Source organism: Gaiella sp. (assembly GCF_035558935.1).
In the GTDB taxonomy this organism is placed as follows: Bacteria; Actinomycetota; Thermoleophilia; order Gaiellales; family Gaiellaceae; genus Gaiella.
The window spans coordinates 1-52,190 of record NZ_DATMBZ010000114.1 but is presented as its reverse complement, the minus strand read 5'-3'; the positions used below and the strand labels follow the sequence as shown (position 1 = coordinate 52,190).

The window sequence follows — 52,190 nt, the reverse complement described above, 5'->3', positions numbered from 1 at the left end:
CCGTCGAGGATCAGGTCGAGGCCGAACTCGAACTCGCGCAGGTTCTCCCGCCACTCCGCGGAGACGTGCTGCTCGGCGTGCTCGGCGAGGTGGGGGTAGCCGGCGCTGCGCAGTCTCGGGACGAGCCCGGCGATGAAGTCCTCGGCGCTCAGGCCGCCGGTGATGTCGTCTCCGCCGACGGAGTGGCCGAGGTGCCACATCGTGAAGCCGAGGATGTGGCTGTCGAGCGCGTGGTATCCGCGGTACGTGAGCTCGGCTGAGAAGCCGGCGTCCTCGAGCCGGCCGAGGAGCCACTCCATGTAGCGGAGCCGCGGGTTCTCCTCCAGGCGGAGGCTTCCCGGCGACAGGACGAGGCTGCACGCCCACGGGTGGCGCAGGAACGTGTCGTACGCCGAGATCGCGCAGCGCCGGATCGCGGTCTCCCAGTCCTGGTCGGAGGGAAGGTCGATCTCGCGCACGACGTCGTCGACCATCGCGTCGACGAGGTCGCCCTTGTTCTCCACGTGGTTGTAGAGCGACATGGCCTCGACACCGAGGTCCTTCGCGAGCCTCCGCATGCTGACGGCCTCGATGCCGTTGTCGTCTGCGAGTGCGACCGCCGCGCGCACGATGCGGTCTCGCGTCAGCGGCGCTCGTTGCGGAGCTCGACTCATGACGACTTGACAGGCTTACGGCGTACGTCCATACTTACACCATAAGCGTACAGTGTATGTAGGAAGGAGCGGAGATGTCGGCGACGGCGATCGACGACGAGACGATGACCGACAGCGATCGAGGACGGACGACGATGCAGGCGATCGTCCATGCGCGCTACGGCCGGCCGGAGCCGGGTGTCCTCGATCTCCGAGAGGTCGCCGTTCCCGTGCCCGAGGACGATCAGGTTCTCGTTCGCGTGCGCGCGTCGTCGGTCAACCCGGTCGAGTGGTACGGCGTGACGGGGCCGTACTTCGCGCGGGTCGGGGCGGGCTGGCGGACGCCGAAGGATCCGCGCGTCGGAGCCGATCTCGCCGGTGTCGTCGAGGCGGTCGGCCGGGACGTCGAGGGTCTCGCTCCGGGCGACGAGGTCTTCGGCTCAGGCGTCGGCGCGTGGGCCGAGTACGCGGTGGCGCATGCGACCCGTCTGGCCCCGAAGCCCGCGAACCTCTCCTTCGAGGAGGCCGCGATCGTGCCGATCGCGGGGCTGACGGCGCTCCAGGCGCTCCGCGACCATGGGAAGCTCCAATCCGGCGAGAATGTGCTGATCAACGGCGCGTCCGGGGGCGTCGGCACGTTCGCCGTCCAGCTTGCGAAGGCGTTCGGAGCCGACGTGACCGCCGTCTGCAGCACGAGAAACGTCGACCAGGCGCGGGCCCTCGGCGCGGACCGCGTCGTCGACTACACGAAGGACGACTTCACAAGACTCGGAATCCGCCACGGTCTCATGGTCGACATCGCCGGGAGCCGCTCGTTCCTTGCGTGCAGACGGGTGCTGACGCCGGACGCGAGGTTCGTCGTCGTCGGAGGCAAGATGTCGTATCGCGGGCTCGGACCGCTTCCGCACATCGCCGGGACGATGCTGAAGTCGCGGCTGCGCAGCCAGACGACGACCTTCTTCGTGGCGAAGGTCACGACGGAGCACCTCTCACTCCTGTGCGACCTGATCGAGGCGGGGAAGGTGCGGCCGGTCGTCGAGCGCATCTATTCGCTCAGCGAGGCACGCGAGGCTCTCGCCCATCTCGGCGAAGGGCACGCCCGCGGGAAGATCGTGATCACTGTCTAGGGCGGCTCGACTCAGTTCTCGACGCGCTGGACCTCGCCGACGTCGGGGGTGTCGCCCGTCACCCAGCCCTTCACGACCTCGAACAGGACGACCGGCTGCGGGCGGTCGAGCTCGAGGAACGACGCCGCGTGCACGTCGACGCCGATCAGGACGAGCCGCGGGTCGTCCGGCGTGCCGTGGCGGGGGTCGCCCTCGTCGGCAAACCACATGCTCCAGTCGCGCGCGTAGAGCTCGTGGATCGTCCCGCGATCGCGGGAGAGGGTCGCGATACCGGAGACCGAGACCCACTCGCGTGTCCGGTCCTTGTAGTAGGCGAGGTTGACGTGCGGGTCGGCGGCGATGTCACGCGTCTTCCCGGAGCCCTCGGCCGCGACGAACCAGAGATCGGCGCCGGAGGCGCGCTTCTGAGTCGCCATCGGCCGTGACTCGAGATGGCCGTCCGGCCGTCGCGTCGTCATCATCGCCACCTCGATCTCCTCGACCATCTCGTAGAGCTGCTTCAGCTCGGGCTTCACTCGTCGCTCCTCTCTCGTTCGCTTGGCTGATGGGCCGTTGCCGGGTCTTCCCGCGCGGCGGCCCGCCCTAACCCACACGGCGGACGCGAGCGGACACGCCGTCTATCGTCGAGCTCGGGAGACCGGAGCAAGCGAGCCGCGTCGGTGGCCGTCGCAGCGTCTGGCGCGCCGCGACGGTCTCGTCCACACACATGCCGAGGCGGCGGCGCCGATTCGATCCACGACCGCGACGGCGTGCCGGTTCGGACTTCGTTAGCAAGGGTGTCCCAAATTCCGGGCGCCGGGTAGCATCGCGCGCGATGCCGACCTCGCTCGTCACCGGTGGCGCCGGCTTCCTCGGCTCTCACCTCTGCGAGGCGCTTCTCGGCAAGGGGCACCGCGTCGTCTGTCTCGACAACCTCGAGACCGGATCGCTTGCGAACATTGCGCATCTTCGAGGCGACGAGTTCAGCTTCGTCCACCACGACGTGAGCGAGCCGATCTCGATCGAGGAGCCGCTCGACTTCGTCTACCACCTCGCCGCCCTCGCGAGCCCGATCGACTACATGCGGCTGCCGCTCCATTCGCTCAAGACCGGCTCGTACGGCACGCATCACGCGCTCGGCGTCGCCAAGTGGAAGCGGGCGCGCTTCCTCCTCGCGTCGACGAGCGAGGTGTACGGCGACCCCGAGTTGCATCCGCAGCAGGAGACCTACTGGGGGAACGTCAACCCGATCGGGCCGCGCGGGGTCTACGACGAGGCGAAGCGCTACGCCGAGGCGCTGACGATGGCCTACCACCGCCAGCAGGGGGTCGACACCGCGATCGTCCGGATCTTCAATACCTACGGCCCCCGGATGAGGCCGAACGACGGTCGCGCGATCCCGAACTTCTTGAGCCAGGCGCTCGCCGAGAAGCCGCTAACGGTCTACGGCGACGGCTCGCAGACGCGGAGCTTCTGTTACGTCGACGACCTGATCCGGGGCCTCATCCTGCTCGCCGAGTCCGGCGAGCACCTGCCGGTCAACATCGGCAACCCCGGCGAGTACACCATCCTTCAGCTGGCGGAGGCCGTCCTCGCGGCCACCGGATCGACGAGCCAGATCGTGTTCGAGGCCCTGCCGGTCGACGACCCGCAGGTGCGGCAGCCCGACATCACGCGCGCGCAGCAGCTTCTCGGCTGGGGGCCCGAGATCGCGCTCGACGAGGGCCTTCGTCGCACGCTGGCGTCGCTCGGGAGGGACCCGGCGCGTGCCTAGGGCGGCTGCGGCGCTCGCCGCGACTCTCGTCGCCCTGGCGGTCGTCCTCGCGCCCAGCGCATCGGCGTCGCCGTCGCTCAAGGTCGGGATCTTCGACGACGGCGTCGTCCTCTACGGCGAGCCGGACCTCGTCTTCCCGCAGCTTGCGAAGACCGGGACGCAGCTTCTCCGGGTCAACCTCTGGTGGTCCGGGCCGGGGATCAGCGTCGCCACGCGAAAGCCGAAGCGGCCGGGGGACCCGAAGGATCCCGCCTACAACTGGGACACGTACGACCGCACGGTCAGGTTCTCGATCGTCAACAACATCCAGCCGATCTTCTCGATCATCGGGACACCGCCGTGGGCGAACGCCGCGAAGGGCTGGAACGTCGCGCCCACGAACGCGCGCGACCTGCGGCTCTTCGCAGCAGCCGCTCAGAAGCGCTACAGCGGGACGTTCGTCAACGCCGACGGGATCACGCTGCCCCGCGTCAGCCTCTGGATGGCGTGGAACGAGCCGAACAACCCGGTGTTCCTCAAGCCGCAGTATCGGCGCACAGGGAAGACCTGGGCGATCCAGTCGGGACGCGACTACGCGAAGATGTGCAACGCCGTCGTCCAGGGCGTCAAGTCCATCCAGCGCTCCTCGACGGTCGCATGCGGAGCGACCGGCCCGCGCGGCAACAACAACCCGAACTCGAGTCGCCCCTCCGTCTCGCCGCTTCCCTTCCTCCGTGCGATGAAGCTCGGCGGGGCAAAGGGCTTCGACGCGTACGCGCACCACCCGTACTACGGCTCGCCGGCCGAGACCCCGTCGACACCGCCGCCGCCCGGGAAGCGAGGGCGGCCGCCGACGGCCGTGACGCTCGGCAACATCGACGTCCTGATCAAGGAGATCGACCGGCTCTACGGTAAGCGCATGCGGATCTGGGTGACCGAGTACGGCTACCAGACGAATCCTCCCGACAGGTTCTACGGCGTCACGTACTCGAAGCAGGCGAAGTATCTGACGCAGGCCGTCTCGGTCGTCCGCGCGAACCCCCGCATCGACGTCTTCCTCTGGTTCCTGCTCCGCGACGAAGAGCGCCTGGGCGGCTGGCAGTCGGGCCTGACGACGTTCGAGGGCAGGCGCAAGTCGAGCTTCAACGCATTCCGCCGCGCCGTCCTCGGCTGAGGGCCCATCTAGACTGGGAGCGTGGCGAAGGGCTACGCAGAAGGCCCCGCCGCCGAGGAGGCGGAGCGCCGGCGCGAAGAGCTCGCGTCGGGCGATGCGGTCGCGGAGCCGACGACCCGCGTCGCGATCGAGGGCTGCACGCCTGACGACCCCGAGAGGCACTTCCTCGGCTGGGACGGTGACGTCGACCCCGACGTCCTGTTCGCCTCGGGCGCGGCGTGGGGCATCCGGCGCGTCCGACGCTCGGTCTGACGGGGCACTCGTCGCGGAGGTCGCGGGGGACGACCGTTCGGCCTCAGAGACCGGCGGCAGTCAAGACGTCGTTTCGGGACCCGCACGAAGCGGACGATCACGCGCCGAGGTCGGGACGTATCGCCCGGAGCGATGCGGCTCGTCACGATGTGGATCGATCGACACAAAGCCGGCACGCTTTCCCCTTGACAGAAATCGGTCTCTGAGGCTGCACTGCGTCCCGCCGCGACCCCTCGCGCTACGCTGCACGCAGTGAGCACCAAGAAGGTCGAGCACCTCGACGGCGTGATCATCCGCTTCGCGGGTGACTCGGGCGACGGAATGCAGCTCACCGGCGACCGGTTCACCAGCGAGACGGCCGCGCTCGGCAACGACCTCGCCACGTTCCCTGACTTCCCGGCCGAGATCAGGGCGCCCGCAGGGTCGCTCCCGGGCGTCTCGGGCTTCCAGGTTCACTTCGCCGACCACGACATCCTGACCGCCGGCGACAGGCCCGACGTCCTCGTCGCGATGAACCCGGCCGCGCTGAAGACGAACCTGCGCGACGTGCCAAAGGGCGGGACGATCATCGTCAACACCGACGCGTTCAACGACCGGACGCTGCAGAAGGCCGGGTACGCGGAGAACCCGCTCGCGGACGGCTCGCTCGCCGACTACCACCTCCACGAGGTCGCGCTGACCTCGATGACGGTCGGCGCCCTCAAGGGAATCGAGGGGGTCACGCCGCGCGAGGCGGAGCGCTCGAAGAACTTCTTCGCGCTCGGGCTGATGTCGTGGCTCTACCACCGCCCGACCGAGGGGACGATCGGCTTCATCGCGTCGAAGTTCGCGAAGCGCCCGGAGATCGTCGAGGCGAATACGCGCGCCTTCCGCGCGGGCTGGAACTACGGCGAGACGTCGGAGGACTTCGCCGTGTCGTACGAGGTCGCCCCGGCTCCCCTGACCCCGGGGACGTACCGCCAGATCACCGGAAACACCGCGCTCTCGTACGGCCTGATCGCCGCCTCGAAGCTCTCCGGCCTCCCGCTCTTCCTCGGGGCGTACCCGATCACGCCCGCGTCGTCGATTCTCGAGGAGCTCGCCGGGCGGAAGGAATTCGGCGTCGTGACCTTCCAGGCGGAGGACGAGATCGCCGCCGTGGGCGCCGCGGTCGGCGCGTCGTTCGGCGGGGCGCTGGGAGTTACGGCATCGGCCGGCCCGGGAGTCGTCCTCAAGGCGGAGACCGTCGGCCTCGCGATCGCGCTCGAGCTGCCGCTTCTGATCCTCGACATCCAGCGGGCAGGCCCGTCGACGGGCATGCCGACGAAGCCCGAGCAGGCCGATCTGCTGATGGTGCTGTTCGGACGGAACGGCGAGAGCCCGGTGCCCGTCGTCGCGGCATCGACGCCCTCGCAGTGCTTCGACGCCGCGATCGAGGCCGCGCGAATCGCGCTCAAGTATCGGACGCCCGTGTACCTCCTCTCCGACGCGTACCTCGCCAACGGCTCCGAGCCGTGGCTCATCCCGGACGTCGCCGACCTTCCCGACATCTCCACGAGCTTCGCCGAGGCGAACGGCGAGCCGTTCGAGCCCTACCGCCGCGACCCGACCACGCTCGCGCGGCCGTGGGCGGTCCCCGGCACGAAGGGCCTCGAGCACCGGATCGGCGGCCTCGAGAAGGCGGACGTGACCGGAGCCATCTCGTACGACCCGGACAACCACGACCAGATGGTTCGCCTCCGCGCACAGAAGGTCGCCGGGATCGCCGCGGACATCCCCGAGCTCGAGGTCGACGACCCGGACGGGGATGCCGAGTTGCTCGTGCTGGGCTGGGGATCGACGTACGGCCCGATCGTGGCCGGCGTCCGGCGCGCGCGGAAGGAAGGACATCGCGTCGCGCGCGCCCACCTGGGTCACCTGAACCCGCTCCCACGGAACACCGGCGACGTCCTGCGGAGCTACCCCAAGGTGCTCGTCCCCGAGATGAACCTCGGCCAGCTCGCGATGTTGCTTCGCGCGGAGTTCCTCGTCGACGTCGTCTCGTACACGAAGGTGCGTGGCCGCCCACTCGGCGCCCGCGAGCTCGAGGATGCGATCACGACGATGGTGGCCTCGTGAGCGGGCTCGGACACCGTGTCCGACTTCAGTCGGACACGACCCACAGGAGGAACGGGCGATGACCGGCAACGGCCTCGTGCAGCTGACCGCGAAGGACTTCAAGTCCGACCAGGAGGTGCGCTGGTGCCCGGGTTGCGGCGACTACGCGATCCTGGCCGGCGTCCAGTCGTTCCTGCCCGAGCTCGGCGTGCCGCGCGAGAACCTCGTGTTCATCTCCGGGATCGGCTGCGCGGCCCGCTTCCCGTACTACGTCCAGACGTACGGCATGCACTCGATCCATGGCCGCGCGCCGGCGATCGCAACCGGGCTCGCGACATCGCGGCCCGACCTCTCCGTCTGGGTCGTCACGGGCGACGGCGACGCGCTCTCGATCGGCGGCAATCACCTGATCCACGCGCTGCGCCGCAACGTCGACATCACGATCCTCCTGTTCAACAACCGGATCTACGGGTTGACGAAGGGGCAGTACTCGCCCACGTCGGAGCTCGGCAAGGTCACGAAGTCGACGCCGTTCGGGTCGGTCGACCAGCCGTTCAACCCGCTGTCGGTCGCGATCGGCGCGGAGGCGAGCTTCGTCGCGCGGGCGATCGACACCGACAAGCAGGGGACCGCCGAGGTGCTCCGCGCGGCCGCCCAGCACCGCGGCGCCGCGTTCGTCGAGATCCTCCAGAACTGCAACATCTACAACGACGGCGCGTTCGACGTCGTTCGCGACGAGAAGGACAACCGGCTCTACCTCCGGGCGGGCGAGGAGGTGCGCTGGGGCGAGAAGGGCGTGCGGATGCGCTCCGACGGCACGCTCGAGATCGTCGACGCGTCCGCGGGCGGCCTGCTCCGCCACGATCCGCTTCGCGACGACCCCGGGCTCGCGTTCGCGCTCGCGCGCCTGACCTGGGAGGGCGCCGGCGGCGTGCCGCTCGGTGTCTTCCGCTCGGTGAGCCGGCCGGTGTACGAGGACCTCGTCCACGACCAGGTCCGGACCGCGGTCGAGCAGCGGGGCGAGGGCGACCTCGCGGCGCTGCTCCACGGCGCCGACACCTGGTCGATCGGCTGACGCCCTCCTAGCGGCGACCGAGGAGAGCCTGGAGGTCTGCCAGGGCGGCCGCCAGTCGCCGCGCCTCGTCGTGCGACAGGTCACCGAGCGCCCTCGCCGCGAGGCGCTCGAGACGCCGGCGCCGCCGCCGCACGTCCGCCTTGCCCTCGGCCGACGCCTCGACGATCACGCCGCGCCCGTCCCCGGGGTCGGGGCGGCGCCTCGCGAGCCCGTGGCCCTCGAGCACGTCGACCGTTCTCGACGCGGTCGCGTCGGTCGTCCCGAGAGTCTCCGCGAGCGACCCGAGCCGCATGCTGCCCCGGTCGACGACGGTCGCGAGCGCGACCGCTTGAAAGGTCGAGAGCTCGCCCGGCTCGGGGTCGCTCGCCGCGCGGCGCTGGCTGACGAGCGTCGCGACGAGACCTTCGACCGCGCCGGCCACGAGCTTCGCGTCCGAGCCGGTCACGCGCTTCCGGCCTCGACGGCGATCCGAGAGCGGGCCCGCCGGCGACGCGGCGGCGTGACGAAGACCGCGATCACGGCTGCGAACCCGCCGGCGACGGCCGCCAGCGCGAAGGCCGTCACGTAGGCGCCCTCGGTCGGCACTCCCGTCCCCTCGATGGTCGTGGCCGTGAGGATCGCCGCGCCGACCTGCGCCCCCACGACCGCTCCGATCGTCCGCATCACCGTGTTGATCCCGGTCGCGATCCCCGTCTCGGTCGGCTCGACCGCCTCGGTGATCAGCGCCGCCATCGCGGCGAACGCGAAGCCGACGCCGACGCTCAACCCCGACATCGACACGACGATCTGCCATGGCTCGTCGTGCAAGACGGCAAGACCCGTGGCCGACAGCGCCACGAGCGCCATCCCGAGCGCGAGCGGCCACTTCGAACCGAATCGGCGTCCGAGGAGCCCCGCGGCAGGTCCGGCGAAGAGCATCAGGAGCGACCCGGGCAGGAGGTAGAGGCCGGTCGTCGTCGCGGTCGCGGCGAACCCGTAGCCGAGCCGGTCCGCGATCTCCGGCGGCAGGCCGCCGGGCGCCTCGACGAAGCGGGGCACGAGCACGAACGAGCCGAACATCGCGAAGCCCGAGATCAACGCCGTGGTGTTGGTGAGCAGCACCGGACGATCCGCGAGCACGCGGATGTCGATCAGCGGCTCGTCGACATGGAGCTCGAGCACGATCCACGCCACCGCACTGAGAGCGGCGAGGGCGAACAGACCGAGCACCGCCGGCGACGTCCAGCCCCAGCTGCCACCTTGCGACAGGCCGAGCAGCAACGAGACGAGCGCGACGGACATGAGGACGGCGCCCGGGATGTCGATGCGCGACGTCGACCGAACGGGCGACTCGGGAACGAATCGGTGCACCAGCACGAGCGCGATCGCCACGCCGATCGCCCCGACGACGAAGAGCCAGCGCCAGCTCGCGTTGTCGATGATGAGGCCCGAGAGGACGAGCCCGAACCCGCCTCCGATCCCGAACACGGCGGAGAGGAGGCCGATCCCGACCTTCATGCGGTCGGGCGGAAACTCGTCGCGGATGATCCCGAAGCTGAGCGGGAACACGGCGCCCGCCGCTCCCGAGACGACGCGGAACGCGATGAGCGTCCAGATGTCGGGGGCGGCCGCGCAACCGATACAGCCGACGAGGAAGATCGCGAGCGACACGACGAGGAGGCGTTCCTTCCCGAACCGGTCGCCGAGCTTCCCGAGGATCGGCGTCAAGACCGCAGCGGACAGCAGGAAGCCCGTGAGAACCCAGGTGACCCAGGTCGTCGACGCGTCGAGCTCGCGTTGGAGCGCGGGCAGTGCCGGCACGACCATGGTCTGCTGGAGTGCATAGGCGGCCGCGGCAAGCGTGAGGATGCCGAGGGTGAGGCCGTAGTGCTGGCGAGGCTCGTTCAAGTCGTTGCGCAGCGTAACGATCCCACCGACGTCCCCCGCTCGGGGTACGGCGGGCCCTCGCCGAGCGGCAGGATCAGTACTTAGCGCGTACCCGGTTCGGGGGAATCAACGCATGCGACCCGTCTGCGACGTCGCGACCATGAGGGTGATTCGACATGCGGTCGCTTCCGGGTGGCGCCGGCTCCGAGGGCGGCCGCAGAAGGAGGGGGCGCCCAATGAAACGCTTGCTCGCCGTATTCGCGGCAGGTGCGCTTGGAGTCGTTGGGCTTGCGGCCGGGTTGGCGGCAAGCGGGTTCGCCGGTAACGCGCGCGAGGTTGGCACGGACGACAAGATCACGATCTGCCACGTCGCCGGTCTCGTCTCCGACCCGGCGAACTACATCACGCTCACCCTGCCGTACAACGCGGTGTATGGAAAGAACGGGGAGTCTGGTCACTTCAACGAGAACGGGACCACAAAGGCGGGTCACGAGCAGGACACCCTGGGCCCGTGCAGTCCGCCGCAGACGGATCTCTGTCTGAACCTCGAGGGTGTGCAGTCTGAGGTTCCGGAGGGATACACGCGCAACGAGAACGGTCGCTGTGTCCCGACGTCGCCGCCGACGGATCTGTGTCCGAACCTCGAGGGTGTGCAATCGGAGGTTCCGGACGGGATGGTGCTGGAGGACGGCAAGTGCGCCGTTCCCCCGCCGCGCCTCTGCCCGGACGGCAAGCCGCCGACATCCGGCGAGGATGCATACGACCCGAACGACGACTGCAAGAGGCCGCCGGCTCCCGTGACGGAGACGACGCTCACGACGACTACGGAATCGGCGCCGACGACCACACCGGCAACACCGACGACACCGTCGACGCCGGCAGCTCCGTTCACGCCGCCGACGACGAAGCCCGTCGCCGAGAAGCCGGCGGTGAAGAAGCCGGCTGCCAAGCCCTCCCCGGCCACGCCCAAGAAGGCCGTCGCCGGTGCGCTCGCGAACGAACCGCCCAGGCTGGCGTACACCCCGTGATCGCAGCCGCGATCACGGCCACGGCGCTCGCGCTGACTGCCCCCGCCGCCCCACCGGCGGCGGGGGCGCCGTTCGCGACGATCTCCATTCCCGCGATCGGGCTCAATGCGCTCGTCCGGGAGGGCGTGTCGCAGCGCGTGCTCGATCGGGGCCCCGGCCACTACCCGGGATCCGGGCTACCCGGAAGGCGACGCGCGGTCGCGATCGCGGGGCACCGGGTCACGCACACGCGACCGTTCCTGCGGATCAACGAGCTGAAGCACGGTCAGCGGATCGTCCTCACGCGCCGTTCGCAGCGGTTCGTCTACCGGGTCTCGGCGATGCGGGTGGTCGAGCCGACCAACGTGTGGCCGATCCGGATGCGTCCCACCGTGCAGCGCCTCGTGCTCACGGCGTGCCACCCGCCTCACAGCGCCCGGTATCGCCTGGTCGTGTTCGCGAAGCTGGTCGACGCCGAATCGACGTAGCTCCGAGCAACCAGCGGCATCGCACGTCCGGGATGCCGCGGCGGCGGCGGGGTCACGTCCGTGCGATGCCGCCTGACACGGTATCGCAGCGCACCTAGGCTCCGGCCCGCGCCGGCCCGAGGCGCTCGCCGAAGAGCTCGTGCGCCGCCCAGGTGATCGCCACAAGTCCCGCGGCGCCCGCGACGCCGAAGGCAAGCGGCGTCCCGCCCTCCTGGGCGAGCCAGCCGGCCACGAGGCCGCCCACGGGTGCGAGGCCGGCGAATGCGAAGAGGTAGAGGCTCATCACCCGCCCGCGGAGATGCGGCGGTGAGCTGAGCTGGACGAGGGCGTTCGCGCTTGCGGTGAAGAGCGAGAAGCAGACGCCGAGACCGAGCAGCAGGACGAGCGCCGCCGTCACTCCGTGCACGAGCGCGAGCCCGAGCATCGCGAGGCTGAAGCCGATCGCGCCGCCGACGAACGCGCGCGGGCTCGCCTCGCGCAGGGTTGCGGTGGCCAGCGCGCCGACGAGGGCACCGAGGCCGAATGCCGCGGAGAGGATCCCGAAGGTGCCCGCCCCGACGTGGAGCGTCTGCGACGCGAGCAGCGGCACGAGGACGTGGAAGTTGAAGCCGACGGTGCTGACGACCGTCACGACCACGAGCACGACGCGGGGTACCGGAGCGCGGACGGCCCAGGCGACGCCTTCGCGGATTCCGGCCACGACCTTCGTCTCCGGGCGCTTCTCGACCTCGTAGAACTCGTCCTCCCGCATCAGCCGCAGCGCGACGAGCACGGAGAGGAAGCTCACGGCGTTGACGACGAAGCAGACTCCGGTGCCCGTGACGGCGATGAGGAGGCCCGCCAGCGCCGGGCCGATCACGCGAGAGGCGTTGAAAAGGCCGGAGTTGAGCGCCACGGCGTTCTGCAACTCGTCGTGGCCGACCATCTGGAAGGTCAGCGTCTGGCGGCCGGGCGCGTCGAAGACGAGCACGAGCCCACCGAGCGCCGCGAGTGCGTAGACCACCGGAAGCGTGGCGACGCCCGCGAACGTGACGGCTGCGAGCGCGATCGACACGACCATCGCGGCCCCCTGGGTCGCGACGAGTAGTCGTCGCGTGTCGAAGCGGTCGACGACGACCCCGGCAACGAGGCCGAGGACGAGGAACGGGACGAACCGGCAGAAGGCGAGCGCGCCGACGGCGAGCGGCGAGCCCGAAAGCTCGATCACGAGCCAGGCGAGTGCGATGTTCTGCATCCACGTTCCCGCGACCGAGACGATCTGGCCGGTGAAGAAGAGCCGGTAGTTGCGGTGGCGGCCCAGCGAGCGGAACGTCCGTCGCTTGAGGGCGATCGAGAGCAGCCTCACGGGCGCGGTTCCAGGAGCGCGTCGAGGGCCGGCAACGCTCGCTCGACCAGCTCACGGTCCTCCGCGGAGAGACGGTCGAGCCGGTCGGCCAGCCAGGTGGTGCGGCGCGCGCGGATGCGCCTCAGGATTGCGCGGCCGTCGGGTGTGAGCTCGAGGCCCACGCGGCGCCGGTCCTTCGTCGAGCGCACACGCTGCAGGAGACCGGCAGCCTCCAGGCGGTCGACGTGACCGGAGAGCGACGGCGGAGAGATGCCTTCGGTGTCCGCGAGCTCGCGGAGCGACAGGCCCGGACGCGAAGAGACCTGCGCGAGCAGCGTCGCCTGGTGCGCGGTGACCCCGAAGCTCTCGGTGTCCCGGCGCAGGTTTCGCGCGAGGCGGAGGATCACCGGGCGGAGCGCGACGGCGATGTCGAGCGGAGAACCAGTAGCCTCACGAATCATTCGTGAGGCTAATGGTACCTGGCTGTTCCGGCGACGCGTCGCGTCACGGGGGACAAGCCCTGCGGGGCCAGTCCCCTACTTCGCTTCCGCTTCCAGCTTGTAGCCGACGCCGTAACGCGTCTGGAGAAACGTGTGACGCGGTGCGTGGGCGTCGATCTTCTCGCGCAGCTTGCGGACGAAGACGTCGACGGTGCGGTCGCGGTGCGACGCGCGGCGGCCCCACACGCGTTGCAGCAGCTCGTCCCGTGTGAGCACGCGGCCAGCCTCGAGAGCGAGGGCGTAGACGAGGCGGAACTCGGTCGGTGTCAGGTCCGCGCTCTTCCCGTCGACGTACGCCTGGACGTTCCTCGGGTCCAGCCGGAGCTCCTCGATCACGATCTCCTCGCCGCGCCGGGGATCTTGCGCCCGGGTGCCGCGCCGCGCCGCTGCGGCGACCCGGGCGACGAGCTCCTTCATCGAGAACGGCTTGACGAGGTAGTCGTCGGCCCCGATCTCCAGGGCGTGCACGCGGTCGTGCTCCGTTCCGCGCGCGGAGACGACGACGATCGGTGTGCCGATTCCCTCGCCGCGCGCCTGTTCGATCACCTTCCAGCCGTCGACACCCGGGAGCATCAGGTCGAGGACGCAGACGTCCGGCCGCTCGTACCGCAGCCGCGCGAGGCCGGTCTCCCCGTTTGCCACGCCGACGGCGTCGAAGCCGGCGGCATGGAGATGGCGCGCCATCCCCTGCGCGATCACGTCGTCGTCCTCGATGATCAGGACTCTCGTCATGCGGTCTCTCGTATGGTGGGGACACGCGGTTGTCCGCGGGGGCGACGGCTGGTGAAGGAATGGTATCCGGGTGGTGAAACGCGCAGGAGCCCGTCTTCATCTGCTCGGCGTCAGGGTGCGGGTGCCTGCGAGCCCGGTGCAGGCCGCGCTCGAGGCGTCTGTTAGAACGCCGTGAGCATGGACGCCGACGCCGCCCGGGGCCGGGTGCTCCTCGAGGAGAGCCGCGAGTCGGTGGTCGTGCTCGACGCCGACGACCGCGTCGTTGCCGCCAGCAGGCGCGCACGCCAGTCGGTCGCGGGCCTCGTCGAGGGGAAGCAGCTGCCGGAAGGTCTCCTCTCCGGCGAGGCCGGAGTCGTGCCCCTCATCGTCCCGTACGACATGAACGGGAGGCGCGAGCGCCTCGTCTACCTGACGAGCGGCGGCGACCTCGCCGCGTACGAGGAGCTTCGCACCGGCTTCACGGCCGCCGTCTCGCACGAGCTCCGAACGCCGCTCGCGCGCCTCCTCTCCCTGCTCGACACCGCGACGCTCCCGGGCGAGGACGTGCTCGAGCTCGTCGACAGGGCGCGGGCCGAGGTCGAGCAGATCCGGGAGCTGATCGACGAGGTGCTCTTCCTCAGCGAGCTCGAGTCGGGGACGCGCGTGGTGGCGCTGGGCGCCGTTCCCGTGCGGCAGGAGCTCGAGACCGTGGTGGCGGAGCTCGAGGAGCGCGCGAGCCGCGCCGGGGTCGCGCTCGTCGTCGAGGGCGACCCGTCGCTCGAGCTCGCGATCCGGCCGCGGATGATCCGGGTCGTCGCGCAGAACCTCGCCGAAAACGCGATCCGCTACGCGGGCCCCGGCGCGACGTTCACGCTCGCCGTCGAGCGCGACGGGGACGCGATCGTCCTTCGCGGCACCGACGACGGGGTCGGAGTGGAAGAGGCGCAGCTGACGCGCCTCTTCGAGCGGTTCTTCCGGGCCGACCGGGCGCGCGCCTCGCGCGGCACCGGGCTCGGCCTCGCGATCGTGAAGCACGTCGTCACCCAGGCGGGCGGCACGATCGAGGCGCTCGGCGGTCTCGGTGCGGGAGTCGAGATTCGCGCGACGTTCCCTGCCGCGTAGCGGCGCGTTCACCGGTTTCTCACCAGACGTTCACCCGACGGCGGCCCACGAGCCCGCGCGTGGGGCCGACACTGGCCCCGATGTCGCAGACCACGACCGTGGCGCCTGTGTCCACCGGAATCGACCCGTCCAAGATCGGTCAGCTCGCGAGCCAGCTCGACTCCGACGACCGCGGCAGGGAGGCCGTCTTCGACGTCGAGGGTCTCTCGGTCTCCTACAGCGGTGCGCTGGCGCTCGACGGCGTGTCACTGGAGATCCGGAAGAACTTCGTCACCGCCTTCATCGGCCCCTCGGGCTGCGGCAAGTCCACGTTCATCCGGTGCTTCAACCGTATGAACGACCTGATCCCCGGAGCGGCGGTCGAGGGCCGCGTCCTCTACCACGGCAGGGACCTCTACGGGTCGAACGTCGACCCGGTGGAGGTGCGCCGGCGGATCGGCATGGTCTTCCAGAAGCCGAACCCGTTCCCGAAGTCGATCTACGACAACATCGCCTTCGGCCCCCGCGTGCTGAAGCTGACGAAGGACCTCGACGAGCGGGTCGAGCGCACGCTGCGCCATGCCGCGCTGTGGGACGAGGTGAAGGACCGCCTCTCCGAGAACGCCCTGGGCCTCTGGGGCGGCCAGCAGCAGCGTCTCTGCATCGCGCGGGCGCTCGCGGTCGAGCCGGACGTGATCCTGATGGACGAGCCCGCGTCGGCGCTCGACCCGATCTCGACGTCGCGCATCGAGGATCTGATCCACGAGCTCAAGCGCGAGTACACGATCGTGATCGTCACGCACAACATGCAGCAGGCCGCACGGGTCGCCGACATGACCGCGTTCTTCAGCGTCGAGGTGCGGGAGGACGGCACCGGCCGCCACGGGACGCTGGTCGAGTACGACCGCACGACGAAGATCTTCACCAACCCGTCCGACCGGCGGACGGAGGACTACGTCACGGGCCGGTTCGGGTAGTGGTAGTGCCCCGTCCGGCAAGCCCCTGCGGGTCCCTGGCGCGGCCGCATCCCTGGACGGGGCACTGATGGCACGCCTCGAGTACCAGGCGAGCCTCGACTCCCTCGAGTCCGACCTCCAGGAGCAGGGCGAGGTCGTCCTCCGCGCGGTGCGCGGGGCGATCAACGCGCTCGAGACGCAGGACGTCGAGCTCTGTGACGAGGTGATCGCCTTCGACGACGAGATCGACGAGCGGTATCACCGCATCGAGCGGTCGATCGGCCAGCTGCTCGCCCAGCAGGCGCCCGTGGCCAGCGACCTGCGTCTCGTGCTCGCGGTGCTGCACAGCTCGATCCATCTCGAGCGGATCGGCGACCAGAGCGTCACGGTCGCCAAGCTGACGAAGCTCTCCGCCGCCCTCGAGCAGCACACGGAGCTCGTCGAGGGGCTCTGCGAGATGGGGGCCCGTGCGGCCGAGATGGTCCGCCGGTCGCTCGACGCGTTCGCCGACCGCGACGTGGCGGGCGCGCGTGAGCTCGTCGACCTGGACGAGCTCATCGACCGGACCAACCGGGCGGTCGTCGACAAGGTGCTCGCGATGTCCGCGCCCGGGATGCAGGAGTGGGGGATGCGGATGATCGTGGTGGCGCGCTGCATCGAGCGGATCGGTGACAACGCGGTCGACATCGGCGAGCAGACCGAGTACCTCGTCACCGGCGAGTTCCACGAGTTCTCGGACGCGTCGCACTAGATCACTCGTCTCCTGCCGTGTTCACCAGACCGCCACACGATCGCAACCGGCGCGCGCCCCACGCAGAGGTCGGCCGTCGCGACGCTTCCGCCGTCAACCGAATGTCACACGCACAGGGAGAGAAGCTCATGAAGAAGGCACTCGCACTGACGCTCGCGCTCGCGAGCGTCGCCGCGATCGCCGTCGTCGGCGGCCGTGCCGAGGCGGCCCCGGCCCGCTCGACGGGCACGCTCGTCGGGACGGGCGCGACGTTCCCCTTCCCGCTCATCTCGAAGTGGATCCCGGAGGTCGGGAAGGCCTACGGGATCGACATCACCTACTCGCCGACCGGCTCGGGCGCGGGAATCGCCGGGGTCACGGCGCGCACCGTGGACTTCGGCGCCTCCGACGCGCCGCTGTCCGCCCAGCAGCTCGCCGACTGCAAGGGCTGCGTCGTCATCCCGTGGGCGCTCGCCGCGGTCTCGATCCCCTACAACCTGCCGGGCGTGAACGGCCGCGTGCACCTGAACGGGCAGACGCTCTCGCGCATCTACCTCGGGTCGATCACGAGCTGGAACGACCCGGCGATCAAGAAGCTCAACCCGAAGCTCGACCTGCCGGACACGAAGATCACGCCGGTCTACCGCTCCGATTCGTCGGGCACGACGTTCGCTTACACGGCGTACCTGTCCGCGGCCAGCCCTCAGTTCTCCAGTCGCGTCGGCAACAACACGAGCGTCAACTTCCCGACGGGCGTCGGCGCGCGGGGTAGCTCGGGCGTCACGGGAGTCGTGAAGAACACGCCCGGCGCCCTCACCTACGTCGACGCGGCCTACTCGATCCAGAACAAGCTGCAGTTCGCGACGATCCAGAACCGCGCCGGGCGCTTCACGACGCCGGGCATCCGCGGGATCACGCAGGCCGTCTCGCAGCTGCCGAAGAAGGTCACCTCGCTCTCGCAGCTGAAGATCGTGGATCCGCCGAAGGCGGCCGGGAAGCTCGCGTACCCGATCTCGACCTTCACGTACGTGATCCTGCCGACCAACTCGGCGAAGGCGGCCGACCTCCGGAAGTTCGTCTACTGGGCGGTCACGCAGGGACAGAGGTTCGGGCCGCCGCTCTTCTTCGTCCCGCTCCCGACGTCGGTCAAGGCGTTCGCGTACCGCGAGCTCGCCAAGGTGAAGGCCGGGACCTGAGCGCATGACGTCCGTCGGCTACGACCCCGCGGCGCCGAGCCCCGAGCTCGAGCGTCGCGGGATCCGGCTCGGCGACGTCCTCTTCCAGGGCATCGCGGTCGCCGCCTCCGTGGCGGCGACCGTGTTGCTCGGGATGATCGTCTACCAGGTCGTCTCCGACGCCTGGCCGGCCATCCAGGAGTTCGGCCTCGCCTTCGTGTGGACGGAGGCGTGGGACCCGGTCAAGGACTCCTACGGGGCACTCACGTTCGTCTACGGGACGGTCGTCACGTCGCTCATCGCGCTGCTGCTCGCGACGCCGCTCTCGATCGCGATCGCGCTCTTCCTCACCGAGATCGCGCCGCGCCGTGTTGCGGCGCCCATCGCGACGATGGTGGAGCTGCTCGCGGCCATCCCCAGCGTCGTGCTCGGGCTGTGGGGCATCCTCGTCCTCGGTCCCTGGGTGCGGGACACGCTCGAGCCGTGGCTCCAGAGCTTCCTCGGGTGGATTCCGCTCTTCTCGGGTGAGCCGTCGCAGGCCGGGATGCTCCCCGCGGCGCTCGTCCTCACGATCATGATCATCCCGATCACCTCGGCCATCTGCCGCGAGCTGTTCGCGCGCACCCCGCGCGACCTGATGGACGGGGCGATGGCGCTCGGCTCGACGCGATGGGAGGCGATCCGGGGCGTGATGTTCGCCTACGCCGCTCCGGGGATCGCGGCGGCCGTGCTGCTCGGGCTCGGTCGCGCGTTCGGCGAGGCGATCGCGGTGAACCAGGTGATCGGCGGCGCCAACTCGATCAACATCTCGCTCTTTGCGCCCGCGGACTCGCTCGGCTCGCGGATCGCCGCCCAGTACCAGGGCGCAACGTCCCAGCTCCAGGCGAGCTCGATCCTCTACCTCGGCGCGATCCTGATGGTCATCTCGCTCGTCACGAACGTGATCGCACAGGCGATCGTGACGCGGTTCGAGCGGTCGCGGAGGGCGTACTGATGACGACGGTTCCCGGCGACGACCGGTACGACATCACTATTCGCTCGGCCGGGCTGCGTCGCCGCCGGATCACCGAGAAGGCGTTCGCCGGGCTCGCCGTGGCCAGCGCCCTCGTCGCCGTCGGGATCCTCGCGCTCGTGCTCGGCACCGTGATCCACAAGGGCCTGAGCCAGCTGAGCCTCGACTTCTTCACGAAGGCGCGTCCGCTCTTCGGCGAGTCGGGAGGCATCGCGGACGCGCTGGTCGGCAGCGTGCTGATCGTCGGGATGGCGATGCTGATGGCGATCCCGGTCAGCATCCTCGTCGCGATCTTCATGTCCGAGTACGCCGGCCCGCGGCTCTCGGTGGCGCTGCGGATCGTGCTCGACGTGCTGAACGGCGTCCCGGCGATCGTCGTCGGCATCTTCGTCTTCGGCCTGCTCGTGGTCGGACGCGGCCAAAGCGCGATCTTCGGCGCCTTCTCGCTGGCCGTCCTGATGCTGCCGATGGTGGCCCGGGCGACGCAGGAGGTGCTCGAGATCGTCCCGCGCAGCCTGCGGGAGGCGAGCCTCGCCCTCGGCGTCACGCGCTGGCGAACGACGGTCAGCGTCGTCCTGCCGACGGCGATCGGCGGGATCTTGACCGGCGTCGTGATCGCGGTGGCGCGCGTCGCAGGCGAGACCGCGCCGCTCCTCTTCACCTCGTCGATCGCCGCGAACGCGATCTCGACCGACGTGTCGCACGCGCTGCCGACGCTGCCCGTGGCGATCTTCGCCTTCTCGGAGTCGGCCGACCCGGCGGAGCAGGCGATGGGCTGGGCCGCGGCGCTCGTCCTGATCCTGTTCGTCCTCGTGCTCAACATCGTGGCGAAGCTCGTTGCGAGCCGCCAGCGGCGCAAGAGCGAAGGCGCCTGACGCTACGCCGCCGCCGCGGCCGCCGCGGCCGAGGCTGACGGCTCGACGGGAGGCGCCAGCCGGCGCCGGTCGAAGCGTCGTGCGAGGAATGCCGCGGCCGCGATGAGGATCGCGAGGACGAAGACGATCACGTGCCCGCCGGGGAGCCGGGTGACGACCTCCATAGACGCGCCGACGAGCGCTGCCGCCGGGATCGTCAGGATCCAGGCGACGAGGATGTTCCCGGCGACGCCCCAGCGCACCGCGTGGAAGCCGCGGACGGCGCCGGCGCCGAGCACCGACCCGGAGATGGTGTGGGTCGTCGACACGGGGAAGCCGAAGTGCGCCGTCCCCCACAGGATCGACGCGCACGCCGTCTGCGCCGCGAACCCCTGCGCCGGGTCGATCTTCGCGATGCGCTGACCGAGCGTCTTGATGATGCGCCAGCCCCCGGCGTACGTCCCCGCGGCCATGGCGAGCGCCGAGGCGGCGATCACCCACGTGGGCGGGCGCTCGAAGTCCGGGCTCAGGTGCCCGGAGGCGACGAGCGCGAGCGCGATGATCCCCATCGTCTTCTGGGCGTCGTTCGTCCCGTGCGTGAACGCGACGAACGCCCCCGAGACGAGCTGAGCCCGGCGGAAGCCCCGGTTCACCTTCGTCGGCGCCCGTCGAGCGACGAGCCAGGTGATCCCGAGGATGAGCACGAACGCGAAGGCGATCCCCAGAAACGGAGCGACGAGCGACGGGATCAGCACCTTCTCCTTGATGCCGCTCCAGTTCACGACGCCCCAGCCGGAGGCCGCGATCGCGGAGCCGATCATCCCGCCGATCAGCGCGTGGCTCGAGCTGGAGGGCAGTCCGATGAGCCACGTGAGGAGATTCCAGGCGATCGCCCCGACGAGACCGGCCATGACGACCTCCAGCGTGATCGCGTCCTGGTCGACGATGCCCTTCGCGATCGTCGCCGCGACCGCGACCGAGACGAACGCGCCGGCGAAGTTGAGGACCGCGGCGCTCGCGACCGCGACCCGCGGGCTCAGCGCACGCGTGGAGACGCTCGTGGCAATGGAGTTCGCGGTGTCGTGGAAGCCGTTCGTGAAGTCGAAGAACAGTGCGATCGCCACGACGGCCCAGAGTGTCGGCTCCACCGGGTCAGGCGTTCTTCACGACGATGTTGGCGATCGTGTTCGCCGCCGTCTCGCAGCTGTCGAGCGCGCCCTCGAGCCGGTCGTAGACGTCCTTCCAGCGGATCACCATCAGCGGGTCGATCCGATCGTCGCGGAAGAGCGACGCGAGCCCGTCGCGGAGGATGCGATCGCCCTCGTCCTCGAGCCGCTTGAGCTCGATCAGCGCCTCCTGGACGCCGACGAAGCTCTTCAGGTTGGCGCAGGCGATCGAGAGCTGCTCGGCGGCGGCCACGATCAGGCCCGTCTGCTGGACGGCGTGCTTCGTCGGCAGCTCGATCCCGTAGAGCCCGAGCAGGTCGGACGCCTCCTCCAGCTCGTCGACCACGTCGTCGATCTCGATTGCGAGCATGTAGATGTCGTCGCGGTCGAACGGGGTCAGGTACTGCGTGTTGAGGAGCTGGATCAGCTCCCTCGTGATGGCGTCGCCCTCCGTCTCCTCCGCCTTCACCTGCTCCTGTGTGATCCCGGAGTTGGGGTGCTCGCGGAAGCGCCGCTCGACGAGGCGGGCCACCTCGAGCGCGTTCTCGCCGGCGCGGGCGAAGAGCACGAAGAACTCGCTCGTCCTCGGCGTGAGCGACAGGCGCACGGGCGCGCACGTTAACCGAAACGAGGCATCTCCATTCGTGGACGAGACGACCGCTCCGGTCCCGGATACGCTCGGATGATGAAGGAGACCCTCGAGCGTGAGGTGAAGCTCGCGCCGCCCGGCGAGGGATTCGTCCTGCCGGAGCTCGGAGGCGAGGTCGATCCGACGCGTGTCTTCACCTCGACGTACCACGACTCAGCCGACTTCCTGCTCGCGCGGCACGGGATCACACTCCGGCACCGTCTCGAGCGCGGTGCCGGGGTCTGGCAGCTCAAGCTCCCCCGCGCCACGGGCCGAGCCGAGCTCGAGCAGCCGGGCCCGCCTGCCCGACCGCCGCTCGAGCTGTCGTCGCTGCTGGTCGCGTTCCTCCGCGGACGCGAGCTCGGCCCGGTCGCCCGGCTCCGCACGCGACGCGAGGTCGTTCGCGTCGACGGGGCCGAGATCGTCGACGACGCCGTCTCGGTGCTCGCCGGCCAACGCGTCACCGCTCGCTTTCGTGAGCTCGAGGTCGAGCTGGTCGGTGGCGACGAACAGACGCTGCGTCGGCTCGTGAAGGAGCTTCGCGGCGCCGGAGCGACCACTGCCGCGGAGCTGCGGCCGAAGCTGTACCGCGCGCTCGACCTGCCTTCCCCCGCAGCCGCGGCGGAGATCCCGAAGAAGACGCCGCCGGACGCGGCGCTGGGGCTCGCGATGGCCGAGCAGGCACGGCAGCTGCTCGCGCACGACCCTGGTGTCCGGCTCGGCTCCGATCCGGAGGACCTCCACGAGTTCCGCGTCGCGACGAGGCGCCTTCGAGCCTTCCTCCGGGCGGGCCGTCCGCTGCTCGAGCCCTCCTGGTCGGAGCCCCTGCGGGACGAGCTCCGCTGGCTGGGCGGTGCGCTCGGCCCGGCCCGTGACCTCGACGTCCTGATCGAGCGGATCGAGGAAGACGTGGCGGGGATCGGCGGGGAGGACGCTTTCGCCGGCCTGTTGCGAGCGCTCGAGGCGGAGCGCGTCGAGGCTCGTCGCGTTGTCGTCGAGGCGCTCTCGAGCGACCGCTATCTCGCGCTGCTCGACCGCCTCGAGCACGTCGGCGACCCGGAGCCGAGCGGCTCAGGGCGCACGCTGCGTCATGTCTGGCGAGGAGAGTGGAAGCGCACGCGGAAGGCGTTCGGGCGGCTCGACGAGGGCTCGCCCGACGACGAGCTGCACGCCGGGCGGATCCGCGTGAAGCGCGCTCGCTACGCGGCAGAGCTCGCGGCGCACGAGCTGGGCAAGCCGAGCCGTCCGTTCATCCGCGCCGCGAAGGAGCTGCAGGACGTTCTCGGCGGGCACCAGGACGCCGTCGTCGCGGAGGAGCGGATCCGCGCGTGGGCCGGCAAGGACGTCGAGACCGGAGCGCCGGCGCGCCTCGTCGAGGCCGAACAGGAGCGGAGAGCGTCGGCACGCGCGGCCTGGCCCAAGGCCTGGGATGCTCTGCGAAAGGCGGCGAAGCGGCTCTCGTGACCATCGTCCGCGCCGCCGGCGGCGTGCCCGTCCGCACCGCCGCGCAAGGGATCGAGGTCCTCGTCGTCCACCGCCCCGGCTACGACGACTGGACCTTCCCGAAAGGGAAGTGCGAGCCGGGCGAGAGTGACGAGGACTGCGCACTGCGCGAGGTCGTCGAGGAGACCGGGCTCGTCTGCGACCTCGAGGAGGAGCTCCCGTCCACCGCCTACCGGGACTCGAAGGGCCGGCCAAAGCGCGTGCGCTACTGGCGTCTCCGCGTCGTCGGGGGAAGCCTCGCGTTCGATCACGAGGTGGGGAGCGGCCGCTGGCTCAGCCCGGCCGACGCCGAGACGTTGCTGACGTACGAGCGGGACCTCGCCGTGCTGCGCGCACTCTCGTAGCAGCGCAGCGGCGGAGCGCGGGTAGCCTGGGCCGCGCATGTCCGCAGACGTGATCTACACGATGTACCGGGCCGACAAGTTCTACGGCCCGGAGCGCCAGGTGCTCTCCAACATCTCGCTCTCGTTCCTGCACGGGGCGAAGATCGGCGTGCTCGGGCCGAACGGCGCCGGTAAGTCGACGCTCCTCGAGATCATGGCCGGGCTCGAGGAGCCGTCCTCCGGCGTCGCCGAGCTCGACCCCAAGGCGAGCGTCGGCTTCCTGTCGCAGGAGCCGGAGCTCGATCCCGCGAAGGACGTGCGCGCGAACGTCGAGGACGGCGTCCGCGAGCTGCGCGACCTGCTCGACCGCTTCAACGCCGTCTCCGCGGCGTTCGCGGAGCCCGACGCCGACTTCGACGCGCTGCTCGCCGAGCAGGCGAAGGTCCAGGACCGGATCGACCGCGCCGACGCATGGAGCCTCGACCAGCAGCTCGACCGGGCGATGGACGCGCTCCGCCTCCCGGACGGCGACCGCGACGTGACGACGCTCTCGGGCGGCGAGCGGCGCCGCGTCGCGCTGTGCCGCCTCCTCCTCTCCGCGCCGGACCTGCTGCTCCTCGACGAGCCGACGAACCACCTCGACGCCGAATCCGTCGCGTGGCTCGAGCGGCATCTCGAGGCGTACAAGGGCACCGTCATCGCGGTGACCCACGACCGGTACTTCCTCGACAACGTCGCCGGCTGGATCCTCGAGCTCGACCGCGGCAGGGGCATCCCCTTCCAGGGCAACTACTCCTCCTGGCTCGAGCAGAAGGAGGCCCGCCTCGGCGTCGAGGAGAAGCAGAACGCCGCGCGGCGCCGCACGCTCCAGCGCGAGCTCGAGTGGGTGCGGATGAGCCCGACCGCGCGCCACGCGAAGTCGAAGGCGCGGCTTGCCGCGTACGAGAAGCTCCTTGCGGAGGATCAGGCGGACCGGATCGGCACAGTCGAGATCCACATCCCCGCCGGGGCGCGGCTGGGCGACGTCGTGGTCCGTGCCGAGCACGTCCAGAAGGGCTTCGGCGACCGCCTGCTGATGGAGGACCTCACGTTCGACCTGCCGCCCGGAGGCATCGTCGGTGTGATCGGGCCGAACGGCGCCGGGAAGACGACGCTCTTTCGCATGATCGCCGGCGAGGAGGAGCCGGACTCGGGCTCGCTCGAGATCGGCGACACCGTCGAGCTCGCCTACGTCGACCAGTCGCGTGGCGCTCTCGACGGGAAGAACACCGTCTGGAAGGAGATCTCGGGGAACGAGGACGTGATCGCGCTCGGCAAGCGGGAGGTCAACTCGCGGCAGTACGTCTCGTGGTTCAACTTCCGCGGTGGCGACCAGCAGAAGCTCGTCAAGGATCTCTCCGGCGGCGAGCGGAACCGCGTCCACCTCGCGAAGCTCCTCCGCTCGGGCGGCAACCTGCTGCTGCTCGACGAGCCGACGAACGACCTCGACGTCGACACGCTGCGCGCGCTCGAGGAGGCGCTCAACGACTTCGCCGGCTGCGCCGTCGTGATCTCGCACGACCGCTGGTTCCTCGACCGCGTCGCCACGCACATGCTGGCCTTCGAGGGCGACTCGCAGGTCACGTGGTTCGAGGGCTCCTACGCGGAGTACGCCGACTGGGTGCGCGAGACGCGCGGCCCGGAGGCGCTCGAGCCGCACCGCATCGCCTACAAGCCTCTCGTTCGGCCGGGCTGAGGCTTCCCGGGCGTGGCTTCAACCTCGCCCGTCTTGGTCCACGACTGCTGATCCACTGTCTCGAGCCAGTTCTCGACCCGTAGACCGGGGACGCGCTCGAAGTGCCGGGTTGCGCGCGAGCGCGTCGGTGAGCCGCGGCGCGGTGAGGGCACGTCCGGAGCGTCCGTCACGCTTCGGCCGATGCGCGTTGCGGTCGTGGACGTGGGGTCGAACACCGCGCGCGTGCTCGTGGCCGACGTCGTCGGCGGCCGGGTCGACGTCGTCGCGGAGCGGCGTGCGCGCCTGGGGCTGGGTGAGGAGATCGCGCGCACGGGCACGCTGTCGCGCGACACCGTCGCCATCGTGGCGCGGCTGTGCCGTGACTACGCCGACCGTGCCCGCGCGCTCGAGGCGGAACGTGCCGAGACGATCGTCACGGCGCCCGGTCGCCAGGGACGCTCACCAGAGCTGCTCGTCGCCGCCGTGCAGCAGGCGACACGGCTTCCGGTTCGGGTCCTCTCAGCCGAGGAGGAGGGGCGACTGTCGTTCCGTGGCGCCGTCTCGCGCGTCGGAGAGCATCCCCGGGGGAAGATCGCCGTGGTCGACGTCGGAGGAGGCTCGACCGAGATCGTCGTCGGCACGGCACTCGCAGCGAACTGGGTGCGCTCCGTCGACCTCGGCTCGATCCGCCTCACGCGACAGATGCTCCGCCACGACCCTCCGACCGGAAGCGAGCTCGACGCGGCACGTGACCTCGTCCGTGCGACGCTCGGCGCGATCACCGCGCCGTTGACCGACGTCGCGCTTGCGACGGGCGGCAGCGCCAGAGCTGTGGCGAAGCTCGTCGGGCCGTCGTACGGGACGCGTGAGATCGAGAAGGCGATCGCACTCCTCTCGCGTCGGACGTCCACGAAGGTCGGTCGCAAGGCGGGGATCCATCCCGTCCGCGCGGCGTCCGTGCTCGGAGGGGCGCTCCTTCTCGCGGAGGCCGCCAGGGTGCTCGGCCGGCCGCTCGTCCTCGCCCGCGGCGGTGTGCGCGAGGGCGCTGCGCTCGCCCTCGCGAGCGGGCGCGTCGCCGCGGCCGCGTAGTACGAAGGGGTCGGGCCTACGACCTCGCGCGGCGGGCGCGGCTCTGCGCGCGACGCATCATCGTGTCCTGGTGCGCGTGCCGCTTCTTGCCCTTGCGCTCGATGCGCTCCCACGCCCCGTCCGGCAGGAGCTCCCAGGTGTTCTCCGTGTCGGCGAACACACTGTCGAGGATCGCGCCGATCTCCGCGCGCGCACGGGCGTTCTCGACGGGCGTCAGCACCTCGATGCGGCGGTCGAGGTTCCGCGGCATCAGGTCGGCGCTGCCGATGAAGACGGTCAGGTCGTCGCCGGCCTCGAACCAGTTGACGCGGCTGTGCTCGAGGAAGCGGCCGACGATCGACGTCACGCGGATCGTCTCCGAGAGTCCCTTGACACCCGGGCGCAACATGCAGATCGACCGCGCCATGATCTCGATCGGCACGCCGGCCGCCGAGGCCGCGTAGAGCTCCTCGATGATCGTCGGATCGACGAGCGCGTTGACCTTGAGCCGGATCCGCGTCGACTCGCCGGCCGAGGCGGCCTCCGCGACACGGCGGATCTCCTCGACGAGGCGCGAGCGCAGCGTGAACGGGGCCACGAGCAGCTTCCTGAAGGCTTGCGGCCGTCCGAAGCCCGTGACGTGGTTGAAGAGGTCCGCGACGTCCGCCGAGATCTCCTCGTCGGCGGTGAAGAGGCCGATGTCCTCGTAGATGCGCGCCGTGGAGGCGTTGTAGTTTCCGGTGCCGACGTGGACGTACCGTCGCAGGCCGCCCTCCTCGCGGCGGACCACGAGCGTCATCTTCGCGTGGATCTTGAGGTCGGGGAAGCCGTGGACGACGTGGACGCCCGCTTCCTCCATCGCGCGTGACCACTCGATGTTCCGCCGCTCGTCGAAGCGGGCCTTGAGCTCGACGAGGCACACCGACTGCTTGCCCTCCTCCGCGCACTCGATGAGCGAGCCGATCAGCGAGGACTCGTCGCTCGTCCGGTAGACGGCGGTCTTGATCGCGATCACGTCGGGGTCACGCGCCGCCGCCTGGGCGAGCGCCTCGAAGCTCGCGCGGAACGAGTCGTAGGGCTGGTGGACGAGCAGATCGCCGCGGCGGATCTCCTCGAACAGGTCGTTCGGCCCAGTCACCCGTGCCCAGCGAGGCGGGACGACCGGAACCCACGGCTCGTCCTTCAGGTCCGGCCGGTCGAGCGAGACGAGCTGCCAGAGCTCGGACTGGTCGAGGAGACCCTCGACCTCGTAGACCTGGCCGGGGCGGACGTCGAGACCTTCCACGATCCGCTCCCGCATGTCCCGCGAGGCCGACGCGGAGAGCTCGAGGCGAACGACGTCGCCGAAGCGCCGCCGCCGCAGCTCGGACTCGACTGCCTCGAGCAGGTCGTCGGCGTCGTCCGAAACCTCGAAGTCGGCGTCGCGCGTGACGCGGAACGTCGCGCGCTCCTGGATCTCCATCCCCGGAAAGAGCATCGGCAGGAAGTGGGAGATCAGCGCCTCGAGCGGCACGAGCCGCTTCCCGACCGGGACGAACCGGTCGAGCACCTCCGGCACCTTGACGCGGGCGAACCTCTCCTCGCCCGTCTCCGGATCGGATGCGATCACGCCGTGCGACAGCGAGAGGCCGGAGACGTATGGGAACGGCTGTCCCGGCCCGACGGCGAGCGGCGTCAGGATCGGGTAGATCTCGCGCTCGAAGTACCGCTGCAGCTTCTCCTGCTCGCGCTCGGAGCATTCGTCGATCGACGCAACCTCGATGCCGGCCTTGGCGAGCGTGGGTCGAAGCTCGCGCTTCCACAGCCGGCCCTGGCGGGCGATCAGCTCTCCGACGCGCTCGTGAATCTGCTCGAGCGCCTGGGACGTGCCGAGGCCGTCCGCCGAGCGGACGGGCACGTCCGACTCGTCGAGCTCGAGCAGCCCCGCGACCCGCACCATGAAGAACTCGTCGAGCCCCTGGGAGAAGATGGCTGCGAACCGCACGCGCTCGAGGACGGGCAGCGTGTCGTCCTCGGCGAGCTCGAGGATGCGGCCGCTGAAGTCGATCCAGGAGAGTTCACGGTTGAGAAGGCGCGACGGTGCCGGCTCGACAGCAGTTGCCATGGACAGATCGTAAGGCGAGCCGCCGGCTGCGGGGCCGTTGGTGTCCGACTAGGAGTCGGACACCACGCGACCGGGCTCAGTCGTCGGTGCCCAGGGCTCCCACGACGAGCGACTGGAACCAGGCGATCAGCTGCTCCGACTCTCCGAGCAGCGTGCCCGCCTCGAGGCCGCCGCTCGAGATCCCTCGCTGGACGGCTTCGACGAGGGCGCGGTCCTCGCGGCCGACCTGCTCGTCGAGCTCGAGGTAGCCGGCAAGCCATTCGTCGTCGACGTCCGGGCCGACGAAGTAGTCGAGGAACCGTGCGGTGCGGTCGACGTCGCGCGGCACGATCGGGCCGATCGAGAGGTTCGGCTTGCCGGGCATCACGTTGACGACCGTGCCCGGGAAGAGAAGGTGGAACTGGCCCCGCTCGATCTCCCCGGCCGCGAAGGCGCCCACGCCCTTCGGCGGGCCGACCTGACTGGCGACCAGGCCGTGCGCCTCGAGGCCGTACGCGTCGGGCGACACGTCGATCGCCTTCGCAAGGCTGGGATGGGCGGTCGCGCAGTGGTAGCACTCGAGGAAGTTCTCGACGCACACCTTCCAGTTGCAGGCGTAGTCGTCCGCGACGTCGCGCCGATGGAATCGGAGCGCGTCGACGTCGAGGCCGCCGTCGGCCAGGCGGGCAGGCAGGTCGCCGAGGTGGTCGGCGAGCGGTGGCGCATCGCGGTCGGGGTTGACGAACACGAACGGGCCGAAGCTCTCCACCGAGACGGGTACGAGGCCGAGCGCCGAGCGGTCGAAGCCCGGCTCGCGATCGGAGCGTGGGGCGCGGCGCAGCGAGCCGTCGAGCCCGTACGTCCAGGCGTGGTAGGGGCACTGGATGGTCTCCCGCCGGTCGTCGCCCTCGCAGAGGGGATGACCGCGGTGCCGGCAGACGTTGACGAATCCGCGCAGCTCGCCGTCGCGACCGCGCGCGAGGACGACCGGAAGCTCGCCGGCGTACGCGGTCGTCAGCTGGCCGGGCTCGGCGACCTGGTCGAGGCGCGCGGCGTAGTGCCAGCTACGCGCGAAGATCCGCTCCTGCTCGACCCGCAGCACCGCCGGGTCGGCGTACCAGTCGTACGGCAGCGTCCGGGTCACGGCGGCGGTCGCCATCGGATCGATCATCTAGCGCCCCACCTCCCATGCGAGGTGGGCGAGCTCCGGCTCGATCAGCTTCTCCCACGCGAGCGCGACGGCCTTGGGCGATCCGGGCACCGAGACGACGACCGCGCCGCGGTACGTCCCCGCGGTCGCGCGCGAGAGCATCGCCGCGGAGCCCACCTGCTCCCAGCTCAGCATCCGGAAGAGCTCGCCGAACCCCGGGAGGGTCTTCTCGAGCATCCCGGCGAGCGTGTCGTACGTCGTGTCGCGACGTGAGACGCCCGTGCCGCCGTTGACGACGACGACTCGAGCGTCGGCGACGAGCTCGTCGACCGCGCTTCGCACCTCGTCGGGCTCGTCGCGCACGACGCGGTAGCCCGAGACGAGCGCCCCCGCGGCGACGACGTGCTCCTGCAACCACTTGCCGTTCGTGTCGTCCTCGGGCGTGCGCGTGTCGCTCACCGTGACGACGCCGACCGCGATCGGCCCGAGCTCTGCGGCGGCCGCCCGGTGCGCGTCGGTGCCCACACGAACGATCGTAGACGGTCGCCCTGGCTCCGCTCGGGTACCCTCGCGGCGTGAGCGATCCCCGGGCCGTCGTCACCCGCGCCGTCGACCGGCTGCGCCCGCTGCACAGGACGGCGGCTCTGTCCTGGTGGGACGCGAACGTCGAGGCGACCGAGGAGCACGAGCGCCGGCGGGTCGCCGCCGAGCTCGCCCTCTCCGACGCGCTCGCCGACGGCGAGCTCTTCAGGGACGTCGAGGAGGCGCGCGCCAATGGCGCCGACGCCGTCGTGCGCCGCCAGCTCGACCTCCTGCACTCGAGCCTCGTCCCGCACCAGGTGCCCGAGGCAATCCGGCACCGCATCGTCGAGCTCGAGGCCTCCGTCGAGGCCCGGTTCGCTCAGCACCGCGGGGAGGTCCGAGGTCGCCCGGTCGACGACAACGAGATCAAGCGGATCCTCCGCACGAGCGACGACGTCGACGAGCGTCGAGAGGCGTGGGAGGCCTCGAAGACGGTCGGGGCGGCGGTGGCCGACGACGTGCGTGAGCTCGCGCGCCTGCGGAACGAGGCGGCCCGCTCGCTCGGGTATCGCGACTGGTTCGCGCTTGCGATCAGCACGTCCGAGATGGACGAGACGAAGCTCTTCGAGACGCTCGACGAGTGCGACCGTCTCACCGCCGGCGCGTTCGCCGCGTGGAAGGCCGCGACCGACACCCGGCTCGCCGAGCGCTTCGGCTGCGCTGTCGACGACCTGCGCCCCTGGCACTACGAGGACCCGTTCTTCCAGGAGGTACCCGCGGCCGGCGGCGTCGACCTCCAGTCAGTCTTCGCCGGGAAGGACGTCGTCGAGCTCGCACGCACGACGTACGACGGGATCGGCGTCGACACCGGGCCGATCCTCGACCGGAGCGACCTGTATCCGCGGGACGGGAAGTGCCAGCACGCGTTCTGCATCGACCTCGATCGCGAGGGCGACGTGCGCGTGCTCGCGAACGTCGAGCACGATCGCTACTGGGCGGACACGATGCTCCACGAGCTCGGCCACGGGGCCTACGACATCGGCTTCGACCCGTCGCTGCCCTGGCTCCTGCGCGACACCCACCTCACCATGACGGAGGGCATCGCGATCCTCATGGGGCGCCTCGCGCTCGAAGCCGACTGGCTCGAACGCGTGGCGGGGATCGACGCCGCCGAGGCGGAGGAGCTCGACGAGAGGTTGCGAGCCGCCCAGGCTGCGGAGCTGCTCGTCTTCACCCGGTGGGTGCTCGTGATGACGAACTTCGAGCGAGCGCTCTACGCAGATCCCGAGACCGATCTCGCGTCGACCTGGTGGAGCCTCGTCGCCCGCTATCAGCTGTTGACGCCGCCGGACGGCCGTGACGCTCCGGACTGGGCTGCGAAGATCCACGTCGCCTGCGCACCCGTCTACTACCACACGTACCTCTACGGAAATCTGGTCGCCTCGCAGGTCAGGGAGACGATCGACCGGGTCGCGGGCGGTCTCGTCGGCCGTCGCGAGGCCGGGGCGCTCCTCGCCGAGCGGATCTTCCGGCGGGGCCAGTCGCTGCGGTGGGACCGCCTGCTCGAGGAGGCCACCGGCGAGCAGCTCACCGCGACGCACGCCGCCCGGTTCATAGAGCGCGGGCTCGCGGCGTGAGCAGGGCCGCCGGGCTCAACCACGTCAGCGTCGTCGCGCACGATCTGGAGGAATCCGTCGCGTTCTACGTGGACGTGCTCGGCCTGGAGCGGCTCCCGACCCCCGATTTCGGATTCCCCGTCCAGTGGCTTCGCGCGGGCCCGCTGCAGGTGCACGTGTTCGAGCGGCCGGACGATCCTCCGACCTACGCGCACTTCGCGCTCGAGGTCGACGACGTCGTCGGACTGTACGAGCGCGCGCGTGAGCTCGGGATCCTCGATCGGACGAGTTTCGGCTACGCGATCGCAGAGCTCCCGGGAGGCGAGGCGCAGCTCTACATCCGCGACCCGGCGGGCAACCTGATCGAGATCGACCACCCGGAAGGAGCCGAAGCCCGGGAGCGGATCGAGGAGATGATCCTCTTCGCCGAGCGGCGACCGCAGCCCGACGGCCCGACGCCGCGGCTGTTCACCGCCGAGCTCGACCGCTAGCTTCGGCCAGCTCGTCGGCCGCGTTCGCACCGTCCGCGTCGAGCAGGCGATGGACGACCCGGATCGCGATCGACCCGGCGCCGACGGCCGACGCGACGCGCTTCAACGATCCGGCACGCGCGTCGCCGATCGCCAGGACGCCCGGCATGCTCGTCTCGAGCGGGAACGGCGCGCGGTCGAGCGGCCACGGCGCCTCTCGGGGGACGTCGGCGCCCGTGAGGACGAAGCCCTGGTCGTCCCGCACGATTTCACCGGGCAGCCACTCCGTGTGCGGGCGGGCCCCGATCGAGAGATAGAGCCCGTCGGCTGCGACCGTTTCCTCGGCGCCGCTCGTCCGGTCACGCAGCACGAGATGCGTGAGCCAGCCGTCGCCGCCTCCGCCGACGATCTCGGTTCCGAGCCTGACGTCGACGTTCGGCGTCGCCGCGAGCTGGCGGACGAGGTAGTGCGACATCCCCGCCTCGAGCGAAGGCGAGCGCGCGACCAGCGTCAGGCGGCGTGCATACCGCGCGAGGTGCAACGCCACTTGCCCGGCGGAGTTGGCGCCGCCGAGCACGAAGACCTTCTGGCCGGACATCCGGTGCGCATCGGACCCCGCGCCGCCATAGAAGACGCCGGCGCCCGAAAGGGCCTCGAGCTCCGGGACGCCAAGCCTGCGATAGGTGACGCCGGTGGCGAGGACGATCGCCCGCGCCGTGACGGTGCCTCCGTCGGCGCGGCTCGCGACGAGCCGGTCCGCCTCGCGCCGCAGCGCCGTCACGGTCTGGATGAAGGCGAACTGCGCGCCGAAGATCCAGGCCTGCTCGTGCGCCTGGCGCGCCAGCAGGCCGCCGCTGATCCCCCGAGGAAACCCGAGGTAGTTGCGGATCAACGAGCTCGACCGCGCCTGTCCCCCGATCCCGCCCGAGTCGACGACGAGCGTCCGGAGCCCTTCGGAGGCGCCGTAGACGGCCGCCGACAGCCCGGCCGGCCCCGCGCCGACGACGAGGAGGTCGAAGTCGTCTCCCTCGGGCTCGACGGGAGAGCCGGTCGCCCGCGTGAGCTCGACGTCGGACGGGTTCGCGAGCATCGTCCCGTCCGGGAGGATCACGACCGGCAGCTCCGTCCCGGCGCTCGAGCCCTCGAGGAGCGTCCGGCCCTTGGCCGAGTCGGCGAGGCAGAAGGCGTGCGGGAAGGCACAGCGCTCGAGCACCGTCCGGAGCTCGGCCGCCCGGCCCGACCACGAGTCGCCGACGACCTGGATCGAGTACGGCGCCGTGCGCCGCTCCTCCGCCCACTCGAGGAGGAACGTCGAGATCGTCTGGTGGAAGAGCTCGTCCGGCGGCGCCGCCGGCCTGACGACGTAGTGGTCGATGCGCCCGTGCTCGATCGCCTCGAGGATCGCCTCGCCCGTAGCGGGGAAGCCCCATTCGCTCCAGCCGACGAGCACCGCGCGCTTCGCGTGCGGATGCAGGTGACGCACTTCGCCGAACAACTCGCTGCACGTCGTGCCGCCGAGCGCGAGGCCCGCGAGCACGAGCGCGACCTCCCCGCCGTCGCGCAGCTCCGCCAGTCGACTGCACGCCTCGTCCGCGGACGCGACGCAGACGACGTCGTAGTCGCGCGCGTAGCGGGCGACGAGCTCGCGCTCGACCCCGGCGAGGTCCGCCGGGTCGTCGTCGACTGCGAGGATGACCGGCGCGCCCATCCCTACCCCGAGATCGCGTAGGCCTCGGCGACGTCCGGCATGAGGTAGGCGGCCGAGGGGCTCCCGGCAGGCGTGAAGATCCCGAGCACGGCGAGCTCGGCGACCGGATCGCTGTTCTCGACGATGTGCACCTCGCGCGGGTGCAGGCGGAAGGCCGAGCCGGGCGCCAGCGGCTCGACGGCGTCGCCGATGTGCACGCGCCCCTCGCCGCGAAGCACCCACACGATCTCGTCGTAGAGGTGGTAGTGCCACGGCGCGCGCCCGGGCGGGATGTAGCCGACGAACATCGTCGCCCGGGTCGAGCCGTTGTGCGGCCCGAAGAGGACCTGGAACGACCTCGCGCCGGTCGCCTTCCCCGGCTCGACGCGGTCGAGACCGACGACCTGCTCGAGCGCGCCCATCGGCGCGTGCAGGTCGGTGGCGCCGCCGAGCGTCGCCCGGACGCACGCGAGCCCGTCGGCGCCGGCCGAGAGCGTGCCGGGCGCTCCCGCGGCGACGAAGCCTGCCGCGCGACCTTCGATCGCAGCGGTGTCGAGCGCCCCGGACCCCTCGTACGTGAAGAGCACGGTGTCGTGGAGCGGGTCGGTCAGGTCGAGCGACGCCCCGGGCCCGAGCCGCAGCGCATCGAGGGCGAGCTCGGAGCCTTCCTCGGGCGGAACGAGCGGGCGCCGGTCGACGCCGTCCGACCCGGCCGCGCCGGTGTCGTTCGAACGGGTCACGCGAGCCATGGCATGAGCATATGGTCGGACGCACCCGAGTCGAGGAAGGAGGCGTGCCATGCCACTCATCCGCGTCGAGCTATTCGACTACCGCGTCAACGAGGAGACGAGTGCGAAGCTCATCGCGGGCCTCACCGACGCGCTCTGCGAGGCGACCCACGAGGCTCTCCGCGACCACACGTGGGTGATCGTCGAGGGGCACGACCCGAAGAACTGGGGCCTCGGCGGAAAGCCGTGGCCGGTGGGCGAGATGCCGCCAGGGCCGGCGTAGCCGCCCGCTTCCGGCTGCGGTACGGTCGGCGCATGGCACGTCGCCGTGGCCTCCTCGCGTGTGCCGTCACCCTCGCTTCGCTCCCGCTCGCACTTCTCGCGGGCTCCCGTCCGGCGGGCGGCGCGTCGACCGAGGCCGGCGTCCCCGCACGCGGCGCAGCCGTGTTCCAGGCGCGGCAGTGCTGGTCGTGCCACGCGCTCGACGCCGCCGGCTCGACCGGCAAGTCCGGCCCCGACCTCGACCGCTGGCTCGGACCGCACGCCGCGCAGCTCGAAGTCCCGGCCGAGGAGCTCGCTGCGCGCCGTATCGCGTACGGCGGGACGGGGATGACGGCCTACGCGCGTGACCTGACGCCCGAAGAGCTTGCCGACCTCGTCGCCTTCGTCGTCGGCCGTCCGGTCTCGATCGCCGTCGGGGGGCTGTCGCCGTTGCGTCCGGCGCCCGCCCCGCCGCCGGAGACGAACGCGTCGCCGAGGACGATCCCGCGCTGGGTCGCACGGAAGCGCCTGCGCGGCGCCGCGGCGCGCGGGGCGGCCGTCTTCGGCCGGGAGGGCTGCCTCAGCTGCCACCGCTACCTCGGCGCGGGCCGCGCGCGCTTCGGCGGGCCCAACCTTACGAACGGCGGCGCGACGAAGCGGACGACGGCCGCGACGGTCGCGTATCTCAGGTCTCCGGCGCAGCACGCCAACCCGCTGATGCCGGGCTACGCCGATCTCGGCCCGCGCAACCTGCGCGCGCTCGCGGAGTTCCTGGCCGCCTCGCGTCGCCCGTCCTGAGAGGTCGCCGCGGACCCGAGTAGCCTTGCCGCGTGCTCGAGCGCTGGACCCGGAGGGTGCTCCGCCGCCGGTTCTTCGTGCTCGCTGCGTGGCTCGCCGTCGCGATTGCCGGGATCGTCGCAGCGGCGCACCTGAGCCCGCTCCTCTCGAACTCGCTCTCGGTGCCCGGCAGCGAGTCGGATCGGGCGCGACTGCTGCTCGAGGCCCACTATGGCGAGCGCCCGGACGGCACGTTCACGGTCGTCGTTCCGACGCGGTCGCCTCGGAGCGAGCGCGCGCAGGCCGACTTGCGCCGGCGTCTCCGCGCAGCGGCTCGCGCGCTCCCCGGCGGTGGCGTCACGGGCGTACGCCAGGGCGGTGGGGTTCTCTACGGCGACGTCGTCACGCGGCTCGCCCTCGAGGATGCGAAGGGCTACACGCCCGACGTGCGGCGCGCGCTCGCCGCGGTGGGAGGGCCGCCCGCGCTCGTCACGGGCGCCCCGGCCATCCAGCACGATCTCGACCCGGCGGTGCGCGACGACCTGCGCCGCGCCGAGCTGGTCGCGCTGCCGGTCGCGCTCGTCGTGCTGGCGCTCGTGCTCGGCGTCTCCACCGCCCTCGCGATCCCCTTCGTCTTCGCGGCGTGCACGATCGGCGCGACGCTCGCGCTGCTCTATCCGCTCGCACACGCCATGCGGATGGCCTCGTACGTCGAGAACCTCGTCGTCCTGATCGGGCTCGCGCTCGCGATCGACTATGCGCTCCTCTGTGTCGACCGCTTCCGCTCGGAGCTCGAGCGGGGCGGCTCGCGCGACGAGGTGGTCGTCCGCACCATGGCGACGACCGGACGCGCAGTCGCGTACTCCGCGGTCGCGGTCGCGGTCGGTCTCGGCGTCCTCGTCCTGGTTCCCGTGCCATTCGTGCGCTCGCTGGGCCTCGGCGGAGCGCTCGTCCCGCTCGTCTCCGCCGCCGCCCTCCTGACCCTCCAGCCGGTGCTGCTGTCGCTGCTCGCCTCCCGCACCCTCGTACCGGGCCTCTACGACCGGCGGGCGCGTCACCTTCCGGGGACCGGCCCGTGGGGGTCCCTCGCGACGCTCGTGCTCCGGAGGCGGTGGGTCGCGGTCGGGGCGGGCCTCGGCTTCCTCCTCGTCCTCGCCTCGCCGGTCCTTGCCCTCCGGACCACGCCCGGCTCGATCCTGGCGCTTCCCTCCTCCGAGGCAGTTCGAGGCGCCGAGGCGCTCGCGGCGGGCGTCGGCGCGGGGGCGGTCACGCCGACGCAGGTCGTCGTCGACACGGGACGAGCCGGCGCGGGCGTCCGTGGCCCCGCGCGTGACGCCGTCGTTCGGCTCGTCGCGGCGGTCGGACGAGAACCGGAGGTGATGGTCGTCGCGAACGGCGTTCGGCCGCCGTACGTCGCGGGAGAGGGGCGATACGCGCGCGTCCTCGTGGCCGGACGCCACGAGTTCGGGCACCCCGACGCTCTGGCCTTCGTGCACCGCCTACGGGAGACGGTCGTCGAGGACGCCGGCTTTCCGGCGACGGCGGTCGTCGTCACGGGCGGCGTGCCGGCCCAGGGGGTCGACTTCCTCGACCGGCTGTACGCCTGGTTCCCGTTCCTCGTGGGGGCTGTGCTCGCGTTGACGGCCGTCGTGCTGGCTCGGGCCTTCCGCTCCGTCGTCCTCCCGATCAAGGCGGTGCTCTTGAACCTGCTGTCCGTCGGCGCGGCCTGCGGGGCGGCGGTCGCGGTCGTCCAGTGGGGCGTCGCCGCCGACCTCTTCGGCGTCACGGAGGCCCCCGCGGTCGAGGGCTGGATCCCGGTGTTCGCGTTCGCGCTGCTCTTCGGGCTCTCGATGGACTACGAGGTGTTCCTCGTGATGCCGATGCGGGAGGCGGTCGACGCGGGGGCGAGCACCGATCGCGCCGTCGCGGCAGGTCTCGAGCGGACGGGACGGGTCGTGACGGCCGCCGCGGCGATCATGGTCGCGGTCTTCTCCGGATTCGTGCTGGGAGACGTGCCGGGGCTGCAGCAGCTCGGGATCGTGCTCGCGGTCGGCGTCCTCGTCGACGCCACGGTCGTGCGGCTGGCCGTCGTCCCCGGCCTCGTCGCGATCCTCGGGAAGTGGAGCTGGTGGGTGCCTGAGCGATGGTCCGGCCGCGGGCCTTCCCGGACGTGACGAAGGGGGCCGGGCCGAGCGCCCGACCCCCTTCGCGTCCTAGACGACCTTGATGGCGAGCCGGAACGCGGGCAGGTCGTAGCCCGCGCCGAGGCCCGGCGCGTCCATCGCGAACCCGAGCAACGGCACCATGCCGAGCTGCGGGTAGGGGTACGCCGGCTGCTGCGTGTAGAGCAGCGGGTAGAGGTCGATCAGGTGCGTGCCCTTGTTGCCGGTGGCGAAGAGCTGGATTCGCACGTACCCGTTCGAGTTGAAGCCGCACGCGTAACCGACGTACGCGTTGTCGTACGTCACGGCCACCGTGTTGTCGAGCTGCGTCCACCCGACGCCCTTGAGCTCGACGATGAACGGCCGCCCCGCCTTCACGGTCTTCGGGATCGAGACGAACGTCCGCTTGACGAAGTAGCTCGTCTGCGCCTTGACCTGGCCGCCCTGGACGACTTGCACGGCGTGCCAGCCGCCGAGGCCGTCCGGGACCTTGATGTCGGCCCTGGCCGTCCCGTCTGCGCCCGCGACGCCGTTGCCGACGACCTCGTTGACGAAGTTCCAGCACTGGCCGGTGCAGTTGACGCGGTTGCCGACGACGCTCGCCCACTGCACGACATACGGCTGGCCGGCGCTCAGCCCCCCGGCGCTCAGCGTCGTCTTCGAGAGGATCGGGCCGCTCGTCGAGCTGAGCTGTGCGCTCGCAGCCGCTCCGGCTGCGAGGTTCGCGTTCTGGAGCGTCGTCCGCTCGGCGATCGTCGCTGTGACGGCCTTCGGCTGCTCGACGGACGGCTTCGGCGCGCCCTTGTCGGCGGTGACGCGGAACGCCAGGCGATGGCCGTCCGTCCACGGGACGGGGGACTGCTGCATGTTGAGGTAGGGGACCGTGTGGCTCGAGCCGGCGACCTCGATCCAATGCGTGCCGACGCCGCCGGACGCGCGGATCGTGAAGACGGACACGCCGCGTGTCGTGTTCGCGGAGATCGCGCCTGCGAACTTGTTGTCGTAGAGAACGGCGCCGACGCTCTCGTAGGTCGGCGAGCCCATGCCGACGACGGTGACCTTGATCGGCGTGCCCACCGGGCCCCGCGTCGGAGTCATCCTCACCGTCCGCTCGAGCAGGAAGCCGCCCTTGGCCACCTGCTTCCCGTCGACGACGGCGAAGATGTCGTGCAGGCCGCCGAAGTCCTTCGGGACGCGGAAGGACGCCTTGAACGCGCCCGACGCGTCGGTCTGCGTGTTCGCCAGCGCCACGCCGATCTTGTCGACCTTGCGGCCGATGTAGTCGACGCTGTCCGCCTTCGGATCGAGGACCCAGCGCACGTTCGCGGTCATCCAGACGAGCCTCACGTCCTTCGACTTCGGCAGTCCGGCACCGGTGATGGTGACCGGCTTGCCCGGCACTGCGACGTCGGGGACCGTCTTCAGCGTGGACACCGTCTCCACCGCCACGCCGGCGTCTGCGAGCGGCCCGAACAGCGGGGCGGCGCCCGGCATCTGCGGTGGTGTGACCGGCGTGGGGGCGGCCGTCGCTACGGACTGGAGCGCGGCGGCCAGGACCAGAGCGCCGCATGCTGCAACGACCCTCCTGAGCGATCTCGAACGTGTGGGTCTCATGGCAACTCTCCTGCCGGTTTCAGCGGTTCGCGGCCCTGCTCGCGAGCTTGGCCTTGGGCTTCGTGACGGCCTTCAGGGCCGGCACGATCGTGAACTGGTAGTCGTAGGTCCCGGTCTTGCCGTCGTCGGTCTTGAAGACGACGCGGGCCGTGCCGGTGCCGAGCGGGAAGTCGGCCGGGATGTTGACCGGGGCCGTCCAGAACCAGACGCGGTTGGACGTCGCGCCGTGCGCGCCCCAGTTGAGCTTCTGGTTCGCCATCCCCGGGAACGTCACGTAGCCGTCCGACACGTTCTCGGTCGACAGGACGTCGCCGGTCGCCGCGTCGGTCCCCCAGACGCGGAACACCATCTGCTCGCCTCGCGTGAAGACGTTCGACTGCGTGCAGCCGATGGGACGTGGCTTCGCGCCGGTCGGACGGGTGCCGTTCACGGTGTCGACGTAGATGAAGGCGTCGAGCTTCGTCGGCCCCGCCGCCTGGACGGCCGCGGGCACCACGAGGGCGATCACCGCGGCGACGAAGCCCAGCAGCACGAGTGGGCGTCTCATCGAGTTCCTCCGCTTGTATGCGTTCATCGAGGTCATCGCCTCCTCACCCCGCCGTGACCGTGAGCTGCGAGGTCGAGACGGGGATCTGGACGAAGTTGCCGTACTGCTTGTCCTTCGTCCGGAAGCGGACGACGAAATCGACGATCTTCGGCGTGTAGTTGGCCGGGATCGTCCACGTCCCCGACCAGGCCGGGTCGGTCGTGTTCGCCGGCTCCTTGTAGGACAGCTTGATCTTCGTGCCGTCCGGGAGCTTCACGTACGCGTACTTGACGTCCGCTCCCGTGAGGATCTTGCCGGTCTTGGTCGCGCCGGCGAAGACCTGGAACACCACGGTCGAGCCGCGCGCATAGAAGTTGGTGAGCACCCCCGGCCCGTCCGGGCTCGAGGGGGCCGTCACGGTGCGAGTCGAGACGAAGACGCTCTCGACCGTCTGCGACGGGAACGGGATCTCGCCCGGGACGGCTGCCAGGCCGACTGCCGTCAGCGTGAGCACGAACATCCCGACGAGAACGGCGGTGCGTCGTCTCATCGAACGCCTCCTTGCCGGTGACTCCGATTCGGCGGTCACTGGGTCAACTTCCCCTTGAACTTGACGGTGAAGGTGCCCGCGCCCCGGTCGTAGACGCCCGTGAACTTCAGGGTGCCCTTTGCCTTCGCAAGCGCTCCGGTGCCCTTCACGACGAGCGCTTTGCCGGAGATGCTGAACACCTGCCCGGCTTCGTCGCCGCACCCGGTCGAGCCCGCGACGACCTTGAAGGTGAGCTTGTTCTTCCCGGTGCCGATCATCGCCCCGGGGCCCGTGAACGGGACGCACGGCTGTTGCGAGGTGTCCCCCGTGCCGTTGCCGGTGATCTTCCCGGCGCCGAGCCCCGTGCCCTTGCCGGTGCCGGTGGCGCTGATGGTCGCGACCGTGTCGTTCACGGTCGTCGTCGCCGTGCCGGAGTACGACGCGGCGAAGACCACGATCTTCCCGCTCGCGCCGAGGGCCACGCTCGCGGTGAGCGCCAGCGCGACGACGGCGCCCGCCAGCACGACTGCAATTCTCGAAATCCTCACGTGCCTCTCCTTTCCCCGCTCCCCCCACCGGGGACCGGTGCTTCTCGGGTCGTCCAGGAACATGTCCTGGATGGTGTGCGGTTCGGCACGTGGTTGCGTCAGGGCACGTCATGAGCGTGCGTTCGGGTTACTACTGAACCGCTTCGGCCGCTCGAAACCCGTTTCGCACGGATTTGCAACAGGGGATGGCCGGGTGTGCCTGCGGCTACCCTCGCGCGGTGCCGTCGCGCGACGACATCCGGAACGTCGCGATCGTGGCGCACGTCGACCACGGCAAGACGACGCTCGTCGACGCGATGCTCTGGCAGTCGGGCTCGTTCCGCGAGAACCAGGACGTGGCCGAGCGCGTCATGGACTCGCTCGACCTGGAGCGCGAGAAGGGCATCACGATCCTCGCGAAGAACACCGCAGTCCGCTACGACGGCGTCAAGATCAACATCGTCGACACGCCCGGGCATGCGGACTTCGGCGGCGAGGTGGAGCGCGCGCTGCGGATGGTCGACGGCGTCCTCCTGCTCGTGGACGCGAGCGAGGGGCCGCTGCCGCAGACCCGCTTCGTCCTCCGCAAGGCGCTGGAGGCGCGCCTCCCCGTCCTCCTCGTCGTGAACAAGGTCGACCGGCCGGACGCGCGTGCCGTGGAGGTCGTGGACGAGGTCTACGAGCTGTTCCTCGACCTCGATGCCGACGAGAGCCAGATCGAGTTTCCGATCGTGTACTGCAACGCACGGGCCGGGAAGGCGGGGCTGTCGCCCAGCCTTCCCGGCCTGGAAGAAACCCTCGAGCCGCTGTTCGACACGCTGCTCGCCACCATCCCGCCCCCGGTCTTCGACGAGGGGCACCCGCTCCAGGCGCTCGTCACGAACCTCGACGCGTCGCCGTACGTCGGCAGGCTCGCCGTCTGCCGCGTGCACAACGGGACGCTCCACGCGGGCCAGCAGGTCGCCTGGTGCCGGGCAGACGGAACGGTCGAGCGGGCGAAGGTGACCGAGCTCTACGTGACGGACGCGCTCGACCGGGTCGAGGCGGAGGAGGCGGGACCGGGGGAGATCTGCGCCGTCGCCGGGCTCGCCGAGGTGACGATCGGCGAGACGCTCGCCGATCCGGACGACCCCCGCCCGCTCCCCGTGGTCGAGGTCGACGAGCCGAGTCTCTCGATGACGTTCGGCATCAACACCGGGCCGCTCGCGGGCCAGGAGGGCTCGAAGCTCACCGCACCGATGGTGAAGCAGCGCCTCGACCAGGAGCTCGTCGGCAACGTCTCGCTACGCGTCGTCCAGACCGAGCGGCCGGACGCCTGGGAGGTGCAGGGCCGCGGCGAGCTGCAGCTCGCCGTGCTCGTCGAGCTGATGCGGCGCGAGGGGTTCGAGCTCGCCGTCGGCAAGCCGCAGGTGGTCACGCGGGAGGTCGGCGGGAAGGTCCACGAGCCGGTGGAACGGGTCGCGATCGACGCGCCCGAGGAGTACGTCGGCGTGCTGACGCAGCTGCTCGCGCTGCGCAAGGGGCGCATGGAGCAGATGGTCAACCACGGCACCGGCTGGGTGCGGCTCGAATATCTCGTCCCCGCCCGCGGGCTGATCGGCTTCCGGACGGAGTTCCTCACGGAGACGCGCGGCACCGGGATCCTCCACCACGTCTTCGACCGCTACGAGCCCTGGCACGGGGAGCTCCGCACGCGACCGAGCGGGAGCCTCGTCGCCGACCGGCGCGGGCCGACCACGACCTTCGCGCTGCTCAACCTGCAGGAGCGGGGCTCGCTGTTCGTCGGGCCGGGTGTCGAGGTCTACGAGGGGATGATCGTCGGCGAGAACGCGCGGGCCGAGGACCTCGACGTCAACGCCACCAAGGAGAAGAAGCTGACGAACATCCGCTCGTCGACGGCCGACGAGCTCGTCCGCCTCATCCCGCCGCGACCCCTCTCGCTCGAGCAGGCGCTCGAGTTCATTCGCGACGACGAGTGCGTCGAGGTGACGCCGGCCTCGATCCGCCTGCGCAAGCTGGAGCTGTCCGCCTCGAAGCGCCAGCAAGCCGCCAGCCGAAGAGCTCGCGGCCTCTGAGTCAGCCTCAGACCGTTACGGCGGCGAGGCAGACCTCGCCCCTCGGGCCGACCGCCCGCGCGACCACCGTGTCGCGCCCCGGCCAGTCGGGCATCCCGAAGCGGACGGAGAACGACCCCGAGCCCGCGCTCGTGCGCCGTGCCGCCTTCCAGACGAGCCGCCGCTCGTGCACGACGGACACGGCCCACCGCGCTCCGCGCCGCGGCGTTCGGACGTCGAGGTCCACGCGCAGCAGGCCCTCGTCCTCTGCCCGGACACGGAGCCGGATGGTGCTCTGTGCCGCGCACGAGCGCTCGACGCGGACGTCCGCCCGGCCGCCGTCGTCGGCGCGGGTCGCGGGGGCAAGCGGGAGGGCGACGATCGTCGCGGCGAGCGCGACGAGGAGTGCAAGGCGGCGTGTCACCCGCCAATCGTGCGCGCCGGACAGGCGCGCGCGCAATCGGACCTCGGTCCTACGACCCGGCCGAGAGGCCGTTCCGCTCGGCCCAGAGCGCCGCCTGCGTGCGGTCGGTGACGCCGATCGCGCGGAACACCTGCGTCAGGTGCGCCTTCACCGTCTTCTCGCTGATCGCGAGCTCCCTTGCGATGAGCTTGTTGGGCAGCCCGCGCGCGACGAGAGCGAGGACCTCGCGCTCGCGCTCCGACAGCGCGTCGAGCGGCGAGGGGACCGTGCGAGCCTCGAGGAGCGCGCGTCCGGCGCGGGGGTCGAGTGGCGCCTCGCCGCGCGCCGCGGCGTGCACCGCCTTCTCGATCTCCGCGGGCTCGGCGTCCTTCAAGAGGTAGCCGGCGGCGCCGGCGTCGAGCGCGCGAAGGATCTGCTCCCGGTCCGAGAACGACGTCAGGACGACGACTGCGACGTCCGGCTGTGCCGCCGCGATCCGCCGGGTCGCCTCGATCCCGTCGACGTCGGGCATCTCGAGGTCCATCAGGACGACGTCCGGGCGCGCGCGCTCGCACTGCTCGACGGCCTCGTGCCCGTCCGCGGCCGACCCCACGAGCTCGATCCCGTCGAACGTCGACACGAGCCGCTCGAGCCCGCTGCGCACGACGGCGTGGTCGTCCGCGATCAGGAGTCGGATCATGTCTGCGGCAGCTCCAGCCGGAACGTGGTCCCCTCGTCCGGCGCCGAGCGTATCTCGAGCCCGCCCCCCGCCCGTGCCGCGAGCTCCTCGAGGAGCGAGAGTCCGACGTGGCCCTCCTCGCGACGGCGCTCGCGCTCGCCCGGCGCGAAGCCGCGGCCATCGTCGGTGACCTCGAGTCGCACGTGTCCGCCGCCCCTCGTCACCGCGACGCGGACGCGCGTCGCCTCCGCATGGCGCTGCACGTTGCGCAGCGCCTCGGCTGCGGCGCGGTAGACGAGTCGCTCCGCCTCCTCGTCCAGGCCGATTCCCGGCTCGACGGTGAGCTCGGTGTCGATCCCGCGTGCCTGCAGCGGGGCGAGGAGGTCCGCCATGGCCGCCTGGAGGCCGCTTGCGCGGAGGTTCGGCGGGTGGATCTCGACGAGGAGCGACCGCAGCTTCCGCATCGAGTCGCGCGTCCCGGCGGCTGCCCGGTCGAGCGTCTCTCGAGCCGCCGGCGATGTCTCCGTCTGCGCGGCGGCGCTCAGCGAGTACGAAAGGCCGGCCAGCTCCTGGACGGGGCCGTCGTGCAGCTCGGCGGCGATGCGTCGCCGCTCGTCGGTGGACGCCTCGACTGCGTGCACGAGAAGCGCCTCGCGGGCCTGCTGCGTCCGGCGCAGCTTTCGGTCGAGGCGCCACGCGAGCGGGACCTGGACGAGCCACAAGAGCCCGAGGCTCGCGAGCAGGAGGGCGGCGAACGGCATCCAGATCCGCCGTCCCGTCGAGGCGACGGAGCTCGTGCGCTGGTAGGTCTCGAAGAGCAGCGGCGTGCCGTCGGGCGCGCGGACCGGCAGGTACACCTCGTACAGGCTGCCCTGCCCCTGCTCGAACCGGTTCTCGGGCCCGGTGAGGTCGCTCAGCTCTGCCTGGGTGCGGCCCGTCCGCAGCACGTCGAGCTTCGCGTCGTCGAGTGGGTATCGCGAGCCGATCAGGCGCGGCTCGTCGGAGTAGAGGACGTGACCGTCGCGCGACCAGATCTTCACGCGGACGACGCGCTCGCCGAGGACGCGCTCCTGGACGATCCGGTCGACGGCGGCGATCGCCTCGCGGTCGCCGCCGAGCAGGCCGGGTGCGATCGCCGGCTCGACGACGCCCTGTCCCGCCAGGGTGGCGAACTGGCGGGCGTCGCGGAGCGCCTCGGTGTGCCCGAGGCTCCGGAGCGCGAGCAGCGCACCGGCGCCGAAGACCGCGAGGACGGCGAGCCCTGCGAGGGCGAACTGCGTGACCGGATGTTTCACGGGGCAAGCGGGTCTGCGACCAAGGTCCCATTGTCGCCGGGACCCGTGCAGCGGCAGGCTCCGAGGCGTCGGAGCAGTCGAGATTGGAGATGGGTGATGAAGCTGACGGCAACGATCGTGGTCACGGGAATCGTCGGAGCGCTGCTCGCGCTCGCGCCGGCGGCGCTCGCGAAGGATGGCGACGTGCGCGTCGCGGGAACGTGCACGAAGGCGAGCAGCTCGAAGCTGAAGCTGAGCCGTGAGGACGCCGGCACCGAGGTCGAGTTCGAGGTCGACCAGAACCGGAACGGCGTCCGTTGGCGCGTCGTCCTCTTCCGGAACGGGACGCAGGTCGCCAGCCGGGTGCGTGTCACGCGGGCGCCGAGCGGGTCGTTCGAGGCACGCTTCGTCAGCACCGGCTCCGGCCGGTTCGTCGCCAGAGCGACGAGCCCGACCGGCGAGCGGTGCACCGCGCGGGCGTCCATGGCGTAGCGCTTTCGGCTGCGGGGCGGTCGTGGCACGATCGCCCCGTGGCCACCGGCGCCGACATCGTCGCGACCACCGCCGAGGCGACGGACGCCGGGCGGCAGCCGCTCCTGGTGCTCGACCGCCTCGAGGCGTTCCTCGACAGGCACGGGCTCGGCGAAGGGCCCGTTCGCGCCGAGCGGATCGGCGACGGGGGCGGGTCGAACTTCTCCTTTCTCCTCGAACGCGGAGACGAGCGGTACGTGCTCCGCCGGCCACCGAGGCCGCCACTTCCTCCGTCGGCGCACGACATGGTGCGAGAGGCCCGGCTCCAGCTCGCGCTCGCCCCGCACGGGATCCGGCTCCCGCGCATTCTCGCCGTCTGCGAGGACGAAGACGTCCTCGGCGTGCCGTTCTACCTGATGGGCTTCCTCGACGGCCACATCGTCACGACCGCCCTGCCGCGGGGGTTGGAGGCGCCGGAGGCGCGCCGCCACCTCGGCGAGGAGCTCGTCGACGCGCTCGTCGAGATTCATTCCGCCGACGTCGGCGACCCCGCGCTCGCCGCGTTCGCACGGTCGGGGAGCTATCTCGAGCGGCAGGTGCGACGGTTCTCGCAGCTGTGGGAGATCAACGCCACGCGCGAGATCCCCGCCGTCGTCGAGGTCGGCCACCGGCTTGCCGCCGAGCTGCCCGCCCCGCTGCCCGACACTGTCGTCCACGGCGACTACCGGCTCGGGAACCTGATGGTGGAGCGGGAACGTCCCGACCGCGTGCAGGCGGTGCTCGACTGGGAGATGGGCGCGATCGGCGATCCGAGGGCCGATCTCGGCTACCTCCTCGCGACGTACACCGAGCCCGGCGGGGAGAGGAGCCCGCTCGGCGTCTCGCCCGTCACGGCGCTGGAGGGGTTTCCCACGAAGGCTGCCCTGGTGGAGCGCTACGCCGAGCGGAGCGGACGGGACGTCGGCCCCCTCGGCTGGTTCGAGGCGCTCGCGCTCTGGAAGGCGTCGGTCTTCTGCGAGGCGATCTATGGACGCTTCCGCCGCGGGGAGCTCGGCGCCGAGGACGCCCGGGCCGCGGGCTTCGAGCAGGCGGTGCCGCTGATGGCCGAGACGGCGGCCGAGCGTCTTCGCATCTAGTCATCATCTAGGTTGATGCTTTTCAAGCAGGTGGTCAACAGCGTGCTCCGGCGGGGACTGCACGACGGGCCGAGCCCGCCGGCGCCCTTCCGGATCGACGCGAGACCGCTCGGGCTGCGGCCGGGGATCGATCTCGACCGCGCGCTCGATCTCGCCGCGCGCCTCGAGGACGACGAGATCGTGCGGAAGCTCGAGCTCCACAAATGAGCCTCGTCGTCCTGCGCCAGCTGGCGGAACCGCTCGGCACCGGGGGAACCTCACGTCCGATGCGCATCTTGCGGCCCTTGCGCTCGAGCACGACGCCGAGCTCTGCTCCGCCGACGCCGACTACTCGCGCTTCCCGGGGATTCGCTGGTCGAATCCTCTCGTCGCGTAGGTTGCGAGGGTGACCGAGCAACGACGTCCAGCGACCTCGATCAGACCCGGCTTCGCCCGCGAGGACTGGAACGAGCGCTACGCGCAGAAGGAGCTCGTCTGGACGGCCGAGCCGAACCGGCGCTTCGCGGCCGAGGTCGAGGGGCTCGAGCCCGGCCGCGCGCTCGACCTCGCCTGCGGCGAGGGCCGGAATGCCGTGTGGCTGGCGGAGCGCGGCTGGCGGGTCACCGGCGTCGACTTCTCCGACGTCGCGCTCGCGAAGGCGGCGGAGCTCGCCGCCAGCCGCGGCGTCGAGGCCGAGTGGGTCGTCGCTGACGTCCTCGACTACCGGCCGGAACCGCGGGCGTTCGACCTCGTCGCCGTGCTCTACCTCCAGCTTCCTCGCGACGAGCTGCTCCATGCCATGCGCATGGCTGCCGCCGCGGTCGCCCCCGGCGGGACAGTGCTCGTCCTCGGTCACGACACGACGAACCTCGCGCACGGCCACGGCGGGCCGAAGGACGCGTCCGTCCTCTACACGGCCGAGGACGTATTGCCGGCGCTCGGCGACCTGATCGTCGAGCGTGCGCAGGCGGTGGAGCGCACCGTCGCCCTCGCAGACGGCGAGGCGGTCGCGATCGACGCGTTCGTCCGCGCGCACCGCGCTGCGTGAAGTCTCCGGCGCGGAGGTAAGACTCCGCGCCCGCCGGACACCAACGAGCAAGGTGAACGTCCGGTGACAAGAGCGACCGTCGCGCACGAAGTGCTCATCGCCTCCTGCGCGATCAGCACAGGGATCCACGCGGCGCTCGTGCCCGAGCACCTCCGCGAGGAGACCGCTGCGGGCGTGGGGTTCCTCGCTTCGGCGGCACTCCTCGCGGCCCTCTGTGTCGCCCTGACGTACCGCCCGGAAAGCCGGCTCGCCGTCGGAGCCGCGGGAGCGGTACTCGCCGGCCTGACTGCGGCGTACGCGCTCGCGATCACCGTCGGCGTCCCCGTGCTCCACCCCGACCAAGAGCCGGCCGACGGCCTCGGCCTGGTGACGAAGGCGATCGAGCTCGTCGGGCTCGCCGCCGCCCTCCACCTGACCGCGCCCGGCCGCCCCGCCGGCCGGCTCACACGACTCCAACCGAAAGGAACGAGATGACCGATGCACGCACGCACCGGCGCATCCCGCTCGGCCTGACGCTGCTGATCGCGACCGTCGCAGCGCTCGCCGCGCTTGCTTTCTCGGGCGGTCACGACGCCGCCGCGCACGGGGAGCCCGCCGCCACGAAGGGAGCCGTGACGAGCTCCGAGTTCGCGCTCCGGCAGGGGATGCGGGCCTTGTGGGAGGACCACGTGTCCTGGACGCGGCTCGGGATCATCAGCCTCACCACCGGGTCGCCCGACACGAAGGCGACGGTCGCCCGGCTCCTGCGCAACCAGACCGACATCGGCAACGCGATCAAGCCGTACTACGGCGCCAAGGCGGGCAACCAGCTGACCGGGCTCCTCAGGGAGCACATCCTGGTCGCCGCCGACCTGATCGCCGCCGCGAAGGCCGGCGACCAGGCGAAGCTCACGAAGGAGCAGGCCGCGTGGCAGCGGAACGCCGACACCATCGCGGGCTTCCTCAACACGGCGAACCCGAACGCGTGGAAGCTCGGCGAGATGAAGGCGATGCTGCGGTCGCACCTCGCGCTCACGACGCAGGAGGTCGTCGCCCGTCTGCAGGGCAAGTGGAACGCCGACGTCCGCGCCTACGACGCGATCGTGAAGCAGGCGCTCGGCATGGCGGACATGCTGAGCGAGGGGATCATCCAGCAGTTCCCGGCGCGCTTCGCAGCCTGAGGCGCACGACGACGGAGGCCGTGATGGCGCAGCACACCGATCACCAACGGAGGGCCACGACGGGTGGCAGGGGCGAAGCCACGCCCTTCGAATGGCGCCGTGACCGGCTCGTCGACGCAGGGTTCCCGCGCGGGCTCGCGACCCGGCTCGCGCGGGACGCACGCTACGACCTCCACGCCCTGATCGAGCTCGTCGAGCGGGGCTGCCCGCCTTCCCTCGCGGCGCGCATCTTCGCCCCGCTCGACGACGCCCCGCTCGACGACGCCCCGCTCGCCGCATGAGCACCACGGCGCCTATCGTGTCCCGCATGGAGAGCGCCGCCGGACGTCCCGTGGCGATCGACGAGAACCGACCCGCGTCCCTCGACGAGGAGTCCGGTGCGTGGCTACGGGACCTGCGGGGCGACGGGGCCGTCCGCGACCTTGCCGTCGAGCGCCTGCACACGCTGCTCCTGCGCGCGGCGCGCTTCGAGACCGGGCGGCGCCGAGGCTCGCACCCGCATCTGCGCGGTGATCTCGACGACATCGCCCAGGAGGCGGCCGACGACGCGCTGCTCGCCGTGCTCTCCCGCCTCGACGACTACCGCGGCCTGAGCCGCTTCACCACCTGGGCGTACAAGTTCGCCCTCTACCAGGCCTCGGTCAAGGTCAGGCGCCGTGCCTGGCAGGGCCGCGAGATTCCCCTCGAGGACGAGGCGTGGAACGTGTTCGCGAGCTCCGAGGCGCTGCCCGAGGACGAGGCGGAGCAGAGTGAGCTGCTCGGGGCGATCCGTGACGCGATCGCGACCACGCTGACGCCACACCAACGGAGCGTCCTCGTCGCGCTCGCGCTCAACGACGTGCCCATCGACGTGCTCGCCGAGCGGTTGCAGACGACCCGCGGCGCGCTCTACAAGACCTTGCACGACGCCCGCCGCAACCTGCGTCGCGCCCTCGCGGCTGCGGGTTACGCGGTGGGCGAGCAGAGAGAGGAGGGTTCGTGAGCGACTTCGACGCGCAAAGCCGCGCGATCGCGCGCTCGCTCGGTCCGGTCGGCCCGGAGGTCAGCTGCGAGACGTGCTTCGAGCTGCTCGACCGCTACGTCGAGCTGGAGGTGGACGGCGCCGACGCCGACGCGGCGCTCCCGGGCCTCCGCGCGCATCTCGAGGGCTGCCCGGCCTGCCACGAGGAGCACGAGAGCCTGCTGGCGCTCGTCTCGTCCGAGCCGCGTTAGCTCGGACAGAGCTCAGCGGCCGTCCGCGACGAGGTCGACGACGTCGCGCGCCGCCGAGACGTAGGGCATCAGCACGTGGTGGGCGCCCGCGCGGGTGAGGCGGGCGACGTCGGCGGGCCGGTGCGCCGCGACTGCGACATGTCCGGCGTACCCCTCGTGCGCGAGAGCGTGGAGAAGCGCGAGGTTCGCGTCGACGCGCCGCACCGTGCTCACGACCCAGCCGTGCCGAGGCAGCGGCAGCAGGTGGGGTAGCTCGGGATCCTCCGCGTCGCCGTAGACGACGTCGACGCCCTCGTCCGACCAGCGGGCGAGCGCGACCGGGTCGAAGTCGACGCCGAGGACATGCTCGCCCCGCGCCAGCAGCCCTTCGACGACGCCCGCGCCGTAGCGGCCGAGGCCGAGCACGATCACGTCGAACGGTCTTTCCGGCTTGCCGTTCTCCTCGGCTCGCGGCACCCGGCGCTCGAAGACGTCGAGCCTCGTGCCCAGTCGGGCCGCGATCGCACCCGAGTGCGGATAGACGTACACCGACACGGCGATCGTCAGCAGGGCCACCGCGGTCAGGAGGGAGGTGGTGTCCTCGTCGATGTGCCCGACGTGGAGGCCCAGCGCCCCGAGGATGAGCGAGAACTCGCTGATCTGCGCGAGCGCGAGGCCCGTCTCGAGGGAGACGCGCTTGCGGTAGCCGAGCGCGCCGAGCAGCGCTGTCACGATCAGCGGCTTCGCGACGAGCACGAACGTGGAGAGCACGAGCGCGATCGCGAGCTGGCCCGCGAGCTGGCCGAGGTCGATCCGCGAACCGAGATCGATGAAGAAGAAGAGGAGCAGGAAGTCGCGGATCGAGACGAGCCGCGCGCCGACGGCCTCGCGGTACGGTGTCGAAGCGATCGAGATCCCCCCGAGGAACGCACCCACCTCGAACCCGAGACCGAGCTCTTCGCCGACCGCCCCGAGCGCGACGGCCCACGCGATCGCGAAGAGCACGAGGAGATCGGGGAGCCGCGCGAGCCGGTGGAGGAGCGGCGTCAGGGCGAACCGCATCAGCAAGCCGAGCACCACGAGCAGCGCGGCGCCCTTCAGGACGACCTCGACGAGCGCCAGCCCGGTCGACCCGGATTCACCGCTCGCCGTCACGGCGATCATCACGACGACGACGACGAGGTCCTGGACGATGAGCACACCGACGGCGAGCCGACCATGGAGGTCGTCGAGCTCCCGCCTGTCGGTCAGGACCTTGACGACGATGATCGTGCTCGAGAGCGCGAGGCCGATTCCGACGTAGAGCGCCGGTGTCAGCGCGAGGCCGAGCGCGAGCGCGACCAGCAGGCCGCCGGCCGCGGTCAGCACGATCTGGGCACCGCCGACGACGAGCGCAACCGGCCCGAGCGTGCGGATCACGTGCACGTCCATCTTGAGCCCGACGACGAAGAGCAGGAGTGCGACGCCGAGCTGGGCGAGAAGCTCGAGATCGCCGCCCGGCTCCACGAGGCCGGCTGCGCTCGGGCCGACCGCGACGCCCACCGCGATGTACGCGATCACGAGCGGGAGCCGGAGCCAGACCGCCGCCGCGCCGGCGACGGCCGAGACGACGAGGATCGCCGCGACCTGGACGAAGACGTCTTCGGAGACGCCCACGGCGGCGAGGACGGATGCGTCCATGGTCGCTCCGAGTATCCGCGCGAGCGCGCGCCGCGACGTCCGCTGAACACCGCGCTCCGCTGCGGCTTTCAGCGGATGGCCTCAGGCGTGCGGCCTGCCGCACCTCCGAAGCCGGGCGGCCGCCTGGCTCCGCGCGGCATCGTGGACGCACGGCGAGTTCGACGAGAGGAGGAGCGATGCGCGGTTCGGAGCAGGCCGTGCCCGGGCAGCCCGATCGTCGCCCCTCCCGTTCGACGCGCCGGAACCTGTTCGCGGCGGTCGGCGACGCC

Annotated in this window: 55 protein-coding genes; 33 read left to right on the top strand and 22 right to left on the bottom strand. The window is 71.1% G+C overall.

Translation table 11 applies throughout. From position 1 onward, the window contains the following. The coding region (locus VNM44_RS11170; RefSeq protein ID WP_325625957.1) for a TetR/AcrR family transcriptional regulator at positions 1 to 653 on the bottom strand (653 nt) is incomplete at its 3' end. A gap of 134 nt (positions 654 to 787) precedes the next feature. On the opposite strand from VNM44_RS11170, the gene VNM44_RS11165 reads away from it, so the two are divergent. Continuing rightward, positions 788 to 1,759, top strand: a complete 972-nt coding sequence (locus VNM44_RS11165) for an NAD(P)-dependent alcohol dehydrogenase (protein WP_349258034.1) — start codon at positions 788 to 790, stop codon at positions 1,757 to 1,759. 11 nt (positions 1,760 to 1,770) lie between these two features. Here VNM44_RS11165 and VNM44_RS11160 read toward each other — a convergent pair whose 3' ends face one another. Continuing rightward, entirely contained in the window at positions 1,771 to 2,274 is a 504-nt protein-coding gene (locus VNM44_RS11160; protein WP_325625955.1) for a pyridoxamine 5'-phosphate oxidase family protein, read from the bottom strand. A gap of 299 nt (positions 2,275 to 2,573) precedes the next feature. On the opposite strand from VNM44_RS11160, the gene VNM44_RS11155 reads away from it, so the two are divergent. The 5 genes from VNM44_RS11155 to VNM44_RS11135 all read left to right on the top strand — a co-directional run bounded on the left by VNM44_RS11155 (position 2,574) and on the right by VNM44_RS11135 (position 8,068). Then, on the top strand, positions 2,574 to 3,512 hold the full coding sequence (locus tag VNM44_RS11155; RefSeq protein WP_325625954.1) for a UDP-glucuronic acid decarboxylase family protein: 939 nt from the start codon (positions 2,574 to 2,576) through the stop codon (positions 3,510 to 3,512). Beyond that, positions 3,505 to 4,665, top strand: a complete 1,161-nt coding sequence (locus VNM44_RS11150) for a hypothetical protein (protein WP_325625953.1) — start codon at positions 3,505 to 3,507, stop codon at positions 4,663 to 4,665. The genes VNM44_RS11155 and VNM44_RS11150 overlap by 8 nt, the downstream gene beginning before the upstream one ends. Before the next feature lie 21 nt (positions 4,666 to 4,686). Further along, entirely contained in the window at positions 4,687 to 4,917 is a 231-nt protein-coding gene (locus VNM44_RS11145; RefSeq protein WP_325625952.1) for a hypothetical protein, read from the top strand. A gap of 252 nt (positions 4,918 to 5,169) precedes the next feature. Continuing rightward, entirely contained in the window at positions 5,170 to 7,014 is a 1,845-nt protein-coding gene (locus VNM44_RS11140) for a 2-oxoacid:acceptor oxidoreductase subunit alpha (RefSeq protein ID WP_325625951.1), read from the top strand. Positions 7,015 to 7,072: 58 nt separating this feature from the next. After that, the gene (locus VNM44_RS11135; RefSeq protein WP_325625950.1) at positions 7,073 to 8,068 is read left to right on the top strand and encodes a 2-oxoacid:ferredoxin oxidoreductase subunit beta; all 996 of its coding nucleotides are present in this window, start codon (positions 7,073 to 7,075) and stop codon (positions 8,066 to 8,068) included. A 7-nt stretch (positions 8,069 to 8,075) separates the two neighbouring features. Here the strand turns inward: VNM44_RS11135 and VNM44_RS11130 are convergent, their stop codons facing one another. Further along, on the bottom strand, positions 8,076 to 8,513 hold the full coding sequence (locus VNM44_RS11130) for a MarR family winged helix-turn-helix transcriptional regulator (protein ID WP_325625949.1): 438 nt from the start codon (positions 8,511 to 8,513) through the stop codon (positions 8,076 to 8,078). After that, positions 8,510 to 9,955 carry an MFS transporter gene (locus VNM44_RS11125; RefSeq protein WP_325625948.1) on the bottom strand — a complete coding sequence of 482 codons (1,446 nt, stop codon included), beginning with the start codon at positions 9,953 to 9,955 and terminating at the stop codon, positions 8,510 to 8,512. Before VNM44_RS11125 ends, VNM44_RS11130 begins: the two co-directional genes overlap by 4 nt. Before the next feature lie 155 nt (positions 9,956 to 10,110). Here VNM44_RS11125 and VNM44_RS11120 point away from each other — a divergent pair, with 155 nt between their 5' ends. Beyond that, positions 10,111 to 10,962, top strand: a complete 852-nt coding sequence (locus VNM44_RS11120) for a hypothetical protein (protein ID WP_325625947.1) — start codon at positions 10,111 to 10,113, stop codon at positions 10,960 to 10,962. Further along, positions 10,959 to 11,429 (top strand): class E sortase, encoded by a 471-nt coding sequence (locus VNM44_RS11115; protein ID WP_325625946.1) that lies wholly within the window; start codon positions 10,959 to 10,961, stop codon positions 11,427 to 11,429. Before VNM44_RS11120 ends, VNM44_RS11115 begins: the two co-directional genes overlap by 4 nt. A 94-nt stretch (positions 11,430 to 11,523) precedes the next feature. On the opposite strand, the gene VNM44_RS11110 is transcribed toward VNM44_RS11115, so the two are convergent. From VNM44_RS11110 to VNM44_RS11100, 3 genes are all read right to left on the bottom strand, one after another. Continuing rightward, complete coding sequence (locus VNM44_RS11110; protein WP_325625945.1) at positions 11,524 to 12,774, bottom strand: MFS transporter; 1,251 nt, start codon at positions 12,772 to 12,774, stop codon at positions 11,524 to 11,526. Further along, entirely contained in the window at positions 12,771 to 13,214 is a 444-nt protein-coding gene (locus VNM44_RS11105; protein WP_325625944.1) for a MarR family winged helix-turn-helix transcriptional regulator, read from the bottom strand. The genes VNM44_RS11110 and VNM44_RS11105 overlap by 4 nt, the downstream gene beginning before the upstream one ends. Positions 13,215 to 13,289: 75 nt before the next feature. After that, positions 13,290 to 13,985: a response regulator transcription factor gene (locus tag VNM44_RS11100; protein ID WP_325625943.1), complete on the bottom strand. Its 696-nt coding sequence runs from the start codon at positions 13,983 to 13,985 to the stop codon at positions 13,290 to 13,292. A gap of 177 nt (positions 13,986 to 14,162) precedes the next feature. Here VNM44_RS11100 and VNM44_RS11095 point away from each other — a divergent pair, with 177 nt between their 5' ends. The 6 genes from VNM44_RS11095 (at position 14,163) to pstA (ending at position 19,813) form a co-directional block, all read left to right on the top strand. Then, positions 14,163 to 15,086 carry a sensor histidine kinase gene (locus tag VNM44_RS11095; protein WP_325625942.1) on the top strand — a complete coding sequence of 308 codons (924 nt, stop codon included), beginning with the start codon at positions 14,163 to 14,165 and terminating at the stop codon, positions 15,084 to 15,086. Positions 15,087 to 15,166: 80 nt separating this feature from the next. Further along, complete coding sequence (pstB, locus tag VNM44_RS11090; RefSeq protein WP_325625941.1) at positions 15,167 to 16,042, top strand: phosphate ABC transporter ATP-binding protein PstB; 876 nt, start codon at positions 15,167 to 15,169, stop codon at positions 16,040 to 16,042. 67 nt (positions 16,043 to 16,109) lie between these two features. Beyond that, positions 16,110 to 16,772 carry a phosphate signaling complex protein PhoU gene (gene phoU / locus VNM44_RS11085; RefSeq protein ID WP_325625940.1) on the top strand — a complete coding sequence of 221 codons (663 nt, stop codon included), beginning with the start codon at positions 16,110 to 16,112 and terminating at the stop codon, positions 16,770 to 16,772. 128 nt (positions 16,773 to 16,900) lie between these two features. Next, positions 16,901 to 17,947 (top strand): phosphate ABC transporter substrate-binding protein PstS, encoded by a 1,047-nt coding sequence (pstS, locus tag VNM44_RS11080; protein ID WP_325625939.1) that lies wholly within the window; start codon positions 16,901 to 16,903, stop codon positions 17,945 to 17,947. Between the two features lie 4 nt (positions 17,948 to 17,951). After that, positions 17,952 to 18,920: a phosphate ABC transporter permease subunit PstC gene (gene pstC / locus VNM44_RS11075; protein ID WP_325625938.1), complete on the top strand. Its 969-nt coding sequence runs from the start codon at positions 17,952 to 17,954 to the stop codon at positions 18,918 to 18,920. Continuing rightward, the gene (gene pstA / locus VNM44_RS11070) at positions 18,920 to 19,813 is read left to right on the top strand and encodes a phosphate ABC transporter permease PstA (protein ID WP_325625937.1); all 894 of its coding nucleotides are present in this window, start codon (positions 18,920 to 18,922) and stop codon (positions 19,811 to 19,813) included. The genes pstC and pstA overlap by 1 nt, the downstream gene beginning before the upstream one ends. A gap of 2 nt (positions 19,814 to 19,815) precedes the next feature. On the opposite strand, the gene VNM44_RS11065 is transcribed toward pstA, so the two are convergent. Together VNM44_RS11065 and VNM44_RS11060 are read right to left on the bottom strand one after the other, a co-directional pair. Next, positions 19,816 to 20,916, bottom strand: a complete 1,101-nt coding sequence (locus VNM44_RS11065) for an inorganic phosphate transporter (RefSeq protein WP_325625936.1) — start codon at positions 20,914 to 20,916, stop codon at positions 19,816 to 19,818. 28 nt (positions 20,917 to 20,944) lie between these two features. After that, positions 20,945 to 21,565 (bottom strand): DUF47 domain-containing protein, encoded by a 621-nt coding sequence (locus VNM44_RS11060; RefSeq protein WP_325625935.1) that lies wholly within the window; start codon positions 21,563 to 21,565, stop codon positions 20,945 to 20,947. Positions 21,566 to 21,643: 78 nt separating this feature from the next. Here VNM44_RS11060 and VNM44_RS11055 point away from each other — a divergent pair, with 78 nt between their 5' ends. From VNM44_RS11055 to VNM44_RS11040, 4 genes are all read left to right on the top strand, one after another. Next, on the top strand, positions 21,644 to 23,050 hold the full coding sequence (locus tag VNM44_RS11055; protein WP_325625934.1) for a CYTH and CHAD domain-containing protein: 1,407 nt from the start codon (positions 21,644 to 21,646) through the stop codon (positions 23,048 to 23,050). Beyond that, entirely contained in the window at positions 23,047 to 23,433 is a 387-nt protein-coding gene (locus tag VNM44_RS11050) for an NUDIX hydrolase (RefSeq protein WP_325625933.1), read from the top strand. Before VNM44_RS11055 ends, VNM44_RS11050 begins: the two co-directional genes overlap by 4 nt. A 37-nt stretch (positions 23,434 to 23,470) precedes the next feature. Continuing rightward, positions 23,471 to 25,147, top strand: a complete 1,677-nt coding sequence (ettA, locus tag VNM44_RS11045; protein WP_325625932.1) for an energy-dependent translational throttle protein EttA — start codon at positions 23,471 to 23,473, stop codon at positions 25,145 to 25,147. Positions 25,148 to 25,327: 180 nt separating this feature from the next. Beyond that, positions 25,328 to 26,215 carry a hypothetical protein gene (locus VNM44_RS11040; RefSeq protein ID WP_325625931.1) on the top strand — a complete coding sequence of 296 codons (888 nt, stop codon included), beginning with the start codon at positions 25,328 to 25,330 and terminating at the stop codon, positions 26,213 to 26,215. 16 nt (positions 26,216 to 26,231) lie between these two features. On the opposite strand, the gene ppk1 is transcribed toward VNM44_RS11040, so the two are convergent. From ppk1 to VNM44_RS11025, 3 genes are all read right to left on the bottom strand, one after another. Beyond that, a complete protein-coding gene (gene ppk1, locus VNM44_RS11035) occupies positions 26,232 to 28,298 on the bottom strand; it encodes a polyphosphate kinase 1 (RefSeq protein ID WP_325625930.1) in 2,067 nt (688 codons plus the stop codon). Positions 28,299 to 28,374: 76 nt separating this feature from the next. Then, positions 28,375 to 29,436 carry an aromatic ring-hydroxylating dioxygenase subunit alpha gene (locus tag VNM44_RS11030; RefSeq protein ID WP_325625929.1) on the bottom strand — a complete coding sequence of 354 codons (1,062 nt, stop codon included), beginning with the start codon at positions 29,434 to 29,436 and terminating at the stop codon, positions 28,375 to 28,377. A gap of 12 nt (positions 29,437 to 29,448) precedes the next feature. Continuing rightward, positions 29,449 to 29,952 carry a MogA/MoaB family molybdenum cofactor biosynthesis protein gene (locus VNM44_RS11025; protein ID WP_325625928.1) on the bottom strand — a complete coding sequence of 168 codons (504 nt, stop codon included), beginning with the start codon at positions 29,950 to 29,952 and terminating at the stop codon, positions 29,449 to 29,451. Positions 29,953 to 30,002: 50 nt separating this feature from the next. Here VNM44_RS11025 and VNM44_RS11020 point away from each other — a divergent pair, with 50 nt between their 5' ends. Beyond that, positions 30,003 to 31,586 carry a M2 family metallopeptidase gene (locus VNM44_RS11020; protein WP_325625927.1) on the top strand — a complete coding sequence of 528 codons (1,584 nt, stop codon included), beginning with the start codon at positions 30,003 to 30,005 and terminating at the stop codon, positions 31,584 to 31,586. Further along, entirely contained in the window at positions 31,583 to 32,056 is a 474-nt protein-coding gene (locus VNM44_RS11015; protein ID WP_325625926.1) for a VOC family protein, read from the top strand. Before VNM44_RS11020 ends, VNM44_RS11015 begins: the two co-directional genes overlap by 4 nt. Here the strand turns inward: VNM44_RS11015 and VNM44_RS11010 are convergent. Both VNM44_RS11010 and VNM44_RS11005 read right to left on the bottom strand, forming a co-directional pair. Beyond that, on the bottom strand, positions 32,034 to 33,743 hold the full coding sequence (locus VNM44_RS11010; protein ID WP_325625925.1) for an FAD-dependent oxidoreductase: 1,710 nt from the start codon (positions 33,741 to 33,743) through the stop codon (positions 32,034 to 32,036). The two genes, VNM44_RS11015 and VNM44_RS11010, sit on opposite strands and share 23 nt — an antisense overlap. Before the next feature lie 2 nt (positions 33,744 to 33,745). After that, positions 33,746 to 34,471, bottom strand: a complete 726-nt coding sequence (locus VNM44_RS11005) for a cupin domain-containing protein (RefSeq protein WP_325625924.1) — start codon at positions 34,469 to 34,471, stop codon at positions 33,746 to 33,748. Between the two features lie 49 nt (positions 34,472 to 34,520). Here VNM44_RS11005 and VNM44_RS11000 point away from each other — a divergent pair, with 49 nt between their 5' ends. The 3 genes from VNM44_RS11000 to VNM44_RS10990 are packed head-to-tail and all read left to right on the top strand — an operon-like array spanning position 34,521 to position 37,662. Next, entirely contained in the window at positions 34,521 to 34,733 is a 213-nt protein-coding gene (locus VNM44_RS11000) for a 4-oxalocrotonate tautomerase family protein (RefSeq protein ID WP_325625923.1), read from the top strand. Between the two features lie 32 nt (positions 34,734 to 34,765). After that, positions 34,766 to 35,509 (top strand): c-type cytochrome, encoded by a 744-nt coding sequence (locus VNM44_RS10995; protein ID WP_325625922.1) that lies wholly within the window; start codon positions 34,766 to 34,768, stop codon positions 35,507 to 35,509. Positions 35,510 to 35,541: 32 nt separating this feature from the next. After that, the gene (locus VNM44_RS10990; protein ID WP_325625921.1) at positions 35,542 to 37,662 is read left to right on the top strand and encodes an MMPL family transporter; all 2,121 of its coding nucleotides are present in this window, start codon (positions 35,542 to 35,544) and stop codon (positions 37,660 to 37,662) included. A gap of 39 nt (positions 37,663 to 37,701) precedes the next feature. On the opposite strand, the gene VNM44_RS10985 is transcribed toward VNM44_RS10990, so the two are convergent. The 4 genes from VNM44_RS10985 to VNM44_RS10970 form a co-directional block, all read right to left on the bottom strand. Then, the gene (locus VNM44_RS10985) at positions 37,702 to 39,144 is read right to left on the bottom strand and encodes a hypothetical protein (RefSeq protein ID WP_325625920.1); all 1,443 of its coding nucleotides are present in this window, start codon (positions 39,142 to 39,144) and stop codon (positions 37,702 to 37,704) included. Between the two features lie 139 nt (positions 39,145 to 39,283). Then, a complete protein-coding gene (locus VNM44_RS10980) occupies positions 39,284 to 39,811 on the bottom strand; it encodes a hypothetical protein (RefSeq protein ID WP_325625919.1) in 528 nt (175 codons plus the stop codon). A gap of 43 nt (positions 39,812 to 39,854) precedes the next feature. Continuing rightward, the gene (locus VNM44_RS10975) at positions 39,855 to 40,340 is read right to left on the bottom strand and encodes a hypothetical protein (RefSeq protein WP_325625918.1); all 486 of its coding nucleotides are present in this window, start codon (positions 40,338 to 40,340) and stop codon (positions 39,855 to 39,857) included. A 35-nt stretch (positions 40,341 to 40,375) separates the two neighbouring features. Beyond that, entirely contained in the window at positions 40,376 to 40,867 is a 492-nt protein-coding gene (locus tag VNM44_RS10970; RefSeq protein ID WP_325625917.1) for a hypothetical protein, read from the bottom strand. 218 nt (positions 40,868 to 41,085) lie between these two features. On the opposite strand from VNM44_RS10970, the gene typA reads away from it, so the two are divergent. Further along, positions 41,086 to 42,921: a translational GTPase TypA gene (typA, locus tag VNM44_RS10965; RefSeq protein ID WP_325625916.1), complete on the top strand. Its 1,836-nt coding sequence runs from the start codon at positions 41,086 to 41,088 to the stop codon at positions 42,919 to 42,921. A gap of 7 nt (positions 42,922 to 42,928) precedes the next feature. Here typA and VNM44_RS10960 read toward each other — a convergent pair whose 3' ends face one another. The 3 genes from VNM44_RS10960 to VNM44_RS10950 are packed head-to-tail and all read right to left on the bottom strand — an operon-like array spanning position 42,929 to position 45,277. Continuing rightward, entirely contained in the window at positions 42,929 to 43,324 is a 396-nt protein-coding gene (locus VNM44_RS10960; protein ID WP_325625915.1) for a hypothetical protein, read from the bottom strand. Positions 43,325 to 43,373: 49 nt separating this feature from the next. After that, positions 43,374 to 44,003 carry a response regulator transcription factor gene (locus VNM44_RS10955; RefSeq protein WP_325625914.1) on the bottom strand — a complete coding sequence of 210 codons (630 nt, stop codon included), beginning with the start codon at positions 44,001 to 44,003 and terminating at the stop codon, positions 43,374 to 43,376. Next, positions 44,000 to 45,277 (bottom strand): sensor histidine kinase, encoded by a 1,278-nt coding sequence (locus VNM44_RS10950; protein WP_325625913.1) that lies wholly within the window; start codon positions 45,275 to 45,277, stop codon positions 44,000 to 44,002. Before VNM44_RS10950 ends, VNM44_RS10955 begins: the two co-directional genes overlap by 4 nt. Before the next feature lie 96 nt (positions 45,278 to 45,373). On the opposite strand from VNM44_RS10950, the gene VNM44_RS10945 reads away from it, so the two are divergent. The 9 genes from VNM44_RS10945 (at position 45,374) to VNM44_RS10905 (ending at position 50,262) form a co-directional block, all read left to right on the top strand. Next, positions 45,374 to 45,748 carry a hypothetical protein gene (locus tag VNM44_RS10945; protein ID WP_325625912.1) on the top strand — a complete coding sequence of 125 codons (375 nt, stop codon included), beginning with the start codon at positions 45,374 to 45,376 and terminating at the stop codon, positions 45,746 to 45,748. 38 nt (positions 45,749 to 45,786) lie between these two features. Continuing rightward, positions 45,787 to 46,863, top strand: coding sequence for a phosphotransferase family protein (locus tag VNM44_RS10940; protein WP_325625911.1), 1,077 nt, complete (start codon positions 45,787 to 45,789; stop codon positions 46,861 to 46,863). A 15-nt stretch (positions 46,864 to 46,878) separates the two neighbouring features. After that, the gene (locus VNM44_RS10935; protein ID WP_325625910.1) at positions 46,879 to 47,070 is read left to right on the top strand and encodes a hypothetical protein; all 192 of its coding nucleotides are present in this window, start codon (positions 46,879 to 46,881) and stop codon (positions 47,068 to 47,070) included. A gap of 178 nt (positions 47,071 to 47,248) precedes the next feature. Next, positions 47,249 to 47,890, top strand: a complete 642-nt coding sequence (locus tag VNM44_RS10930; protein ID WP_325625909.1) for a class I SAM-dependent methyltransferase — start codon at positions 47,249 to 47,251, stop codon at positions 47,888 to 47,890. A gap of 63 nt (positions 47,891 to 47,953) precedes the next feature. Continuing rightward, positions 47,954 to 48,364, top strand: coding sequence for a hypothetical protein (locus VNM44_RS10925; protein ID WP_325625908.1), 411 nt, complete (start codon positions 47,954 to 47,956; stop codon positions 48,362 to 48,364). Beyond that, the gene (locus VNM44_RS10920) at positions 48,361 to 49,050 is read left to right on the top strand and encodes a hypothetical protein (protein WP_325625907.1); all 690 of its coding nucleotides are present in this window, start codon (positions 48,361 to 48,363) and stop codon (positions 49,048 to 49,050) included. The genes VNM44_RS10925 and VNM44_RS10920 overlap by 4 nt, the downstream gene beginning before the upstream one ends. 23 nt (positions 49,051 to 49,073) lie before the next feature. Then, on the top strand, positions 49,074 to 49,331 hold the full coding sequence (locus VNM44_RS10915; protein ID WP_325625906.1) for a hypothetical protein: 258 nt from the start codon (positions 49,074 to 49,076) through the stop codon (positions 49,329 to 49,331). A gap of 26 nt (positions 49,332 to 49,357) precedes the next feature. Beyond that, entirely contained in the window at positions 49,358 to 50,032 is a 675-nt protein-coding gene (locus VNM44_RS10910; protein ID WP_325625905.1) for a sigma-70 family RNA polymerase sigma factor, read from the top strand. Further along, entirely contained in the window at positions 50,029 to 50,262 is a 234-nt protein-coding gene (locus VNM44_RS10905) for a hypothetical protein (protein ID WP_325625904.1), read from the top strand. Before VNM44_RS10910 ends, VNM44_RS10905 begins: the two co-directional genes overlap by 4 nt. Before the next feature lie 12 nt (positions 50,263 to 50,274). Here the strand turns inward: VNM44_RS10905 and VNM44_RS10900 are convergent, their stop codons facing one another. Further along, positions 50,275 to 51,921, bottom strand: a complete 1,647-nt coding sequence (locus VNM44_RS10900; RefSeq protein WP_325625903.1) for a cation:proton antiporter — start codon at positions 51,919 to 51,921, stop codon at positions 50,275 to 50,277. Between the last annotated feature and the right edge of the window lie 269 nt (positions 51,922 to 52,190).

Bases quoted from the DNA above. Each gene is read 5' to 3' on its own strand.
- pstA (WP_325625937.1), top strand. From the start codon at position 18,920: ATGACGACGGTTCCCGGCGACGACCGGTACGACATCACTATTCGCTCG.
- VNM44_RS10985 (WP_325625920.1), bottom strand. From the start codon at position 39,144: ATGCCGGGCGCCGCCCCGCTGTTCGGGCCGCTCGCAGACGCCGGCGTG.
- VNM44_RS11120 (WP_325625947.1), top strand. From the start codon at position 10,111: ATGCGGTCGCTTCCGGGTGGCGCCGGCTCCGAGGGCGGCCGCAGAAGG.
- VNM44_RS10980 (WP_325625919.1), bottom strand. From the start codon at position 39,811: ATGAGACGCCCACTCGTGCTGCTGGGCTTCGTCGCCGCGGTGATCGCC.
- VNM44_RS10975 (WP_325625918.1), bottom strand. From the start codon at position 40,340: ATGAGACGACGCACCGCCGTTCTCGTCGGGATGTTCGTGCTCACGCTG.
- VNM44_RS11030 (WP_325625929.1), bottom strand. From the start codon at position 29,436: ATGGCGACCGCCGCCGTGACCCGGACGCTGCCGTACGACTGGTACGCC.
- pstS (WP_325625939.1), top strand. From the start codon at position 16,901: ATGAAGAAGGCACTCGCACTGACGCTCGCGCTCGCGAGCGTCGCCGCG.
- VNM44_RS10945 (WP_325625912.1), top strand. From the start codon at position 45,374: ATGAAGCTGACGGCAACGATCGTGGTCACGGGAATCGTCGGAGCGCTG.
- VNM44_RS11100 (WP_325625943.1), bottom strand. From the start codon at position 13,985: ATGACGAGAGTCCTGATCATCGAGGACGACGACGTGATCGCGCAGGGG.
- VNM44_RS11000 (WP_325625923.1), top strand. From the start codon at position 34,521: ATGCCACTCATCCGCGTCGAGCTATTCGACTACCGCGTCAACGAGGAG.
- pstC (WP_325625938.1), top strand. From the start codon at position 17,952: ATGACGTCCGTCGGCTACGACCCCGCGGCGCCGAGCCCCGAGCTCGAG.
- VNM44_RS11135 (WP_325625950.1), top strand. From the start codon at position 7,073: ATGACCGGCAACGGCCTCGTGCAGCTGACCGCGAAGGACTTCAAGTCC.
- VNM44_RS11040 (WP_325625931.1), top strand. From the start codon at position 25,328: ATGCGCGTTGCGGTCGTGGACGTGGGGTCGAACACCGCGCGCGTGCTC.
- VNM44_RS11165 (WP_349258034.1), top strand. From the start codon at position 788: ATGCAGGCGATCGTCCATGCGCGCTACGGCCGGCCGGAGCCGGGTGTC.
- VNM44_RS11095 (WP_325625942.1), top strand. From the start codon at position 14,163: ATGGACGCCGACGCCGCCCGGGGCCGGGTGCTCCTCGAGGAGAGCCGC.
- VNM44_RS10920 (WP_325625907.1), top strand. From the start codon at position 48,361: ATGACCGATGCACGCACGCACCGGCGCATCCCGCTCGGCCTGACGCTG.
- VNM44_RS10955 (WP_325625914.1), bottom strand. From the start codon at position 44,003: ATGATCCGACTCCTGATCGCGGACGACCACGCCGTCGTGCGCAGCGGG.
- VNM44_RS11155 (WP_325625954.1), top strand. From the start codon at position 2,574: ATGCCGACCTCGCTCGTCACCGGTGGCGCCGGCTTCCTCGGCTCTCAC.
- VNM44_RS10935 (WP_325625910.1), top strand. From the start codon at position 46,879: ATGCTTTTCAAGCAGGTGGTCAACAGCGTGCTCCGGCGGGGACTGCAC.
- VNM44_RS10915 (WP_325625906.1), top strand. From the start codon at position 49,074: ATGGCGCAGCACACCGATCACCAACGGAGGGCCACGACGGGTGGCAGG.
- VNM44_RS11005 (WP_325625924.1), bottom strand. From the start codon at position 34,471: ATGGCTCGCGTGACCCGTTCGAACGACACCGGCGCGGCCGGGTCGGAC.
- VNM44_RS11105 (WP_325625944.1), bottom strand. From the start codon at position 13,214: ATGATTCGTGAGGCTACTGGTTCTCCGCTCGACATCGCCGTCGCGCTC.
- VNM44_RS10995 (WP_325625922.1), top strand. From the start codon at position 34,766: ATGGCACGTCGCCGTGGCCTCCTCGCGTGTGCCGTCACCCTCGCTTCG.
- VNM44_RS11055 (WP_325625934.1), top strand. From the start codon at position 21,644: ATGAAGGAGACCCTCGAGCGTGAGGTGAAGCTCGCGCCGCCCGGCGAG.
- ettA (WP_325625932.1), top strand. From the start codon at position 23,471: ATGTCCGCAGACGTGATCTACACGATGTACCGGGCCGACAAGTTCTAC.
- VNM44_RS10900 (WP_325625903.1), bottom strand. From the start codon at position 51,921: ATGGACGCATCCGTCCTCGCCGCCGTGGGCGTCTCCGAAGACGTCTTC.
- phoU (WP_325625940.1), top strand. From the start codon at position 16,110: ATGGCACGCCTCGAGTACCAGGCGAGCCTCGACTCCCTCGAGTCCGAC.
- ppk1 (WP_325625930.1), bottom strand. From the start codon at position 28,298: ATGGCAACTGCTGTCGAGCCGGCACCGTCGCGCCTTCTCAACCGTGAA.
- pstB (WP_325625941.1), top strand. From the start codon at position 15,167: ATGTCGCAGACCACGACCGTGGCGCCTGTGTCCACCGGAATCGACCCG.
- VNM44_RS10910 (WP_325625905.1), top strand. From the start codon at position 49,358: ATGGAGAGCGCCGCCGGACGTCCCGTGGCGATCGACGAGAACCGACCC.
- VNM44_RS11010 (WP_325625925.1), bottom strand. From the start codon at position 33,743: ATGGGCGCGCCGGTCATCCTCGCAGTCGACGACGACCCGGCGGACCTC.